Genomic DNA, 57,671 nt, shown 5'->3' with positions numbered 1-57,671 from the left:
AGGACGAAGACCGACTCCGTGAGGCGTTCGCCGCCGAGGAGATCGCGGGATAAGCGTCGCCCGGCCGGACCCAGCCAGCCGTCTGTCCGGGCGCGAGAGCGCGCTCGCCGAGTCGAGTAGTGGTGACGGTGTGTGACGGGTGGCCGTCTCCCCGAAGGGTGCGGGTCGCTCGCCGATGAGGCGCTCGGTCCATCGTTAGTGTATCCCGCGACCAATCGCACCCGATGCCCCGATTCTTCTGTGCGGCTCTCGCCTTCCGGCATAAATATCAAAAGACAGATACAGTGGGGCATTAAATCAGTATAATTGTCATCTACTATGATTGATCTCCTCTCCGACAACCCTGACTCGGGTGCGCTCAACAGCGGGTTCGAGACCCGAACCGACTACCCGCTCAGAGCTCCACTACTTCGTTGGTCCGGGCCGCCTCGTGGATCGCGGAGATGATACGCATGTCTTCGAGCCCGTGTCTCCCGTCTGCGTACACCGGGGTATCGCTGAGGATACGGTCTGAGAAGTAGTCGAACTCCTCTCTCATCTCGCGTTCGTCGTCGAACGTCTCGTGTTCGACGGTGACTTTGGTGTCGTTACGCGAGAGATGGAGCGAGCACTTCCCGTGGAAGGCCGGGTGCAGGTCTATCTGCCCCTCGGTTCCCGTAATCTTGAGCTGGGTGTCTTCGTGGGCGTTTTGGCTGTCGGTGGTGACCATCTTCACGTCGTCTTCGAGGACTAACAGCGCCCCCGACCGTTCGTCGGGGACGTCCTCGAAGGCGTCGTGGTGAGAACTCATCTGCGATTGCACCGCGACCGGGTCACGGTCGAGGAGGAATCTCGCCGTGTTGATGGAGTAGATTCCGAGGTCCATCACGGACGTTCCGTAGCCCGACAGCTCCGGGTCGAGCCGCCATTGGTCCTCGTCGGGAATCATCTTTAGCAGCGGTTGGGTGTTGTTCCCGTACACCGACACGGGTTCGCCGATGAACCCCGATTCGATGAGGTCACGGGCCCGACGGACTGCGGGGTCGGTGTGCATTCGATAGGCGACCATCAGGGGTACGTCGGCGTCGTCGCACGTTTCGACGACCTGTCTCGCCCGCTCGACGGTCGATTCCATCGGCTTTTCGCAGAGGATCGCTTTGCCGAGCGATGCCGCGGTTTCGACGTATTCGAGGTGGAATGCGTTCGGCGTTCCGACGTACACGGCGTCGTACGCCGATTCCGCCTTCCCCTCGTGGAACTCGTCGTAGCTGATGCCGTGGTCGACGCCGTTGGCATCAGCGAGTCGCTGCGCTTTCTCGGTCGTACTGCTCACAAGGGTCGTTACCTCCCCGAGTTCGGACGATTCGATGGCGGGGAGTGCAACGTCGACGGTCCACCACCCGAGGCCGATTAACGCGTATCGAACGCTTCCATCGGTGGTCGTCTGCCAGTCGCGCTCCTCGTATGAATCGATCCATTCTCTCATGAGTATCCAAACTGAGTAGCCTGTAGTAAACTCTTGGGGTAGTTGCGTGCTGCTCGCGTTTCGATAGCCTGGGGCGCGAACTCAGACGCTTCGAACGCTGCTCACATGCCTCACCACGCATGAACGCTCCGCTTTCGGGCGCTTTGATGCGAGCCGATGCACAATGGGCGTCCGATCGCCACGGCCGACGGGACACGGCGGTCGCTCGAAGCCGACGGCCATCGACAGAATTCTTTGTCTGAGAACAGCGAATCCCGGTGTGTACTGTCCCTCCTCCGAACCGTTCGTTAACGAGGCCGATAGCCGGCATCACTGACGCTACTCGCGTACTGATCGCCCTCACGTCGAACGTTCGTTCTGAATTAGAGAATACCATCTGGGTGACTATTGCACGGCGAACGTCACTTGTCAGGTGACGTTTACGAAGGGCGTACGAGGATTTACAAACTTATATTTGTAATTCTGTCCGGATTATTTTAACCTACCCTTCCAGTCAGATTCCGTAGTAAAGCCCCTCTGAGTTCGGTTTCGGCGACGAAATCGCTGGACTCGTCCCACCGCTGGACTCTGGATGGAAGTGCAGACAGTGGGCCTCGGGGCGGGTCTAGCACATATTCGTCATTTCAGAACGACCCCGAGGATTCGAATACCGGTTGCCGGCCGATATCTGGCCACACGAACTGCACCGAGAGCAGTTGGCGGGTGGACGCCTCACTCCTCCTCGCCGATAGTGGGTCTTCCCACGACGACTCGCCGAAGAACGACTGAAGCGCTATCAGGGCACCCACGTACTCAGCGGAGATGCCAGTTTCGTACATCCTCTTGTAGCAATGAACCGCCTCGGGGTCAAGCCCCGGGGCACTCGCGTTGATTCTTCTGTAGAGTTTGAGGAAGCCTGCCCTACTTTGAGGTATCGTCGAGGAGCTGCCGAGCGTACCGGTAGATCGGCGCACCAAGCCAATCGCGTCCTTCTGCCATGGTCTCGAAAGCGACTCTTGCTTCCTCTTCGCTGAGAGCAGCGCGTTTGACCAGCGCCCGGAGAACGATCGGAGATAACGCAACTTCTGCACTCACTAGTTTTCGAAGCTCAGGAAGGGCTCTGTAGTCGTCGGTGATCAAGAACGCTGCATCCACCTCACGGACTGCAGCTACGCAGCTGGCTTCACCATCGTCGATTCGACTCGTCACAAACTCACCACTAGCGACAGCAACAACGGTGAACTCGTCGGCCATATCGAGGGCGGTATTGGCGGCTTTGCCATGGTGGTCGTTGTACTCAGCAGTTCTGTGTAGTTCCTCAAGAACTGTCTCTGTAGTGGCGACGTCAAACTCGGTGACGAAGACGTCAAGCACTTCGCCGACTGAAAGAGAGATGAATGCGCTCGTGTCTACAACGAGCATTTAGAGGTCTGCGAGTTTGTCTGCGAGTTCTTCGCCACGATCAAGCACCTCTTTCGACGCACGGACAGCTTCGGCATCTTGCCGCCCGATAATCTCGACAAGTTTCTCGAACTCGATGTGGTTGTCCAGATACAGTTCGACGACGGCCTCACGAAAACTCTCATCAGACTCTTTCTCTTCGAGATACTGTCGGAGTGCTTCAATGAGAATCTCCGTTCTGTTTTTGTGAGTAACTTCGGCAGCGATGTCGGCGCGTGTTACCAACTCTTCGGGGAGCCGGAAATTGACCCGCTTCGTGCCCATGTACATACGTTGTATGCACAGAATCAAAACTGTGTCGGCTCCTCGTCGCTTGACTCCCCTCGCAAAGCCACCTCAGATATCGTCAGAAGTTCTGGAGTTCAGCTCTATAGGGAGCGAAACGAGTTGTCAGTTCTCAGCATAACCGTTGGTATTTGGACTACACACCCCACCGTTTCCGGAGAAACGGAGTCGGAATGCAGGTACTCGTCACCAGGTTTGATTCAAGCCCGATAGCCTTGTTGAGAAGGCACGCAACACATTCATCCTCCGAAACTTGGAGGCGTACCGTGTGTTGGAAGTTGAGACTACAACGGGTATAGCAGGGCTGTAATGCGTGTATTTTGCCGATTGGGTCAGCGGAAACTACCTCAATTCTCTCTCCAAGCGGCCATTCTTGTCACACTTCCAATCGTAAGGGCGAATTTTCGAGACATCCAACAGTGTAGCCACTCAGACCGCGCGCTAACCCAGAACTGAGTGTCTCTCTATCCGATTCCGGTCTCCTTCTTCAGCAGCGTCAGTGTGTTATCTGCCGTCACCATCGGCGAGTGCTCGTACTCACCGGTCAACGCGACCTGGACGAGCAAGTCGACGGCTCGCCAGATCGAGTACAGCAGGCACGCGAACGCGAAGTAGAAGAAACGAAGCCCGAAATTCTTCGACGTGGTAGCAGCCATGAACCGCTTTATCGATCTGTACCCGCTCTCGATTTCCCACCGATACCCGTACTCAGTGAGGTGCCCACTCCCACAATTCGTCATGAACACCGAGTACTGCCGGTGGTCGTCGTGCTCGGAGTCCTCTTTCCGTCGGTAGATCAGCGTCGTCTCGTGCCATTCGTTCCTCCCGAGGTGAAGCCCGCGGTCGGTCTCGTATCGATCCCGATCTCGTTGGAGCAATCGATTCGCCTGTGCCTTCTCGCTGGTCTGCGTCCGTTTCGGGACGACGTAAGACAGCCCGCGCTGGCTGATCATCTCCAGAACGTGCTGGCTATCAAATTCCCGGTCCATCAGCACGTTATCGACGTGAACGAGGTCCTCAGCTGAATCGAGCAAGTCCTCGACGATTTCTAGTCGAGTCTCCCCCTTTCGGACGGGGCGCGCGTCCAGCACGATAGGGACGGCATTGCCGACCAACTGGACCGTCGCCCACTGGTAGGCATACTCGTCGGTCTACTCCTTCGTGCCGATGATCTCGTCTTCGTGCCCAGTCCTATCACCAGTGAAGGGATCAGCTTCGGTAATGTCGATTGCAACAATCCCAGCTCGGAAGAACTGCTCTGTCTCCGAAACTTCGTTCAGAAGTCTTCCGATGGCCTGTCGGTACATCTCTCGGATCTCCGCAATTGAGAGGTCACGAACTTGCTCGCGATGGGCGTGCCCTACCGCTCACGAGTTGACTCGTAGGTGAAGCTACGAGCGCCCTCGTTGGCCGCGAGGCGCTCACGAAGTCCGAGATACGTCTGCAGGTCCCAGTAGGCGTTCTCGTGAATCTCACAGCTGTCGCCACGATTCAATGAGAAGGCCGGGAAGATGACGTGACTGACGTGGTCCGTAACCGTTGCCGCTTCGTCAAGGACGGCTTGCTCGTCCGGATCTGATTCGTCCTCTTCGTCACCGTGAGATGGGAGGTGCCGTTCTGGTTCGCGCGGGACTGCAACACCTGCGTTCTGGGCTTTGATCAGAATCGTCCGCGCAGCTGTCTCGACTGAACTGCGAAGCTCGGCAGTGAACCGGTTGTGCCAACTGCGCCACAGCGTAGACTGGTCCGGGACACTTTCCAAGCCCAACTGCTTGCAGAGCGCTGGACGACACCCGAGATACTCGATCAGCGCTGTTTCGTGCTTCCACCCGTGGATTTCTTTCAGGATGAAGACGCGAAAGAGCGTGTTCATCTCGTGGCAAGTCGACGCTGCGTAGCGATCTTGAGCGTTGAATCGGAAGTAGGCTAGCGGGAGTGAACAGACGAACTGCTCAATTGAGTCGTGATCTTTGTGTTCGAACCACGTCTTCGAGACGACTCGAACGTCCAATTCTAACCCGGCGAGCGAAGTTCGATCGTACAACGGTGTCGAGTCATAGACTGGCCACTCAACGTACGGCTGTTGGGCGATTCGTCGAAAGACAGTACGTTGTGACTTACAAGTCGAAGCCACTATGAGATGCTGGCCACGACACGCTCAAGAATCCGACTAACTGATCATCAAATGGATTGAGCAGGAAATCGATACAACACTCCCAGCCCAAGTACAACGGTACCAAGCGGAATGAGAACGAGGACAGGTGTTGGAATTGGGGCGATGGCCTGATCAACAAGTTTGTATAGAATATAACTCAAGCCGAGTCCCAGTACAATCGTGTGCAGAGCGAGTGGGTGCCGAATATTCCGTCCCCGAAGCCATCGCCACCCCGAAACGGCGACGCCGCCTCCTGCGAGAACCACAATCCCCATGAGAATCGTTCTAAGTCCTTGTGTTATTCCTCCTTGTAGTGGTTGTAATGCCACGATTGCAACGACGATTACTCCGCCACCGAGTAGGAGGAGCATCGCTGCGGGAATCTGAATATATCGCTCTGTCTCCGCTTCCCGTTCAACGAACCACACACTGCCCGTAATGAGGAACGCACCGCTGGCGAGAAGCGTACAAACAGTCGCCAACTGCTCAGGAGGACTATCTCCGATCCGTGGAGCAGCGGCGACGGTAAGCAACGCGCTGACGAAGCCGATTACGATCAACAGAATCTGTGTGGTAAATCGTCTCATGATGTGTGTTCTATGAGTTTACTAATTGGATTGAACGGTGTCAGGGCGCTTCCCGCCCCCCAACCATTTCGTCGGCGGATCGGATGGTGAACCAGACGGCCGTCATCTCGCTCATTTCGGGGTCGGACCTGGCCGTAGTTCCGTTTTCAAGAGTCGCCGTCACATAGTATGGATTCTCAGGGTCAAACGGTGGGTACATTATCGTAATAAACCGATTCATCAGGGTCAAGACGCGAAGTTTTTGTAAATAGTTCCTCCTCACTTTCAGAAACGGCTGTGACCTCTACCCTGTGTTGAGCCGTGTCTTCATTGTGTACCTCAACATCAACGCTATCCTGCCACGACGAGCAACCAGCCAAGAGTGTAGTTGAAGCGGTTACTGCGACCGCCCCGTAGCGAACGAAGTCACGCCGACACCAAGATGTCACACCGGAGAACAATCGCAAGGATGTAAATTCTTTCTGGGGAATGCAGATGCACATCGTGTTCTCAGCATTTCCAGAGTAGGTGAACACCCGATCGAACTCCCAAGATCATGGTCCTAACGAGAGAGGAGCCATATGCATTGAGAAGGTCGGTCTCAACTTCCACAACCTCGGAGGATGGAAGTGTTGCGTGGCTTATTTCCATGGTATTTGGGAATGAATTAGCTAATTAAGAGAGAGTATATTCAGCAGGGCAACTAGGCGGTATTGCAGTATTGGACTGAATTAGCTTATAGTCGGGGCTCCCAATCTCGGCGTCGTGGTGGATACCAACGAGGATTCGCTCTGGAACGCTCACCTGTGCCTGTTCGGCTATCAGACGACGGAGTGCCTCGCGGACGTCTTCGTCGAAGCCGCTCTCATAGATGTCTCTAACCGCTATGTGTCTCGCCAAGTTACGTGGAACTCACCATCACGCTAAGCCCTTTATTCATTGTGGGGAGAATAGACGCTACCAGTACAAAATCCTCCTCTACTTGAACGATAACGGAGGAGTTTGTGGATCATGTCGAGAACGTTGTCTGGTCGAATAGCTGGCACACCACGTTGATAGATCGGGCACTCCGAATTCGGTCGAACATCTTGACCGGGTCCGTCATCGATAGCACCATTCCATACCCATCAGGCTGGTGCCGCCCAATAGTCTGACCAGATACAGGTCCTCCCGAAGTCGCGGTTACTCCTATTTGTAGAGCAAGTGTTTCACTTGGCTCGGCGAGCTGTTGCCCGCTATTCTTCGAAGCTCTCAAAACGGCGGTACACACTCCACCAGCACATCGTCCTGTTTTGTTTCAAGGTGCAGAAGAATACGACTACCCGTTGTGACGAGCTTATCGAGATGCCTCGGATTCGGAGAGGTATCGAGGTTTAGGAGCTTCCGTCTCCCTCGACGTTGTGTAAAGCGTTTGGTCGGCCCGATATGGCCATCTCGCACGTGCTTCTCAACTATCTCGGTCTTAATTCCCCCGACTAATTGCGTCATCGGAATTACGCTTCCGGCTTCAACCACAGTCACGCTTTCCACGCAAAGATGTCACAACAAAAAACCAGGTGGTGCTCTAAGCCTATTCTACAGTCAGGTATGCCCTAGACCATGATTCAGCGAGATTCGTTGCGGGGTCGAAGTAACATCCGGTTCTCGCTTCGACCTGTCCCGTTCTCTCGGTTTTAACCCGTGAGTCAAGATACAGTTCCGATCCCGTTGGCTGAGCGACTAACATCTTCGCCTTGAAGTGATACGCAGGTACTCCAAGAGCTGTATCTTCGGTATATACCCAATTTTTCTTTACAGCGCCAGCTCCGATATTCGAACTGACCATCTCAGGGCGTTCTGCCATTGATGCTTCAACCAGTGCGTCAAATCGGTGGTACGATGCGATAGTGGGGGAGATCACGTTCCACCTACTTTTCAGAATAGACGTATCGCTTTCGTTGACCTCGTAGGGGCTTCATTCCGAGGTCCAGTTAGTAACCAACTGTGGAGTGACTTCGTGACCATCATCTGGCTCTCCACCCTTAGTCGGGGCTGGGGTTGAAGTACCATTCTGAGTTTGAGAATCACTCTTTTCCGCAGCTGCAGTACCGCTAATAGCAGATAGAGAGACAGCAGAAATGCCAATCTTTCGTATCATCTCTCGGCGGGGAAGGTCCTTTTTCATGTTGACCATATATCCATAGTTGTTGTCACATAATGAAGTTATTGTTGTGGGAAATCTAGTCGATGAATTTTAATTTCTGATCTGTTGATAATCTAGAAGTGTTTACATTGGTGGAGTGTCTCTCTCCTCGGGTTTCCACAGATTCTGCTGGGAACTCGCTCATCCGCACATCGCAAGACGTGAATAGGATCTCAACAGACCTAATTTTTATAATTAAATGGCTCTGTTGAAATCCTATTGATTCGACAACTTTCTCGCTGCAACAGGCGCTAGGTAGATATGCGAACTTATCGAAACAGTCTTCGGTAAATCCGTTCGAGTTCGCCTGTGGATAGAACTGAACTTTACCACGTCATCGGACTATTTCTTTTGGCGATGATGACGCTAACGAGTGATCTCTCGTCGCTCACGTTCCCAGCCAGCATATTTGGTTCTATAGCATTTATTGTCTCCTTTGCTGTGATGATTCTCGCACCGGCATATATTATCGCAGATATTGTGGTAGAACTGGTCGATAACTGAGTCCCCTATATCGAACGTTCAGAATGCCTTGTCGATGTTGTGAGTGAGACAGCAAACAACGAGTTCACGAAACTGCTTCCACCAGCGTCGTGAGCGGACGAATGTGCCATATTTCCGTTTCAGGCGAGAGTTCACCGTCTCGTTCTGACTACGTTGCCCGTAGAGGTCGGCGTCCAACCGAGCGTTCCACGCCTTGTGGAGCGGCGAAAATTCTCGGTGCTTGATCAGGGGACGAATGCCATCTTCACGGGCTAACGCGCGAATCTTCTGGTCGTCGTATCCCTTGTCGCCGAGGAGAATCGCTACTTTACCGGTATTCCGCTCGATGAGCGACGGCGCGATTTTCGAGTCGTGTTTTCTGGTCGTCGTCACGTGTAAGTCGATGATTGCGTTCACCCTCGTGTCCACGAGAAGTGTGACTTTCAACTGCTGAATCGTCAGCTTCGTTCGTTTCGTGTAATGTTTTGAGGCGTGACTCCGGTCGAACCCGGAGGCGTCGATCCCGACGACACCGTTGGTCGGGAGAAGCGTGACTGAGAGATTGAGAAGAACCCGCCAAACGGCCATATCGAGCCGTTCAAACGCTTTACACAACGTCGAAGGAGTGGGGAGCTCCTCAAGATCGAGAGCGCTCCGAACCCGAGGCATCTCGATAAGTTCGTCCAGAAGCGTCCGGTACGTCGTATTCTTCCGAACCTTGAGACAGAGCAAGACGATGTGTTGATGAAGTGTGTACCGCCGTTTCGAGAACTTTGAGGAGTATCGAGTGACCGCTCGCCTAGCCAAGTGCATCGCTTGCTCAACGAACCGGAGTAACCGCGACTTCGGGAGGGCCTCCATCCGTTCAGACTACTAGACGAACCTGTAACTCTCTGAGGATTTCAACAGAGCCAATTAAATTACTAACTGAATTTGATAACGGCTGACCTAAGAGACGTACTTCGAAATTAGAATTTTGATAATATAAACGATCACAACCAAGATAAGTAACCAAAATACCACTGAAACTACAAGGTCAAGTCCAGTCGGCGATTGTGGGAATGGTGCCATGAATTGTAGTTGAATTGAGATGTAATATAAGTTTGGGCACCGTCTAGTTAACCGATAAACAGGTCGAAGAGCTAGTTTCCTATGCTACTCTCAGACCTGCTCAAAGAGAGTTTAGACACTGCTACGCTTGATACAGAGCAGGTGTGTCTATTCTACGGCGTGAAGGATAGTTGGGCCATCTTCGTCAATGATTTCAACATCTCTGAACTCAATATCGGCGAAAGTTTCTTTGAGCTTGTTTGCTTCATAGAAGCGTCCATGAAATACCGTCCTCATCTTTGCTTCTGTCTCCTCGACCTTGTCGCAGATAATGAATAGATACTGTAGACGTACTTTCCGTACCAGCAGTCTACAACGGAGACCGCGACAACTTCGTTGCAAAACACGTGGATTTCTTCACAGAGGTCGGGAGTAAGCCGAAGAAGTATTCGGTGCTGGGCTTCCACTTGTAAGTGCCCTGATTGCGTCTAGAGGTCGCGATGCTATTGCCAAAATCTCGGATAAGATACTGGGTGAGGGGTACGTCGTTCAAAATCCCGACTCAAAAGCAGCCGATGAGTCTGGTGTTGAGACACTATACACACCTGATCAGATAGCAGGTGCCGCACTAGCAACTGAATCTTTCTATCGATTTTCGATATTCTACATCAAGTACTCCAAAAAGAATGGGGCCCGAAGACGTGAAAGCAGCGGCAAAATATCTTGACGACACAATTTTTCTCTACGGTGGAGGTACCAAGAGTCAGCAACAGACCGAGGAAATTCTTGACGCTGGTGCCGATGCCGTAGTCGTTGGCGATTGCTTCCACGAAAATCCTGACCAATATCTACAGACGGTCCCTGACGCTCCAGCGTCTCGATAGCTGAGTTGTTTGACTCCAATTTTGAATGTGGCGAGTCACTACCAAGGAGAAAAAGTCATCAACGTTGTTGAGTATCCGCTGACAAGACTATCTGATGGAACAGCGTGGCCGCCGACTAACCGACGCATTTGTCGCTGCTCTCGAACTCCGCAAACACCTCCGTGAGGGGACAGCGTTCTGCGATGCACTTACCGTTCTTAAGCTCCAGATCGAAACGCTCGAAGACGACTACCCAGAGTGGCATCCCGCCCCGTACTCATTCCACGGAATGCTCAAGCTCTTTGTTTATCTAGAAGTCACCGGAGACAGCTACCGATCTCTCACACGCCATCCAGAGCTTGCCGACGTATTCGGTCTCGGCCAAATTCCTAACGAGTCAGTCATCTCTCGAACGTGGCGCAATCGCTTCGATGACGATGTTCGTCGATATATCACCGCCAGCGCACACTGCTTAGTCAAGGAGATACACAATCAGGGCCTCTCAGTTCCCGAAGTCCGGCCACTAGAGGAAGTCAAGCAGTCATCAGAAGAAACTACTGACTCAGCTGAGGATGCTACCGAATTTTCTGACGAAGAAATCTACCGTACAACCCGTCTCGCTCGTGAGCACGGCTTCGGTCCGTTCGACTCTGAGAGAGCTCAGAACGCGACGTATGAAGACACGCGATTCTTTGAGCTTCAGACGTTTATTGGGATGGTCGGCTGTGGTACTCCACAGGGTGCAGCCCGGTTCAAGTTCCGACGAGGCAAAGAGTACGGTCCTCACGGAGACACCCACCTCCGAGCCGTCAAGCAATTCGACCCAGAGAGCCTACTCAAGGGATTTCAACAGGCGACAGAACGGTTGCTTTCGGTGATTCAATCGGAGTCTTCGTTTCGTCGTCCTGTCACCGTCGCAATTGATATCACGACCATTCGCTACTTTGGTAACATAGAGGGAATGCCGATGGTCAGCGGGACAAAAGACGGCGAGGGGAGAGCGTTCAAATTCGCCACGCTCTCGATTGTCGGGTGGAACATCCCGCTGATTCTCGCTGTCGAACCTGTCCGTGAGAGTTCGTCGTGGGACGAGAACCCGCCGAACCGAGTTCATCGTGTAGTCCGACGACTCGTTCGACGGGCACAGGAGCACGTACCGATTGAGATGGTGCTGTGTGATCGAGAGTTTGACTCGAAAGCTGTCTACCAGACGCTCTCGAACCTCGATGTGAACTATCTCATCCCGAAGCGGATTCACAGTGCCGAACGCGAGAACATAGAGACGATGGATGAAGATGAGCAAGAAGTCGCCGTTGAATCGGCCTCTGTCCACGTTGAGCAGGGCTCGCACTCGATGCAGTTTCTCTACGTGCCCTCGACGAAGAGCGATGGAACAGCGGTGTTCGCGACGAATCTTCGTGTGAGCGCGGACGAGGCTCAAGCCGTGTGTCGTCGGTACAGTTCTCGGTGGCAGATCGAGAACGAATACAAATCGATCAAGAACGATTTCTTGGCGAAGACCTCGTCTAAGGACTACCGCGTAAGATTATTCTACTTCGTGTTTGCGGTGCTGTTGCACAATATCTGGCGGCTTACCGATTTCCTGTTGAAGATTGGTGTCGGCGGTGAGATGGAGTATGCGCCGGTATTGACTGCTGGTGAGTGTGTCGAGTTGGTTTGCTCGGCACTACTCCCGCCTGACTAGCGCTCTACACCAGCTCGGACTGCCTGTTGTGAGTGGCGACACTCTGCGAGTGGTCAATTTTTGGGCTGTTTTCGAGCATTCGACGGCGTCTCACCGAGGTCGGTAGTTGATGCGATACCGATGTGGCCTGTCCGAACCACGAAAAGGCCTAGAAAAACGCAAAAATAATCCATCCTCCGAAGTTCTGCAACTTCTGACCGTGTGTTCTTGTGTATCGCTCTATGTGGTTTATCGAACCCGACCTCAACTGGAGTCAGACGCGTACTCCGATCTCTCGCCGGTGAGCGGTCGGGTACGGGAATAGCGATGGCGAGGATACCGACGATACCGACTTGGAAGAACTCCTCTCCGATTTCGTTCGGAAGTCGATGGTTGGTCGTCGAGACGGTGTTCGGACCCGTGCGATCGAGACCAGCGATCTGAATCGGCATCGTTCGAGCCGCTTCCGGGACTGGCTCGCACTCTCGCGACCCCTGAAACCTGCGTTACCGTCGTTCGGATATGCATCGCATTACTTATCGAGACGATTGCTTCACTATCAGCCGATATACGTGATTTCGATGGGTTCATCTGTCTCGTGGCTCGGTTTTCAGTCAAATGAGAACCTGTCGTCGTCGCCGACCGTTCTGGATACCACACCACCAGAGACCGCGTCGGGTGGTGTGAGTATGGCATCCGTACTGCTCGTTCTCTCGATTGCGCTCCTCGCGGCCCTGTTCATGTCGTTCACCGTCGGGGCGAACAGTAACTCTGCGCCCGTTGCGCCCGCCGTCGGAGCGAACGCGCTCTCGGTTCTTCGGGCCGCCCTGCTCGTCGGCATCGTCGCCGGACTGGGGGCGGTCCTTCAGGGAGGCAGCATCTCCGAGACCATCGGCAAAGACCTCGTGACCGGCGTGTCGATTACACCGCTCGCGGCGGCGGCGGCCCTGCTGACCGCCGCGACCCTCATCACGATCGGGAACACCTACGGGTATCCGATACCGTCCGCGTTCACCGTCACGGGGGCGATGATCGGGTCCGGAATCGCCCTCGGCGGCGGATTCGCTGTCGACGAGTACGCCGTCATCCTCGGGTTCTGGTTCGCCATTCCCATCGTGGAGGCCGTGCTCGCGTACGGCCTCGCGCGGGGGCTCCGAAGCGACGCCGTCCCCGAAACCGTCGGTATTCCCGTCCTCGGTGGCGCAGTCGGCTACGCGTTAGCCAACATCCAACTCACGGTCATCCCGACTGCGAGCGGCGCACAGGGGTCAGTCGCTCGATACCTCGCTACGACGTCCCAGCTTCTTCCGACGGTCGTCGGCGGCTCGTACACCCTCGGGATGGTCGCCGTGAGCGTACTCTGCGGGCTCGTTGCCCTCGTCGGGACGCTCGGGTTGCTCCGACGCGACGAGACTGCCGGAATTAATCAGTTTCTGGTCGTGCTGGGACTCATCGTCGTGTTCACGAGCGGCGGCACGCAGGTCGGGTTGGCGACCGGCCCACTGGAGGCGGTGTTCGAGACGGACCTCCGGCTCCCGTCTATCTACCTGCTTGCACTCGGCGGCGGCGGGATTCTGCTCGGGGCGTGGATTCGTGGGCCGCGACTCGTGCAAGCCGTCTCGAACGAGTACGCCGCGCTCGGCCCCCGGCGGTCGATAGCCGCCCTGATTCCCGCCTTTCTCATCGCCCAGCTCGCAATCGTGCTGGGAATCCCGATCTCGTTCAACAAAGTGATGATCGCGAGCATCGTCGGCAGCGGACTCGCGGCGAGTTCGTCCGGCGGGAGTGGCGTCTCGCTGCGGAAGGTCGGCATTACCCTCGGCTCGTGGGTCGGCTCGATGTTCGGCGCGGGCCTCATCAGCTACGGCCTGTATCACGTCCTGACCGCGGTTCAAACCGTCGGCTAGTCAGGGGGCTATCTGGTCGATAATCTCCTCCTCCGCGGCCCGGGTTTTCATTCCCTCCCACGTCTCGAAGTCGGTCGTCGCCGCGATGTATCCGTTGAGTCGGTCACGGGAGACGTCCTGGACGTCGCTGACGTCGTCGAGGGGCCACGGGCTCTGCTCGCAGAACGCGGCGAACGAGTCGAACTCGGTGTGGTCGCTCATGAACGACTGTGAGAAGAACGCGTCGGACTGCACTCGCGTGCCCGCTTGCAGTTCGCTGATTCTGTTCAGCGCGCTCTCGACCCGCTCTTCGAGACCGTTCAGGCCGGCAACTCGAAGGTCCATAGTGGAGGGTGACTCCTCGACACGGGTAAAAGCCACGACCACCGACGTCGGACGGCCGCTCACACGACGAGACGGTCACGCACCCGGCGGCCGCCGTGAGCCGCTGTCGCCCCGCAACGCACGCACCGCGGTGACGCCGGCAGTCACAGTCACCGCGGCATCTGCGTCTCGACGGTCGCGGACTCGCCGTCAGGCTCGAACACCTCGGCCAGCGTCTCGCGCATCGCCTGCCGACGGAACGACCGGCGGCGCTCCTCGGAGAGGTAGTTCGACATGACGACGTCGGCGCTTTTCGACCCCTGGTCCGCGGCGACGCCCTCCAACTGGGCGAGCATCTCGTCGACCGCCGCCTGATAGGCCGTGTACCAGAAGCGCCGACAGAGCTTCGCCGTCGGCACGTCGCCGTCGACGGTCACGTCAGCCTCGTCGGCGAGGCGCTTGAACCGCCGGTTGACCGTCTCGCGGGCGATGTGGCCCGACGCGGCCCGCGAGGAGGGAAACAGCGCGCCGCTCCAGTCGTCGTCCTCGGCGAGCGCGTCGATGCGGGCGGCGACGGCGTCGACGCCGTAGAGAAGCGCGACGGTTCCCGGCCCGTTCTTCCGCTCTTCGAACTCGATGTGGGGGTCGTCGCCGGAGAGGACGAGTTGCGACGCGCGGAGCGACGCGAGCTCGTTCGGGCGGAGCCCCCAGCCGGCGAGTCCGAGGACGAGCAGGCGGTCTTCGAGGTCGTCGGCGACGGCGTACACGTCGCTCACCTGATCGGCCGTCATCGTGCGGTTGTCGGGTTGGCCCTGCTCCCAGCGGAACTGCTTCGCGGCGTTCTCGACGGGGTTGTACCGCGCGCGTCGGAAGTCGACGAGGTACTCGTAGAACGACCGGACCGTCTGGAGGTATTTGAGCTTCGTCCCGTCGGTGGCGAGTTCGGCGTCGAACTCGTCGAGGACCGCGAGACAGCGGTCTATCTCGTCGGGCTCGGCGTCGCGGTCGTCGAGCCGAGAGAGCAGGTCAGCCGACCCGTGTCGGTCGCGGTAGATTCGGGCGAACCGCGCGAGGTGGGTTCGGCGGGTCGGCAGCGTCGAGTCGGCGAGGCCGCGCCGCGATTCGAGCATGTCGAGGTAGGACTCGAACGCCTCGACGGTGCGGTCGTCGTCGATGCCCCAGTCGTAGCCCTCGTCGGGCTCGTCGCCGCCGAGGCCGACGACCTCGACGAAGAACTCCCGCGGCGTGAGGTCGTGTTTCTCGCGGAGCGCGTAGGCGATACCCGACCACCCGCGCTCCGTCAGCCACGCGTACGTCGGCACGTCTCGCGTCGGGTCCATCCCGTCGCGGTCCATCGCGGGGGCTATCGTCTCCCAGTAGAACGCTTCGAGTTCGTCGAGCGACTTCCGCGACCAGTTCACCGCTGGTCACCCCGTGCGAACCGGCCGCCGCGCCACGTTCCGTACGCCATCGTTCTGCATGTTGGGCGTGTCGCGGACGAATTAACACTTTCTCTCGTCGCCGGTGATCGGTGTCGGGCCGCCGGGGGCGCGTCCACCGGCCGCTCCGACACCCTCTATATGATGGGTGCTAGATATATTTGTGAGACGCAATAACAAGACGGTACAATGTCAGATGGAAACGACGGCGGTTCGGTGCTCGGGGTCGACCCGCCCGGCGGCGGGGAGCGAGTCGGCGACGCGGACCCGGCGGTCGACGTCGGGGACGCGGCCGACGAGGTGACGGTCCTCGAAAGCGGGACCGAGTTAGAGCGGACAATCGGCCTCCGCGGCGGCCTCGCAATCGGTATCGGGACGATGGTCGGCGCGGGTATCTTCGTCTTTCCCGGTCTCGCCGCCGGGCAGGCGGGGCCCGCGGCCGCGCTCTCGTTCGCGCTCGGGGCGGTCATCGCCCTGTTGGTCGCGCTTCCGACCTCCGAGTTGGCGACGGCGATGCCGAAAAGCGGCGGCGCGTACTACTTCATCTCCCGCGGCATGGGGTCGGCGTTCGGCGCGGTCGTCGGTATCGGACTCTGGCTCGGGCTCGTCTTCGCGTCGGCGTTCTACCTCGTCGGGTTCGCGCAGTACGCCATCGCCGTGCTGGCGGAGTTGGGCGCGGCGTCGATGGTCTCTGACCTGCCGCTCGTGGCGGTGCTCGGCGTCGGCTTCGGGCTCGTCCTGACGGCGCTCAGCATGTTCGGGACCGAGAACGCGACGAAACTCCAGAACAGCATCGTGAGCCTGCTTCTCGGCATCCTCCTCGTGTTCCTCGTCTACGGGTCGCTCGACACGCTCGGGCTGTTCGGCCGCCAGACGGTCCCCGAGGAGTTCATGCCCCTCGGGACGCTCAGCGTCTTCACCACGGCCGCGCTCGTGTTCACCTCGTACCTCGGGTTCGCGCAGGTGGCGACGGTCGCGGGCGAGATAACGAAACCCGGGCGGAACCTCCCGCTGGCGATGGTCGGCTCCGTGGTCGTCGTCGGGGTGCTGTACGTCGTGACCATCCTCGTCTCGACCGGCGCGTTCGGGAGCACCCAACTCGCCTCCTTCGGCGAGACGGCCATCGTCGAGGTCGCCCGCTCGTACCTCGGCTTCCCCGGCGCGGTCGCCATCCTCGTCGCCGGGCTCTTGGCGACGGTGTCGAGCGCGAACGCCTCGATTCTCAGTTCGTCGCGCGCCCTCTACGCGCTCAGCCGCGACGCGCTGGTCCCGCCGCAGCTCGCGCGAATCAACCTTCGGTACGGGACGCCCCACGTCGCGCTCGCGCTCGTCGGCGGGCCGACCGTCGTTCTCGTCGCCGTCGGCCGGACGGAGGTGCTCGCCGAAGTCGCGTCGTTCCTCCACCTCGTCACTTACGGGCTCATCTGCGTGGCGCTCGTCGTGCTCCGCCGGTCGAACCCCGCGTGGTACGACCCGTCGTTCCGCGTCCCCGGCTACCCGGTCGTCCCGGTGCTCGGGGCGCTCGCGAGTTTCAGCCTCGTCGCGTTCATGCAACCGCTCTCGCAGGCGGTCGGTGTCGTCGTCGCGCTCGCCGCGCTGGCGTGGTACTTCGTCTACGCCCGCGACGTGCGCCTCAAGGGGGTGAGCTCCGATGCGTAATCCCGACGACGTTCGCGTGCTCGTCCCCGTCGCGGTGCTCGAAGGTCAGGTGATACCCGACCAACTGACCCGCCTGCTCTCGGAGACGACGGTCGTCCTCCTCGCGTACCACGAGATACCCGAGCAGACGGCTCCCGAACAGGCCAGAGAGCAGTTCGAACCGAAGGTCCGCGACGAACTCGACGAGCTCGTCTCGGCGTTCGAAGCCGCGGGCGCGACCGTCGAGACGCGCCTCGTGTTCACCCACGACGCCGACCAGACGACGGAGCGCATCGCCACCGAGGCGGACTGCGACGCGGTGTTGCTCTCGAACCCCGCCCCGACCATCGACCGCGTCATCGTCCCGATAAAAGAGGACATCAACCTCGAAACGATTACCAAGGTCGCCGCGGCCGTCGGGAGACGCGAGGACATAGACCTCACGCTGTTCCACGCCGCCGAGGACGACGACGCGGTCGCCGAGGGCGAACGCCTCCTCGACGAGGTCGCCCACGAACTGGCCCTTCTCGGCGTCTGCAGCAAGCACATCTCGCGCGTCGTCGTCGTCGCACAGAACCAGCTACAGGCGCTCATCGAGGCCGCGGACGACCACGACGTGGTCGTGATGGGCGAGGAGAAACCCACGCTCCGCGGCCGACTGTTCGGCGAAACCTCCGATCGCGTCGCCGAACAGACCGTCGCCCCGGTGCTCGTGGTCCGGCGACCGCTCGACTCCGAGGTTGACGACGCCGACGAGGACGCCGACTCGGGGTGAGGTCGGTCCGCTCTCGACCCTTCCGACACGCCCATACTATTGTGGATTTAGAACACTTTTCATGAGTGGTCACTCGATTTGAGCGCGGCCACGGATAATGGGTTCTGTAGAATTTTTACAATTTTTACAAATTTCACATGTAATCGGGAGAAAAGTCCGGTAGACGACGTTTGTGTGCGCGGTTGCGAACGTCTGTTCTACTCTCGAATGTTCGGTTTCGGTACCACTTCGTTCGAACGGGAATACTATTGTACAACTACTGAATTAACATGTCGTCTGATAACCGAGTTCGAGAGGTACTCAGTCCGTCCCGACTCGAAAGTCCGGGGAGTGTCGCCCGGCACGCGACGCTTCGGGTCCGCCCGAGTCGTGCGTGACTGGCGGTCGAACCGTGTGGCAACGCTAATTACACTAATAGTTGTGTAATGGCATTCGGCGCCGTCCGGTCGGTGGCCGTCGTTGCCAGCGGTGGGTCGGGCGTCTCGGCAGTAGGTGGTGAATGCGGTGAGTTCGGTAGAATATGGAGCATAACTTGGTGTTCGGCGACTGGAAATCGGATTCGTTCTTATTTAGTCAAGCCCTCCGGGGAGATTCGTCGTCACGTGTCGGTTCTCACACTGTCCGGTCTCGAAACTGTTCGGGCGTGCGACTGTCCGACGTTCGAACCCTCGTTCTCGGCCGACGAACGGCGTCGAAGGCGCGGAGGAGGCTTCGATACCCCGAGCCGAAATTCGCGGCCGGGCGGGTCGTTCGGTCGCTCGCTCGTGTCGAGCGCGGCCTCTCGACCCGACTGCCCCGACCGGGACCGGCGGTTCTCAGTTTGTGAACCGGATCGGAGGAAGACGGTGGGATGTCGCCGACTGCGGAATGTTGCCGACGCGGAGACGGTGCCGACGTGGATGCCTGTGGACGACGCGCCCCGATTAGCTGAACGTCGGGAAGTCGTCGTCGGACTCCTCCATGTTGACGTTCACCTCGATGACGTTGGCGGTGTTGACGACGCTCTCGATGAGCCGTTCGTGGTACTCCGGCTGTTTCATCCGGCGGACTGGCCCGGAGACGCTGATGGAGCCGAGGACGCGGCCGTGACGGTTCGTCACCGGCGCGCCGATGGCCTGCAGGCCCTTTATCTCCTCTTCGTCGTTGAGCGAGTAGCCCCGGTCTCGAATCGTCTCCAACTCCTCGAACAGCTCCTCGCGGGTCGTGATGGTCGCTTCGGTCTTGCGCGGGAGTCCGTACTGGTCGACGATCCACTCGACGCGCTCTTTGGGAAGGTGGGCGAGAATCGCCTTCCCCGTCGCCGAGAAGTGGAGGTAGTCGGCGCGCTGGAGCTTGTTCACCTGATAGTCGCTCCCGACAGCCTTCTCGCCGCTCACCTTGTAGAGGTTGACGCCCAGTCCGTGCTGTTCGGTCGCTAAGTGGGCGTATTCGCCCGTCTTCTCCGCGAGTTCCTCGATTTCGGGCTTGCCGATGCGGTAGAGGATGTTCTGGTACCGGACGTACTCGCCCACGAGGAGGAACTGTAGCGACAGCCGGTAGGTGTCTTCTTCCTTCACGACGAACTTCTCGGCCCGCAGCGTGCTGAGGTAGTTGTAGACGACGCTCTTCGAGAGGTCGAGGTGGTTCGCCAGCTCCGTCACTCGCGCGCCGTCTAACTCTTCGAGCGCACGAACGACGTCGAACGCGCGAGACACCGTTTTCAGGGTCCGCGGTGAGCCGGTCGTGTGTTCGTCTGCCATAGTCCAGTTCGAAGCTCCGTCGCCATAGCTGTTTGTATTTGACAAACGTCCACTTCCGAGACGGCCCGATAATCGCACTAATTGCCGCAAAATCCCGTGACCGGGGACACGAAAACGCCGAATTACGTCTAACGAAGTTCTGAAAACGGCGAATTCGACTTCGAGACGCTGCGTTCTCATTGTACGAACGATTCGCCGTTCCGAGGGTGTCGATACGAGTCGACCCGAGAGAAAACACGCGTTTCAGTGGCTCTACACGAGGATTCGAGAGCGGGTGTGGCGAGCGATTCGACCGCGCTCGACTGAGTCTCGCAGAGACGCGGGCGGCGGTCGTTCGACCTCACCGAGAAAACAGCAGAGCGGCGGACGAACACGAGAACGGCAGTCGTCAGTCGGGCGGTTTCGTCACTCGGTCGCGAGGTCGGCGAGCGCGCCGGCGAGCACGCGGGTCGCGTCGGCGCAGTCCTCCCAGTCGGTCCACTCGCGGGGGTTGTGGGAGATGCCGTCGCGGGAGGGGGCAAAGAGCAGCGCGGCGTCGGTGACGGCCGCGACGTGCATAGTGTCGTGGCCGGCCCCGGAGTGGAGGTCGAGGGTTTCGAGGTCGGCGTCGGTCCCGGCGTCGTGGAGCGCGGCGCGGCACCGCTCGCTCATCTCGACGGGCTTGCGGTCCCACGGGTGCGAGAGCGCGGTCTCGACCGGGCGCTCGGCCTCGATGCGGTCGAGGCTCGCCTCCGCCTCGTCGATGACGTACTCGATGGAGTCGTACGCCACGTCGCGGACGTCGACGGTCAGGTCGACCTTTCCGGCGATGACGTTGGGCGCGTTCGGCGAGACCTCCAGTTTGCCGACGGTTCCGACCGCGGTCTCCGAGACCTCGCCCCGCTCGTTCGTCGCGCGCTCCACGTCGAGGACGAACTCGCTGGCGGCGGCGAGCGCGTCCGAGCGGTCGTCCATGAGCGTCGACCCCGCGTGGTCGGCCTCGCCCGTGATTTCGACGGCACAGCGCGAGAGGCCGACGATGCTCGTGACGACGCCGGCCGGGACCGCCGCGTCTTCGAGGCGCTCGGACTGCTCGATGTGGAGCTCTATCCACGCGTCCCAGTCCGCGGCGTCGATGCGCCCGTCACCCCGGTAGCCGATGTCCGCGAGGGCGTCGCCGAGCGGAATCCCGTCGGCGTCCTCGATATCGAGCGCCTCCGCGACGCTCAGCTCGCCGACGGCGACCGCCGACCCGATGAGGCCGCCGCCGAACCGCTGGCCCTCCTCCTCGGTGAAGTTGACGACCTCGACGGGGCGGACGGGTTCGACGCCGGCGTCCTGCATCGCGCGGACGCTCTCCAGCCCCGCGTACACGCCGAGCGGTCCGTCGAAGATGCCGCCCTCGGGGACCGAATCGAGGTGGCTCCCGGTCGCGACCGGGGCCGCGTCGGGGTCCGCGCTCTCGGGCTCCCACCGGCCGACGATGTTGCCGACCTCGTCGATGGTGATGGAGAGGTCGGCGTCCCGGAGGCGCTCGCAGAAGAACTCTCTCGCCCGCCGGTCCGCCTCGCTGCCGGCAAGGACCGTCCGTCCCCGACCCTCGTCTGTCGGGACGGCCCCGAACTCCGCGTTCGACTCGATGTCACTGCGGAGTCGCTGCTGGTTGACTCGCATGGTTCCCGGATTCGTGACTAACCCTATTTTATTGTTTGGAATTCGGTCACATGCGTGACAGTACCTGGCGACCGAGAAATCCCCGAAATCAGTAGGTACAGCGCGTTAGATGTGGGTTCCGGGACTCTTGCCCACCGCCCGTGTCGTTCGAGGGCGCACGTTAGCGACGTTCGAGGACGCGCGCCGGCGACGGTTCGGTCGCCGCGAGCGACCTGCGGGCCGTCGGTATGGACCGTCGCCTGCGGCGAACGGGTTGACATCCGTGCAGTAATCCCGGACAGCGACGAGATATAATTGGTCATTCTACAGTTCCCTCGCGCTCGGCGCTCGGAACGGTATCTGATATTACATCTTCTCCGTCTCGATATGGGGATTGTACTCACACAACCACAATTTTTATCACACAGTAACGGATTGGAGCGACTGTATGCAAGAGAATGGCAAGGGGAGCGATTCCTCCGATAGCACCGGCGACGGTACGCGTCGCAGTCGTTTCGACCGCCGTACCTTCCTCGGGGCGGCGGCGACGACCGGCGCGGTGGCGCTCGCCGGCTGTACGGGCGGCGGTTCCGACGACGGCACGACCGAAGGTTCGGGCTCCACGGACGAAGGCGGCGACACGGAGAGCACCGACACGACCGCGGCAAGTGGTGGGAAGCAGGGCGGGACGCTCCAGTGGGGCGGCGCGGTGCCGGTGCAGGGTCTCGACCCGCACATCGACACCTCGGCGGCCTCCAAGCGCGTCTTGGAGAACATCTACGAGGAAGTCGTCGCGCTGCAGGACGACTACTCCATCCAGCCGCACCTCGCGGAGTCGATGGAGCAGTCCGACGACAACACGGTCCTGACGTTCAACCTCCGGGAGGGCGTCACCTTCCACAACGGCGAGGAGATGACCTCGGCCGACGTGCTCGCGAGCTACGAGCGCGTCCAGAACGGCGACTACCTCGCCACCGGTTTCTTCGACTACGTCGAGGAGCTTCGCGCCCCCGACGACTACACGTTCGAAGTCCAACTCACCGAGCCGTTCGCGCCGTTCCTCGCCAAGATGGCGACGGCGGAACTGTCGGTCATGCCCGCCGAGAACGCCGAGAAGGACATGGTCGAAGAACCCATCGGGACCGGCCCGTACAAGTTCGAGAGCCGGGAGATCGAGACCTCGTTCACGATGACGCGCAACGAGGACTACTGGGGCGCGTCCGACGAGGACGGCCCGTTCATCGACACCATCGTCAAGAGCGAGGTTCCGGACCCGAGCGTCCGCCTCCAGTCGTTCCTCGCCGGCGAGTACGACTTCATCAACGGCATCGCGCCGAAGGACGTCTCCCGCGTCGAGCAGGCCCCCGACGTTCGATTCGAGAAGCAGTTCCCGAAATCGCTCGTCTACCTCGGCCTGAACTGCGACGTGGCTCCCTTCGACAACCGGGACGCCCGCCTCGCGCTCGACTACACCATCGACAAGGAGAAGGTCGCCGAGGCGGCCCTCTACGGCACCGGTCAGACCACCGCGTCCCCGGCGACGCCCGGCAGCCCGTGGGTCAACCCGGACATCGAACCTCGCCCACGCGACCTCGACAAGGCACAGGAGCACCTCGACGCCGCCGGCATGTCCGACGGCTTCACGGCGACGTTCAAGATTCCGCAGTCCTACCCGACGCAGGTGCAGGCCGCGGAGGTCATCGCCGCCGACGCCGCCGAGGTCGGCATCAACCTCGAAATCCAGCAGATCACGTGGAGCACGTGGCTCTCTGACGTCTACTCCAACCGCGACTTCCAGGCGACGACGAGCTCCTACCTCGCGCTCTGGTACCCCGACGTGTCGTTCTACAAGTTCCTGCACCCCAACGGGGCGTTCTTCTTCACCAACTGGGTGAACGAGGACTACAACGCGCTCGTCGAGGAGGCGAGGACCATCTACGACGAACAGGAGCGCGCCGAACTCTACCACCAGGCGACGGAGATTCTCCACGAGGACCGCGCCGGCCACCTCTTCCTGTGGTGGCAGCCGAGCCTCTACGGAGCCGCCTCGCAGTACAAAGGCGACATCGGCGCGCCCGACGGATCGACGCTGCAGTTCGGCGACAACTGGCTCGACCGCTAACAGGGATTCCACACAATGTCGATGTACAACTACGTCGTTCGGCGCGTCGGGTTCATGGCGGTGACGCTGTTTTTCGTCACGCTCATCGCCTTCGCCGTCACCAACATCCTGCCCGGTGACGTGGCCCTGCTCATCTTGGGCCCCAACGCGACCGAACAATCGCTCGAAGCGCTCCAAACCCAACTGGGACTCAACCGCCCGCTGTACGTGCAGTACATCGACTGGGTCGTCGGGCTCCTCCAGGGGAACATGGGCGAATCGCTCCGATTCGGCGAGCCCGTGGCGCAACTCATCGCCGAGCGCCTGCCGCGGTCGATGATGCTCGCGGTCGCCGCGACGCTCGTCGCCGTCGTGCTGTCGGTTCCGCTCGGCGTCTACGCCGCCGTCAACCAGAACGAAGCGCCCGACGTGAGCGCCTCGATGTTCGCTTTCGTCGGCATCTCGATGCCCATCTTCCTGTGGGGGCTGGTGTTCATTTTGGTGTTCGCCGTCTGGCTGAACCTCTTTCCGACCGGGGGGTACGTCTCCCCGAGCGAGGACCTCGTCGGGTCGCTCACGCGACTCGCCCTCCCCGCGGGGGCGATGGGCTTCGCGCTCACCGCCTACATCATGCGGATGACCCGGTCGTCGATGCTGGAGGTGCTCAGCGAGGAGTACATCAATCTCGCGCGTGCGAAGGGGATGAGCCAACGGGTCATCGTCCTCAGGCACGCGCTCAAGAACGCAATCATCCCCGTCATCACGGTCATCGCGTTCCAGTTCAGCTACGCGTTCGGCGGGGTCGTCGTGCTCGAAGAGGTGTTCTTCTGGCCCGGCATCGGTCGGTTGACGCTGACCGCGATTCAGAGCCGCGACATCCCCCTGATTCAGGGGTGCATCCTCGTGGTCGCACTCATCTACATGTTCTCGAACTTCGCCGCAGACCTGCTGTACGCGTACTTCGACCCCCGTATCCGCTACGGAGGTGACGACTGATGGCGACCGAACAGGAGACCGACCGCGGTCGGTTCACCATCACGCAGTCACAGCGCGACCGTATCGCCCGGTTCGTCCGGAAGTTCCGCAGTAACACGAAGGCGATGCTCGGCTTTTCCATCGTGGTGATGCTCGTGCTCGTCGCCGTCTTCGCGCCGCTCATCGCGCCGTACCCCATCGAGCAGACGAACATCGAAGACCGCTCGCAGGCCCCGTCGGTCGAACACCCGTTCGGCACCGACGACCTCGGCCGCGACATCTTCAGCCGCGTCGTCATGGGGAGCCGCATCTCGCTGTACGTCGGCTTCGGCGCTATCTCCGGCGCGCTCGCCGTCGGGGCGGTCATCGGCGTCGTCGCCGGTTACGCCGGTGGCCTGACCGACGAGATACTGATGCGCGTCATGGACGCCGCGATGGCGTTCCCGCCGGTGTTGCTCGCGCTCACGCTCCTCGTCGTCCTCGGCCCGGACTTGAGCAACGTCATCATCGCGCTGGCGTTCGTCTACACGCCCTACATCGCCCGCGTCTCGCGGAGCGCGGCGCTGGCCGAACGCAACGAGGCGTACGTCGAGGCCGCCGTCGCCCGCGGCGAGAGCGACTCGCGCATCGTCTTCAGCGAGGTGTTCCCGAACTGCATGGCACCCATGCTGGTGCAGGGGTCGCTGAACGTCTCCTTTGCCATCCTCGCGGAGGCGAGCCTGTCGTTCCTCGGTCTCGGCGCGCAACCCCCGCGGCCGTCGTGGGGGCTGATGATTAACACCGGTCGCGGCTTCATGGAGACCGCGCCGTGGATGTTGCTGTTCCCCGCGCTGGCTATCGGCATCGCCGTCGTCGGGTTCAACATGCTCGGCGACGGACTGCGTGACGTGCTCGACCCCAAAGTGGAGGCGATAGAATGAGCGCTCCCAGCACCGCGACCGACGGCGAGGCCGACGACGGCCCGCTGCTCGACGTGCGCGGACTCAGAACCGAGTTCCGCACCGAGGGCGGCCCCGTCGTCGCCTCAAACGAGGTGTCGTTCTCACTCGACCGCGGCGAGACGATGGGTCTCGTCGGCGAGTCGGGCGCGGGCAAGTCCGTGACGGCGCGGTCGCTCATGCGCCTCATCGACTCGCCCGGCGAGATTACCGGCGGGCAGGTCGTCTTCGATGGGGAAGATCTCCTGCAGAAGACTGACGCCGAGATGCGCGACATCCGCGGCAACCGCATCGCCATGATTCCGCAGGACCCGATGTCGTCGCTCAACCCGGTGATGACCGTCGGCGAGCAAATCACGGAGACGATTCGCCGCCACCAGGACGTCTCCAAGTCAGAGGCACGCCGGCTCGCCGTCGAATCGATGGACGACGTCGGTATCCCCGACGCCGAAGAGCGCGTCGACGACTACCCCCACGAGTTCTCCGGGGGGATGCGCCAGCGCGTCCTCGTCGCCATCGGCTTCTCCTGCGAGCCGGACCTCATCATCGCCGACGAGCCGACCACCGCGCTCGACGTGACGACGCAGGCGAAGATTCTCGACCTGCTCAACGAGATGCAGGAGCGCGAGGGGACGGCCGTGCTGATGATCACCCACAACCTCGGCGTCGTCGCCCAGACGTGCGACCACGTCGGCGTGATGTACGCGGGGAACCTCGTGGAGACGGCCGAACTCGGCGACCTGTTCGACCGCCCGCGACACCCCTACACCCGCGCGCTCATCGACTCCATCCCGGAGGTCGACACCGACTACGACGAACTGCCGACGCTCGACGGCGCGATGCCCGACCTCGGGAACCTCCCGAGCGGTTGTAACTTCGCGCCGCGGTGTCCCCACGCCACCGAAGCGTGCCGGACCGGCGGCGACCCGTCGCTCGACGCCGTCGGCGACGACTCCTCTCGCGCGGCGTGTCTCCACGCCGACGACCTCGACCTCTCGGAGAGCACGGTCCCCGAAGCGGGGACCGGCCGCCGCGACATCGACCGCACCGGCGAGCCGCTGTTCGAGGTGCGGAACCTGAAGAAGTACTTCGACGCCGGCGAGGGCGTCTTCGGCAACGTCCACCTCTCGTGGGAGGGCGGCGGCCTGCCGACCGTCGAGCGGCGGCACGTCAAGGCCGTCGACGACGTGAGCTTCGACGTCTACCCCGGCGAGACCGTCGGGCTCGTCGGCGAGTCCGGCTGCGGGAAGTCCACGGTCGCTCGCACCGCGCTCCGCCTCCTCGAACCGACCGACGGCGAGGTGTACTTCGAGGGCCAGCCGCTCCACGAGCTCGGCTCCTCGGAGATTCGGAGTCTGCGCCGCGAGATGCAGATGATCTTCCAGGACCCCCAGAGCTCGCTCAACCCGCGGAAGACCGTCGGCCAAATCGTCGGTCGCGCGATGGAGAAACACGGCATCGCCACCGGCGAGGAAAAGCGCGAACGCGTGGGCGACCTGCTCGAACGCGTCGGCCTCTCGCGGGCCGCCGCGAGCAAGTACCCCCACGAGTTCTCCGGCGGCCAACAACAGCGCGTCGCCATCGCGCACGCGCTCGCGGTCGAACCGAAGCTCATCGTCTGCGACGAGCCCGTGTCGGCGCTCGACGTGAGCGTGCAGGCGCAGATTCTCAACCTCCTGAACGAGATTCAGGACGACGAGAACATCTCGTTCCTGTTCATCTCGCACAACATCGGCGTCATCCGGCACATCTGCGACCGCGTGGCCGTGATGTACCTCGGGAAGATAGCGGAGTTCGGGAGCATCGAACAGGTGTTCTCGCCGCCGTTCCACCCCTACACGGAGAGCCTCCTGTCCGCGGTCCCCCACGCGAACCCGGACCGCGAGACGGACCGCATCCTCCTCGAAGGGAGCGTTCCGAGCCCCATCAACCCGCCGTCGGGCTGTCCGTTCCAGACGCGCTGCCCGAAGAAAATCGGCGACGTCTGCGAGCGGGACCTCCCGGAACTCGAAGCGGTCGACGGCGGCGACCACTACATCTCCTGTCACCTATCGGATGAGGAGATGAGCCAGCGCGACTCGTTTATCACGCCGTCGAAGCGCGCGGAGACCAGTCCGGCCGACTCGGACTGACGCCGCCCGCGCGGCCTCTTTTCAGTATTTGACGCGAAGTCGGGTCAGTACTTGACGCCGAAGTCGAGAATCTCGTCGGGGTAGTCGCCGAACTGCGCGTCCGTCTCGCGGCGAATCTGGTCTTTCGCGCGCCGCGCCTCCGCGAGCAGGTCGCGCAGGTCGGCCACCGGTTCGGCGGAGAGGTCGACCCGGAGGTTGTGGTAGAACTCCGGCGTCGGCGCGTGGACGAGCAGCGCGGCGCTCAGCTCGCCGCGGTCGTCGCCGCCCGCCGCCTCGCCGGCTTCGAGCGCCGAGACGAGTCGCTCGGCCATGTCGCCGTCGGCGGATTCGTAGGCTTCGGCGGTCGCCTCGACGACCGCCTCGCCGGCGAGCATGTTGCCCGCGACGGTGTAGTCGTCGCCGACGCGGTGGCCGGCCCACGAGACGCACTCGTCGCCGGTGAAGGCGAACTCGCCGCCCGCGCCGACGCCGTGGACCTGCCGGTAGGCGGCGTGGTCGTCGGCGGCGAGGAGCGCCTCGAAGGCGTCGTCGATGCGCTCGCCGCCTTCGGCGCGGGCGACCGCGTCGCGGCCGTGTTCGGGCTTCGTGTACGACTGCGTGACCGCCGCGCCGCCGGCGCTCACGTAGGGACAGGTCGCGCCGACGGCGACGGTGCCGGTCGTCACCGCCGCGCCGTAGACGTTCGCCTCGGGGTCGCGCGCCGCTATCGAGAAGGTTCCTGGGACGTGTCGCATGGGTTCGATACTGGGTTTGGGTCGCGCTCGCGTGATAAATACTCCCCTCTCGGGGGGCGTGGCGTGAACGTGGCGCGGTGTCTCGACGCGCGTGTTTCGCGTCCGATTCCCACTCCAAATATCCCAATAGTAGTGCAAAAAATAGACATTATTGTCTGCCCATCTCTCTTATTTGACTGAGTATCTTCTTCGGATCTTTTCGAATCGGGCGTGAATGATTTCATTCTCCTCTCTGAGGAAGTACGAGACCACAATCTAACTCGGTCGGCGGTCTCCGTCGGTGTAGTATTCGTGGTAGCGAGCAATACCGCCGCGTCTCACGCGACGACAGCCGCCTCCAACGCTTATGTCGTCGCGGCGGTAAAATCGGGGTATGAGACTCGGCATCGGTCGAACCGGCGTGGCGATTCTCGTCGGACTGTTCGTCATCCTCGGCGCGGAGGACGCGTACGTCTGGGCCGTCTCCGGGACCGTTCCCGGCATCGAGTTCTTCTTGGCGCTCGTGTTCGTCCTCGTCATCGCTTTCGTGGCGATTCGGGAGGCGCGGGCGCACCCGCCGAGTCGGTAGTCGCTCCGGGCGGCGGGCGCTCGCGTTCGCCCGCTATCCCTCTCGTTTTCGACAGTCCAGCGGCGCATCGCAGCATGCGGAGCGATAGGCCGACGACCTGCGAACCAGTTTGCACTCGCGGTAGCGGTAGGCCACGTCCGCGCTGCAGTCCTCGCAGGTGAGGGTGTACTTCGGCTCCGCGAACCGGCGGACGCGAACCGGCGCGTCGACCGCCTCGGCGCGGCGCTTGAACGCCGGCCCGTGGTCGGTCGCGCCGAACGCCTGAAACTGCTCGACGTGGACGAGTTCGTGTCGGAGCGTCGCCGACCACTCCGCGCGGTCGAACGACTCGAACGCCCGCCACGACAGCGACATGGTACACGTCGGCGCGCCGCCGAGTCGGTCCGCGCGCGCCGACGTGCTCTCCCACTGCTTGGGTTCGCCGACCGCGGCGTCGTCGACGGTCGGGGTTTTCACCGCGGCCGCTCGGCGCTTCGCGCGGGTGGACACTTCCCACTCGACGCGGTGTAGGTCCACGCTGAAGTCGTAGTCGCTCGCCGCGCGGCGGCAGTACGCCCGCGACCAGCTCACCAGCTCGTCGCCGGTCTCGACCGCGTCGTACGCGCTTTGGCTCCCGTCTTCGTGTCCCACGATTTCGAGCCGCGATTCGGAGCGCGCCGGCATGTGTGTTTTGCTCGCCCGCGGCGCTCGCCGATGCGCCGGCCGGGCGCGGTCAGGCGACGAGCGTCGCTCGCTCGTCGGCCACGAGCGCCCACACCGCTTCGAACAACTGTTTCGCACTGTTTCGGGACGTTCCTTCGACGGTCACGCGAAGGACGCGCTCGGTTCGGCTCGCCCTGACGACGAACCACGCGTCGTCTCGTTCGACGAAGATGCCGTCGTCGGTTCGAACGTCGTCGAACCGCGCTTGGCTCTCGGTCGCGAGCCGCGTCATCTCGCGGGCGCAGTTGTCGACCGCGACCGAGTCGAAAAACAGCGGGTACGCCGCGACGTCGCCCGCCTGTTCGGAGAGCGGCGCTCCCTCGTCGACGAGGCGCGCGAGCCGAACCGCCGACAGCGCCGCGTCCGGGCAGGGCGACTCGTCCGGCCACTGATAGACGCCGCTCGGCTCGCCGCCGAAGACGACGTCCGCGCTCGACGCCGGTCCGGACCCCGGGATTCCGTCCATCTCGACTCGCACGATGCTCCCGCCCGCGTCGGAGACGACCTCCTCGATGCGTCGACTCGCCTCCAGCGGGACGGCGACGCGCGCGTCGCCGTCGGCATCGCGGACCGCTTCCCGCGCGAACAGCCCCAAGAGCGTGTCCCCGCCGACGACCTCGCCGGTCTCGTCGACGGCGACGAGGCGGTCGGCGTCGGCGTCGTGGGCGAGACCGATATCGGCGTCCGTGGTCGCGACGGTCCGCCGGAGCGTCCGGCAGACGTCGTCGCCGTCGGCCACTCGGCGTCGCGGGAACGAGTCGTCCGCGGCGTCAGTGAGGCGCTCGACGTCGCAGCCGAGGCGTTCGAGCGCCTCGGCCACGATGCCGTCGCCCCGCTCGCCGACGGCGACCACGGCGCGCGTGTCGGAAAACGACGGTCGAGAGTCGCAGAGATGGTCGAGATGACGCGTCGTGGCGTCGTCCCAGCGACGCTCCGCCCCGATTTCGTCCCACGAGGCGACTTCGGCGGACGAGCCGTTGACCCGGCGGACGACCCTGCTCTGTCGCTCCCACGAGAGGCGCGAGCCGTCGTCGTCGAACAGTTTCAGCGCGGTGTCGTCGTCGGGGTCGCTGACGGTCGTCACCGCCACGCCGGCGTCGCCGCCGAGTCGCCTCACGCCGTGGGAGACGGTCGGACTCGCAACCGGGCCGAGTCGATGGACGGTGCCACCGCACTCACAGACCCCGAGTGCGACGGCGTCCGCGAGGAGCCGAGCGCTGTCGCTCGGGTCGTGGCCCACGACGATTTCGTCGCCCGTCCCCGCGAGGGCGCGACCGGCCTTGAGGGCGAGTTTCGCGGTCACGTGGGTCCCGTACGAGCCGCGGATTCGTGATGGTGCGAACATACCTCACGCTCTCCCCGAGGGGTGTTTACTATCGGCCGGATAATCCCGGTCGACGGCGCTTAGCGTCTGACAAACCGGCCGTTTCGGCGGTCGGACTGTCGGTGTCGCTCGGCTCGACCGCGTACACCACGACCCCGTCGTTTCCGTAGACTCGCTCGTATCGGTGACTGTCGGCGAGCGACCTGCGGAGCCGTTCGGTCCCGTCTTCTTGGAGCCCCCGGACGGTGTACGTCCCGCGGGGGACGTAGAGGTAGTCGGGGGAGGCGTCGACGGACTCCATCGACTCGGTGACGCAGGTCGCGTTCCCGCAGGTGCTCGCCGTTTTGAACGCCGAAATCTGGTCGTAGTACCTGTCCGGGCTCTTCCATTCGACGCCCCACGGTCCCACGAGGATGCTCCGCTCGGCGTAGTGGGGGAACAGTTCGGCGGCGTCCGAGAGCACGACGAACGACGCGTCCTCGTCGGTGTTGTTGCTCGCCCACTCCATCGCCTCCCGGTCGTCGGCGTCGATGAACGGGGGGAGGCTCGGACTGCCGTGGTGTGCTGCACCGAGGCCGCTCGCGGCGTAGAACCCGCCGAGGCACGTCCCGACGACGAGGACCACGACCAGCGTCGAGGCCATCACCTGCCGGTTATCGAACGACCCCCGAACGCCGTCCGTCAGCCGCGGTACGACGACGCCGAACAGCACCGTCGATATCATCATCGCCCCGGCGACGAACTGGAAGCGCTCCTTCCCGATGGCGTACGCGCAGACGAAGAGCCACAGCGGAAGCGTGAACTTCCGCTGGGAGACGAGCACGCCCGCGGCGGCGAAACTCGCGAGGAAGAACACCGTGACGACGGTCGGTTCCAGCGGGTAGACGAACTGGTCGAGGAGTCGACTGACGCCGCCGGCGATGCCGCTGTGACTGCCCGCCGCCCCCGCAAACGCCCCCACGCCGTGGACGGAGACGACGTTGACCCACCACGGCGCGGCGAGGACGAGGCCGCCCAGCGCCACGAGAGCTCCGCTGACGAGACCGGGGAGCGTCCGGTCGAGCATCGCGTAGAGGACGAGCCAACTGACCCCGAAGAAGACGGTGTACGTCGGATGCGAGAGGACGGTCAGCCCGAAAAAGATGATACCGGACCCGACCCACAGCGGGCGGCGAGTGCCGCGGCGGAACAGCCTCGCCCCGACGTAGACCCCGCAGAGCGACAGGAAGAACGCGGACGCGCGGACGATGCCGCCGGCCGAGAGGTGCCACTGCAGGACCGGGGGGCTGACCGCGAGAACCGCCGTCGCGACCCCCGCCTGTCGCCGCGTCGGGAGGAGTTCGAGGGCGGTTCCGTAGTACGGCACGAGGTAGAGGACCGTCACGATAGCCGGGAGGACGAGACTGAGCGTCATCCCCGAGACGCCGAGGTCGGTCAGGAACGCGACCACGTAGAACTGGAGCGGCGGGTACGCGAACGGAATCCCGCCGTCGTAGTACGGAATCGAAGTCGGGAGCGCGTAGCCGCCGGCCCGAATCTGCGCCGCGATTTCGAGATACAGCCCGGACCCGTAGGCCGGGTAGTCGTGGGTCGTCACGTACGCCGCCGAGACGACGAGTCCGGCGACGATGGCGATGGCGAACCACGCGTGGCTCTCGCGGCCGAGGCCGGGAACGCCGTCGGTGAACGCGTTCTCTCGGTTCGGGGCCGCGGGGTCGAGACCGTTCGACGTGTCGTCGGTCGTTGAACTCATATCGTTGACTCTCAGTTCCGCTTTCGGAGGGAGACCGGGTTCGTAAGCGAGACGCGGTACGGTAACCACCGCAGTTCGGCGACGGCCCACGCGAGTCCGATTCCGAGCGCGAGGCCGGCGACCAGCAGTTCGGAGACCCCCATCCACCGCGGGAGGACGTAGTAGACGGCGTTCACCACGGGGTTCGGGAGAACCGACCGGGGCGTGCCGCCGGCCCCGGCGCTCGGACCTCCGGCCGTCCGATTCCGGAGGTCGAGTTCGTGCGCGGGCGGGCCGCCGGCGCTCTCGTCGCCGGTTCCGAGCCGTTCGGCCTCGTAGGGGAACGCGACGGGGACGCTCCAGACGACGTCGCCGGTCTCGTCCAGTTCGAACACGCGGTTCCCGTTCGAGTCCGTCACGAGCGTGTGCCCGTTCGGGAGCCTGTCCGCGTCCCGCGGCCACTGGAGCTGTTCGTCCTGCCAGTCCCACGAGCGGACCCACTCGCCGTCGTCGTCGCGGTATTCGACGAGACGGTTGTTCTCGGAGTCGGCGACGAGCACGGCGTCGTCGCCGTCCGGGTTCGCGATGTAATCGGGGTTGTGCTGCTCGTAGAGGACGTCGTGGGAGCCGTCTCCGAGCGTCCGGTTCTCGACGAGGCCGGTGTCGCGGTCGAGGTACACGACCCTGTCGTGGTTGCGGAGGCTGACCTGAACGAGCCCGTTTTCGAGCACCTCGACGTCGTTGAGGTGCGTCCAGTCGGACGGGTACGGCCCGCCGGTCGTCGCGGGGTCGAACGCCGCCTGTGCGTCCCACGACCACTCGACCAGTTCCGTCGTCGTGTTCACGACGAACACGCGGTCCGCGGCGATGTCGGCGACGACGTACGTCGAATCGCTCAGCCTGTCGGCGTCGTGCCACCGCGTCGAGTGCTTCCCGGCGGTCACTCTGCTGTAAATCCCTTCGACCTCGCCGGTAGTGAGGTTCACGCGCTCGATGCCGTTCCGCGTACACACGCTCTCGCCGCCGCACTCGTCGGCGGTGAGGTGGTCCGCATAGAGGTACTCGACCGTCGCGTTCGTCCCCTCGACGGGGTCGACGTCCCAGTAACGGGTGTGGGAGTCGTCGTAGTAGCGCCGCTCTCCGTCGGCCCCGAAGGCGACGAGTTCGGCGTTCGCTCGCGCCCCGTCGCTCTCTCGGCCGAGCCACGTGTTCGAATCGGTCGCGATGACCGTCGTCCCGTTCGCGGGCGCGACCCGTGCGCTCTCGCCGGTCGCGTCCGCCACCGCCGAGGTCGGCCGGCTCAGGTACGCGGCCCCGACGATGCCCGCGCAGACGAGGAGGGCGACTGCCGCGGCGACTCGCAGATGCGTCCGCTTGACCATTGCATACCCCTCGGTCGGTGGACGGTCTTACTATCGGGGTGCTAAACTGCGGGCGAGTCGGGCCCTGCCGCCGCGACCTGTTCCCGAACGGACCTTACGCACGGAATAATTAGGGTTCCGAGGCCGGGAACACGACGCAATGGCGTCTCGTCTCGGAGCGGTCGAGGGCCTCGTCGTCCTCGGCCTCGTCCTCCTTGTGGCGACGACAGCGGTGCCGACTGCGAGCGTCGTCGACTTCGACGCCCGCGGGGGCGGGTCGACGGTCGCGGCGGCGTCGGCACCGAACGGTCCGAAGTCCGTCGACGACGTTCGACTGGTCGCCGTCGGCGAACGGGGCGACAGGCTCTGGCCGTTCACCAGCCGCGACCGCTCGTTCGACTCGCTGACGCTCCCGGTGAACCTCGTCGTCGAGGGGAACCCCGCGCGGGTCCGCTCGCTTCTCCTCTACTCGCGCGACGCGACGTGGGACGAGACGAACGAATCGTGGCAACAGGCGTCCGCCGAACAGGCACCGACCGACGAGGTTGACGCCCCGTGGGGGGCCGCCACGGGCGCGGACCGGTTCACCTTCGTCGACACCGCAGACTCGGGCGGGCTGTGGATCGCGGAGTCGATGCAGCTCCACGACGGGACGTACTTCGGGAGCCGAATCCACCTCCGCCTGTACGGCGGCGGGGCACCGGACGACTCGTGGACGGCGATTCAGGCCCACCGTGACTACTGGGACTGGTTTCGGCTCCGACACACGGTGACCAGTCTGGCCGGCCCGCAGCACGTCGTCGAGCGCGACCTGCTGCGGCAGCCGACCGTCGTCGACGTTCGCCGCGAGCGGTTCGCCAACGGCGGCATCATCGACGCCGACGGCTGGGTGTCGGTCGTCGAACTCGGCCCGCCCCAACTCTCGACGCTCCCGAAGGAGGACCTGCGCCGTCCAGCGACCGTCGAATCGGCGACTGACCGGGGCGATGCCGCGGCGCGCGCCGACCCCGAACGCGACGCCGCCGCCTCCGCGCTCGGTCCCCCGACGACGACGGCGGCTGGCGTCGGAAACGCCCTTTCGATACTCGCCGTCGTCTTCGTCGGTGTCGGGGGTCTCGCCGCCCTGTTCACCCGACGCGACGGGATGGATATGGGCGTGGTCGTCGAGCGCCTCCGCTGGTCCCGCCTCGCCGACTACCGATTCCAGCGCGGCGTCGCGCTCTTCGTCGCGCTCGCCGCCCTCCCGCTTTTGGTCCGGTCGGCCGCGCTCGGTTTCGAGAGCGTCGTCCCCAACCACCCGAAAGTCGTCGCCGGACTGCTCTACCCGGTGTTTGCCGCGGCTCCGGTCGTCCTCGCAGTTCGGCTCCCACGGGGTTACCGGCCGGAACTGTGGTTCGGCGTCGCGTTCGTCGGCTACGGGGTCGGGCTGGTCGCCGACTTCGCGTCGATACAGGTCGCGGTCGTCCCGGTCGAAATCGTCCTCCATCGGTTCGCCGTGCTCGTCGCGCTCGGGGCGCTCGCCGTCGTCGGACAGCGTCGCTTCGAGTCGTCTTCCCCCCGTCGAACCGCGCTTTCGGCGGCCGTCTGCCTGTGGGTTCTCCTGCTCGCGTGGCCGCTCTTTCTGGGAGTCTGACTACTTAGTCCCCGGATAATAACGGCGACACACGCCAAGACAGTTACCTGCCCTCCCCTACATGTCATCAACACGGCTAACCAGACGGTCGGTTTTGGCGCTCGCAGGCGCGGGCCTGACCGGCGGGTGTGTCCGACAGCTGGAATCGACGGTCGCGCGCGACGAACGGACGCCGCTTTCGCTCTCTGTCAAAACGGTCCCCGCGGACACCGACGCGATGGCGACGAGGCTCGCCCGCTATCTCGCCACGCGCCTCCAGACGGTCGGCATCGCGGCGACCGTGGTTCCGATGAGCCGGGAGGAGCTCCTCCGCGACGTGCTCTCGAACCACGACTTCGATATCTACGTCTCCCGCCTGCTGCTCCGGCGCGACCCGGACTTCCTCCGCCCCCTGCTCCACTCTCGCTACGGCCCGGGCCGCGGGTGGCAAAACCCGTTCGGATACGGCGACCTGTCGTTGGACTCGCTTCTGGAGCGACAGCGGACGGAGACCGGCTCCGTTCGCGCCGCGACGCTCGCGGAGATTCAGCGGCGCGTCGCGGAGGCCCAACCGTTCACGCCCGTCGCGGCCCCGCGGCCGGCGCAGGCGACCCGGCCGGAGCGAGCCAACTGGCCCGACGGCGTCGGAATCCACAGCCTCACGGGGTATCTCGGTGCGAGGACAGTCCCCACGGCGGCGACCGCCTCGCCGACCGAGTCGACGGCCGCGCCGTCCGCGACCCCGACACCGACCGAGCGGCCGACGTCCGCGACGACGACCGACGGGCCGACCCCCGCTAACGAGCTCCGCATGACGCTTGACGACTCGCGCCCGACGGAGAACCTCAACCCGCTTTCGACGCCGTTTCGCTCGGACGGGACGCTCCTCGACCTCGTCTACGACTCGTTGGGCCGTCCGATTTACGACCGGATGCGACCGTGGATGGCGGCGTCGTGGGAGTGGTCCGACGGGGACGCGACGACGCTTTCGCTCCGGCTCCGCGACGACCTCGTGTGGCACGACGGCGAGCCGATAACGGCGTCGGACGTGGCGTTCACCTTCCGGTTCATCTCCGACACGGCGCTCGGGTCGCTCGACCAGTCGGTGCCGTCGCCGCGGTACCGGGGCCGCGCCTCGCTCGTCGACTCGGTCGACGCCGCGTCCGACCGCGAGGCGACGATTCGGTTCGGCGACGTGAGCCGGTCGGTCGCGGCGCGCGCGCTGACGATTCCGGTGCTCCCCGAGCACGTCTGGGAGCCGTTCGCCCGCCCGACGAGCGCGTCGTGGCTCGACGGGGGCAACGTCACTGAGGCGCTCGTCCGGAACAACCTCTCTCCGGTCGGGAGCGGCCCGCTTCGCGTGACGGGAACGACGGCCAGAGAGTCGATTTCGATGGAGCCGTTCGCGGACCACTTCCTCGCCACCGACGACGCGCTCGACGGCTGGCTGTCCCGGTTCGACGGCGGCCTCTCGTTCGACTCGCTGCGGTTCGACGTCGTTCCGTCCGACGGTGCCGCCGTCGAGCTTCTCGCGGCCGACGCGGCGGACGCGACGGCGAACTCGCTGTCGGCCGACGCGAGGGAAGCCGCGGAGGAGGAACCCGGCATCTCCGTCCGCTCCAGCCGACCCGAGTGGTGTTACCACATCGGCTACAACCACCGGCGGCCGCCGTTTATGAACCCCCGGTTCCGCCGGGCGGTCGCCCGACTCGTCGACCGCGAGTTCCTCGTGGAGTCGCTGTTCGGCAGCGAGGCCCGGCCCGCGTCCTCGCCGCTCGAAACCACCCAGTACGTCCCGGACGACGACGCGTGGCGCGAGACCGTCTCCGAACTCGATTTCGTCGGCGACGCGGGGACCGGCACGCTCGACGCGGAGCGAGCGCGGTCGGTGTTCGAAGACGCCGGGTACGCCTACTCGACCGACGGCACCCTCCTCATTCAAGAATGAATCCCACACAGTCTCTGGTTAACGTCTCGCCGCTCGTCGCGGTTCTCCTCCGCGTCGTCGGCGGTGCCGCCATCGCGTTGGCGGTCGCGACGCTCACTATCGTCGGCCCGTCGCGCCTCGCGGGGGCGTACGGCTCGGGGAGGGGTCGATTCCGCGAGGCGGCCCCGTACCTCGGCCTGCTGACGGTCGTCCTCCTCGTGAACAAGGTCGCCCGCGGCGTGGGTCCGGAGCTCTCGTGGGCGCTGGGCTGGAACGCCACCGGCGTCATCTACGCCGTCGAGGGGAACTTCGTCGGGTCCGTTCAGTCGCTCGCCACGCCGGCGCTCACCGCCGTCCTCTCGACGGTGTATCTCTCGGGATACGTCTTCTTGCTCGTGTTCCCGTTCATCGCGTACTTCGTGGCGGCCGACGACCGCCCGCTGAAACTCACCGCTGTCACGTACGCGGCGAACTACGCCATCGGTCTGACCTGCTATATCCTGTTTATCTCCTACGGCCCGCGTAACCTCCTGCCGGGGCAGGTCGAGTCGCTCCTCTACAGCAGCTATCCGCAGACGCAGATTCTCACCGGCGAGGTGAACGTAAACACGAACGTGTTCCCGTCGCTTCACACGTCGCTTTCGGTGTCGGCGGCGGCGATTGCGATTCGGACGCGAGAGACGTACCCCGCGTGGGCCGTCGTCGCGTCGCTCCTCGCGTCCGCAATCGCGTTCTCGACGATGTACCTCGGGATTCACTGGGGGACCGACGTGGTCGCCGGGGTCGCCCTCGGCCACGGAAGCGTCGCGCTCGGCGACCGGTTCGTCGAACGCCGGTCGGCGGATTCGTGACGGCGGTTTACCGCCCGGATAATAAGGGTCGGCCGGTTCCATCGGCCGGTCGTGAGCACCATCATTACACTTCGCGTTCCAGCGTCCGCGTTCGCGCTCGACGATGTTCTCTCGCGCAACCCCATCGTCGAGGCGCAACCGGTTCGCTCTGTGCAACTCGATGGGGCCACGCTCTCCCCGTTGCTGTGGCTTCGAAGCGACGACTCGACTCCGGTCGAACCGTCGCTCCGTGACGACCCGAGCGTCCGCGAAATCTCTCCCGTCGCGCCCTCGACTGACGGCGGTATCTACCGTCTCGGTCTCGACCCGCTCACCGACGAGTTCATGCGACTGTTCGCCGACGACAGCCTCACCGTCCTCGGCGCGTACGGCCGCGACGGCGAGTGGGTCGTCCGCGTCCTCGCCTCCGACCGCAACGCGCTCAGTTCGCTCGTCGACCAGTGGCGACGCGCCGGCCAGCGGTTCGACGTCGAACGAATCGTCTCGCCCGAGAACCTTGCGAACCCGATGCGGTTCGGACTCACCGACTCGCAGTACCACACGCTCGTCACCGCCTTCCGGCACGGCTACTACGGCGTCCCCCGCGATTCGACCATCACGGAGCTATCAAACATATTTGGTATCTCCCACCAGGCGATCTCCCAGCGGCTTCGACGCGGACACGAACAGCTGATTCGGCGGGCGCTCATCCAGCGACCCTCGCTGAGTCTCCAGTATTAGCTCCTTGCACTTGCAACCAACAACACGACGAACGTCACGACCGTACCGACTATCAGAATGACTGCTCGGGACGGGTGACGAATCCGAACGCCGCGGTTCCCTCGCTGAGGGCTTTCAGCCCGTCGAATAGGCTCCGCGCGCTCTGGTCGGGTCGGAAGTCGTCGCGGACGCCTCCCGCTTGCGTACCGCGCCCCGTCGGCTCCGACGCCGTTCGGACTCGCTGCGCCCCGAGTGCTCGTTCTCGTTTCCCCGCCTCACCGTCGGTCGGTCGTCGGTTCTCCGGTGAACAGGGGGGACGAACTCACCGCCTCCCCGACAATGATAGCACGAACCACTCCAAAACACGTTGGTAAAACGTACAATATGATGAGGGAAAGATAATCCTCCCATGGCGGACTGTAGTAACGACGACACCCACTTGACAGGTACCGGCGAGGACGCGATCGGTGCGGACGGTGGGTCGACCAACTATCGACGAGTGGTCGCCTCGCGCGTCGCATCCTGGTGGGCCGTGTTCATCGGCCTCACCGTCGCCCTCTCGAATCAACTCGGTTTCAGCAGCGCCGGGGAACCGGCCGGAGCGGCGACGCACTCCGGAATCCGTCGGTCGCCCGAAGACGTTGCTTCCCCGGCGCGGCGCGAGATTGACACGCCCGGCCACGCCGCGCACGCGCCCGACCTCGACGCTGGTCACCCGCTTCTCGGCGTCGACCCCGAACTGCTCAACTCCGAGCGTCGAATCCTGCAACTGCTCATCGTCGAGGGCGGACGGCTTCCGCAGTCGCAGGTGGTCGAGCGAACGCGCTGGTCCGATTCGACTATCAGCCGAACGCTGTGTCGGATGGAGACGCAGGGGCGAATCAGGCGCTTCCAACTCGGTTCCGGGAAGTGCGTCGTCCTCCCGCAGGACGACGAGTAACCGCTCGCGTCCGTCTGTCGGTCGCCTCGCCGGACTGCCGCTCGTCTCGTTTCTTGACTCCCGGTTCGTAACGGCCACAAAGTAGACATACTCCTTCGAGAGTGTATGGGCAACCACAGCGTCACTCGGTGACTCGACGGCGCTTCGGCCGCCCGCGCGGGCGGCGGGACGCCTCGGTCTTCGAGTTCGACGATTTCGCAACGATGACAACCCAGACGACCGCACCCCAAGATTCGAAAGAGTCCGTGCTGGGGAGGATGACAGACGCGGTGTTCGCACTCGACAACGACTGGCGGTTCACCTATCTGAACGTCCGCGCGGAGGACGTTCTCGGCGCCGACGCGTCGGAACTCGTCGGCGAACGGGTGTGGGACGCCTTTCCCGAGGCCCGCGACTCGACGTTCTACCGGGAGTACCACCGCGCCGTCTCGGAGCAGGAACCGGTCTCGTTCGAGGAGTACTACGAGCCGCTAGAGACGTGGTTCTCGGTGCGGGCGTTCCCGTCTGAGACGGGTCTCACCGTCTACTTCCGGGACGTGACAGAAGAGCGCGACCGCCGCGTCGAACTCGAACGCGAGCGCGAACGGCTCGGCGTCCGGGAACGCTTCGACGCGGTGTTCACAGCGGTGCCGGCCCTCGGTTCGAAGGCGTCGAACGTCGGCGACTTCGAGGCTCGACTCGTCGACCGAGTCCAGCGGGTCGACGGGATTCACTCGGCTCGGTTCGACAGGTTCGCCGCCGGCGACGGGACCGAACGCGCGACCCGGTGCGCCGGGACGCTGGCGTTCGACTCCGGGACGCCCGCCGCGTTCGACGAGGCCGCCGAACAGCGGACGGTGACGCGCGTCCCCATCGCCGAGACGGGCGTCGAGCGGTACGACGCGCTGAGCGCGACGCTCGTGTTCGTTCCCGTCGCCCTCGCCGATCGGTTCCACGGCGTGCTCACGCTCGCCGTCGACGAGTCCGTTCACGAGCACGCCGCCGCGACCCTCTTCGAACGCCTCGGAGCGGCGGTCGGCAGCGTCGTCGAGAACGTCGCCCGACGAGAGCGGTGTCGCTCTATCGCGGACGCGTTCGACCGGGCGGACGTGGGTATGTACCTCGTCGACGAGACCGACGACCTCGCGTGGGCGAACCAGACGTTCGCCGAGTACGTCGGCATCGACCGGGCGGACGCGGTCGGGCGCGACCACGAGCGGTTCGTCGACGAGCAGCTCGACGCGGTCCTCGAAGACACGGACCGGTTGGCGGACGCGCTGTTGGCCTCCGACCGGGGGGCTACGGACGGTTCGGAGGCGCGCTTGGCGCGCGTCAGCGAGAGCTACGACCGCGACGAGCGCGTCCTCGAACACACCGCCCACTCGGTCGAAGTGGGTCGGTTCGACGGCGGGACCGCCCACGCCTTCGAGGACGTCTCGGACCGGGTCGACGCCGAGGAGTCGCTCGCCGAAATCGAGTAGGTTCGAGACTCGCTTCTCGACGACTTCCCCGGGATGATATACCGGCGGCGGGACGCCGACACGTGGACCTTCGACCACGTCTCGGGACGGGTCGCGTCGCTCACCGGCTACGACGCGGACGAACTCAAGTCGAACGTGGCGTGGGAGACGACGGTCGTCCACCCGAACGACAGGCAGGAGGTTCGGGAGTCCAGCCGGTCGCAGCTCGCGGACGGCGAGTCGTTCGAACTGACCTATCGACTCGTCCACCGCGACGGCGGGATTCGCTGGGTCTGGGAGTACGGCCGGCGGCTCGAAACGGCCGACGGCGAGCGAATCGCGGGGTTCATCAGCGACATCACGGAGCGCCGCGAGGTCAAAGACCAACTCCAGTGGATAGAAGACCGCTTTCACTCGCTCGTCGAACACGTCTCGGAGTACGCCATCTTCTCTATCGACCGCGACGGCTGCATCGAAAACTGGAACGACGGCGCGAGGTGCATCACCGGTTACGATGCGGACGAGGCCGTCGGCATGCGTCTCTCCGCGTTCGTCCCGGACGACGGCGACGAGCGGTATCGCCCGGACTCGGGCATGGCCGAAGCGATGCTGGACGGCGAGTCCTCGGAGGAGGGCTGGATGCGCTCCAAAGACGGAAGCGAGTTCTGGGCCCGCGTCGCTCTGCGGTCGCTCACCGACGCCGACGGCGACGTACACGGGTTCGTCGCGGTCGTCCGCGACATGACGGAGCAGCGACGCCGGCGGCGCGAACTCGAACATCAGCGCGACGAACTCGTCACCCTGAACCGAATCAACGGGGTCATCCGTGACATCGACCGCGAGCTCGTCCGCGCGAACACGCGACAGGAGATCTGTACCGCCATCTGCGAGCGACTCACCAGCGACGACCGGTACGAACTGGCTTGGATCGGCGAGAGCGACCCCGCGCGAAACGCCGTCACGCCGATCGAATGGGCGGGCGAGCACGGCTCCTACGTGGAAGACCTCGACGTGACGCTCGACGGCGAGTTGGGCGACGGCCCGGTCGGGCGGTCGGTTCGCAACCAGTCGGTCGCGGTCACCCAGCGGATCGATTCCGACCCCCAGTTCGAACCGTGGCGAGAGGCCGCGCTCGACCGCGGGTTCTACTCGTCGGCGTCCGTCCCCATCGAGTACGACGGGATTCCCTACGGCGTCTTGTGCCTCTACAGCGGCGAATCGGAAGCGTTCGACGAGCGCGAACGGACGGTCCTCGCCGAACTCGCCGAGATGATCGGCTACGCGTTCAACGCCGTCGACCGAAAGCAGGCGCTCGTCGAGGACTCGATGACCGAACTTGAGGTGACGCTCTCCGATACGCTTCCCCGCCTCACCGAACTCACCGAGGGAACGGACGAGCGAATCTTCGTCACGAGCACGGCCGAGACCGCCTCCGGAACGTTCCTGCAGTACGTTCGTACCGAATCGGTCGACCCCCACGAGGTCGGGGCGGTTCTCGACGACGTCGACCGGGTCCAGTCGTACGACGTGCTCTGGAACCGGGAGACGAGCGGGTCGCTTTCGGTCTATCTCGACGAAGCGCCCCTCACACAGGTCGTGAGCGCCTACGGCGGACGGGTCGAATCGCTCGTCGCCGAAGACGGGGAGGCCACCGCCACGATTCGGTTCCCCAAGCGGGCGAACGTCCGCGCCGTCACCGAGCAACTCGGCGACGCCTTCCCCGACCTCGAAGTGGTTGCCAAACGGACGGTCTCGACCGAAGACGAGTCCCAACGCCTCGCCTCGATGGTCGACGAGGAACTGACGGACCGACAGACGGAGGTGCTTCGAACCGCGTTCCACGCCGGCTACTACGAGTGGCCCCGCGACACCGACGGGACGAACCTCTCCGAGCAGTTGGACCTCTCGCCGGCGACGGTCTCACAGCATCTCCGGGCGGCGCACAGAAAGGTCGTCAGAACCGTCGTGGAGCGCGGCGGGCAGTGACTCCCCGGCGGTCGGTCTCAGAGCGCGAGCGTAATCGTCCCGAACAGCATGAACAGGAACACGAGTTGGCGCGCTCGAACGTACGACGGCCCGACGCGGTTGACGTGCCCGAGTCCCGACGTGACGACCGCAGCGCCAACGAACACCGCGCTCACCACGGCGAATTCTCCCGTGAGCATCACTGGCCCTCCTCGGGCGAAGCGGTCGGCGTCTCTGTCCACCTTGTCACGTTTCCACGAGGCATGACTGTGGATTGCGCGCGTCGACATATCCTTATTCAGGGTGTAACTGAAACGGGACCGTCGCGCTATCTCGTGGTTCGTCCCTGACACGATTCCGTCTTTTCGGCGGTCGATTCAGCGCCGGCCGGCGTTACAGTGGCCGTAAGCGGAGCGAAATAGTGCCGCGAGTCGAACCGTTCGATATCTCCACATATCGGTCGCGTCACTCCCCAGCGAGGGCGCGATAGACGAAAAAGAGAACGACGACCACGGCGGGGACGAGCGCGTACGCAGTCCCCAGCGGACTCACGCTCGACGCGGTGACGGCGACGCCGGCGACGCCGAGTAACACGACGGCGATGTTCACTACCTGCGTCCGAGAGACCGTCACTCGGTCGCGCGTTGACTCAGACGCGGCCGACCCGACCACCGACTCTCCCGCGTCACCGACCGTCGAATCCGGGCCTCCCCTCGCGGACCTGTGAACCGTGTGGGCACCGTCGTTGCTCGGCGAGAACACGCGTCCGGTCTCGCGGTCGAAGACCACGCGACCGTCGTCGTCGAGTTGTGGGAGGTCGAAGTCGTAGAGTACGCTGTGTATCTCCTCGTCGGTCGGAACCATTCCGTCCGTCTCGTCTTGGAACCACGCCGAGAGCGCGACGGTTAGTTCGCCGACGGTGTACGGCGTCTCAGAACGTTCGTTCACGAGCGAGACCACGGTGTTCCGTCGCCGGGTTTCGGAGACGCCTCCGAGTCCGGGTCTATCGTCGAGCTTCGGGCCGGTATTTTCACCGGCATCGTCGGGCCCGGTCGGTGCCCACGATGGTGCCATTGACGTCAGGTGCTACGTAATCTATAAAAATAAAACCACGGTGTTTTCGCCTACGGAATCGGCAAAATCGACGTTTCAGTGGCCCTGTCGGCTTATCTAAACCATAATAATGGGCTACTGGTGTCTGGCACTCGACAGCGGTAGCAGGACCGCAGGACACGCTATGAGACACACACATCCGATTGACTATCGACGCGACTGTTCGGCGCTTCGCGGCGCGCTGAGTCCGACGGACGAGGGGCCGAGCCGATGACCGGAGACATCAACATCGCCGACCCGGTTCTCGGAGACGAAGAACTCGAACGCATCGAGTCCGTCGTCGAGTCGGGAATGATCGCCGACGGCCCCGAGGTACGCACGTTCGAATCCGAATTCGCGGACTACTGCGACGCCGACTACGGCGTGGCCACGTCGAACGGGACCACCGCGCTGCACACCGCGCTCGAAGCGGTCGGCGTCGGTCCCGGCGACCGCGTGCTGACGACGCCGTTTTCGTTCGTCGCGACGGCGAACGCGATTCGCTTCGCCGGTGCCGAGCCGGTGTTCGCCGACATCGACCCCGAGACGTTCAACCTCGACCCGGCGAACGTCGAAGCGACGCTCGAATCGCTCGAAGAGGACGTGAAGGCCATGGTCGTCGTCCACCTCTACGGCCTCCCCGCGCCGATGGCGGAACTCCGGGACATCGCCGACGAGCACGGCGTGGCCATCGTCGAAGACGCGGCGCAGGCGCACGGTGCCGAGTACTTCGACACGCCGGTCGGGTCGCTCGGCGACGCCGCGAGCTTCTCGTTTTACCCGACGAAGAACATGACGACGGGCGAGGGCGGGATGGTCGTCACCGACGACGAAACCGTCGCCCAGAACGCCGAGAGCTTCGTCAACCACGGTCGGGAGGCCGACGGCTACCGTCACGTCTCGCTCGGTCACAACTTCCGGATGACGAGCATCGCCGCCGCGATGGGTCGGGTCCAGCTCGAACGCCTCCCCGGATTCGTCGCGGACCGACGCTCGAACGCGGCGCGACTCGACGAACTGCTGGCCGACACGGACGCGGTGACGCCGACGGTCCCCGAGGGGTACGACCACTCGTACCACCAGTACACGATTCGGGTCGGCAACCGCGACTCGGTCATCGACCAACTGGACGAACGCGGCATCGGAAGCGGGGTGTACTACCCGCGTTGCATTCACGACCAGCCTGCCTACGAGTTCTTCCGCGTGAGCGTCCCCGCCGCCGAGCAGGTCGCCGAGCAGGCTCTCTCCATCCCGGTCCACCCCAGCCTCACCGACGCGGAGGTCGAACGCGTCGGGACCGTCCTTCGGGACGAGGTCACCATCGACCCGCCGTCCGGAACTCGGCCGTCCGCCATGGGGGTCTCCGATGACTGACGAGCCCGTGAGCGCCGGCGTCATCGGCGTCGGGAGCATGGGACAGAACCACGTCCGGGTGTACGACGAACTGGGCGACACGGAACTCGTCGGCGTCTACGACGTCGACGACGACCGGGCCGCGTCCGTCGCGGACGACTACGGGACGACCGCCCGGACGATGGACGGCCTCCTCGACGAGGCCGACGTCGTCTCCGTCGTCGTGCCGACGCAGTTCCACTACGAGAACGCGAAGCGCGCCCTCGAATCGGACGTTCACGTCCTCGTCGAGAAACCGTTCGTCGAGGACCCGGAGAACGGACAGGAACTCATCGACATCGCCGACGAGCGCGACCTCGCCTTGCAGGTCGGTCACATCGAGCGGTTCAACCCGGCGGTTCGCACCCTCCGCGACCTCGTCGACGACCTCGATATCCACGCGGTTTCGACCGAGCGACTCGGGCCGCCCATCGACCGCGCCATCGACGACACGGTCGTGATGGACCTGATGATTCACGACCTCGACATCGTCCTCGACATCGTCGACGGCGCGGTCGACTCGTACGACGCCGCGGGGACGCCGGACTGTCGCTACGCGAACGCGAACCTCACGTTCGACTCCGGCGTGGCCGCGTCGCTCACGACGAGTCGCGTCACACAGGAGAAAGTCCGCGGCCTCACCATCTCGGCGGCCGACTGCCGCGTGAAAGTCGACTACATCGACCAGAGCATCGAGATACACCGCTCGTCGGTCCCCTCGTACATCGACGACGAGTCGCTGGTCCGCCACCGCCACGAGAACTTCGTGGAGACGCTCGCGGTCGAGCAGGTCGAACCGCTGAAAAGCGAACTCCGCTCGTTCGCGAACGCCGCTCGAACCGGTTCGGACCCCGTGGTCGACGGCGAGCAGGGTCTCCGGGTGTTGAAGCTGACGAAGGCGCTCGACGAAGCGGCACAGGCGGAAGGCGGCAAAGATGGCCCATTAACCCCCAACGCGGACTGAGTCGCGGTCAAATCGAGCTTAGCACCTCTCTTGAACGGTGCAACAATCACGTTTTCGCCGAATTTCGATCCGGCCGCGAGACCCGTATGTCAATCGAAGAACAAGGCCGCTGTCATGCGATTAGCGGTCCATGAAACGGTCTGCAACGGTCACTAAACTGCTGCAATACGCGTTGATCACGGTCCGGTTTTCACAACAGTTCGGAGAATCCGGAACGGTGTCCCCTCTTTATTGGGGGTCACAATAACGGTTGGAGCGAGCATGACCACTCAAGTAAACGGCACCGAAAACGCGCTCATCGACCAGCACACGGACGCGGGCGAGCAGAAAACGGAACTTGGGAAAGACGAGATATATCACCTGCTCCAGAACGAACGCCGTCGGAAGGTCCTCGAATACCTGCGTGACTGCGAGGGACCGGTCCAGATGCGAGACATCGCGGAGCAGGTCGCCGCGTGGGAGCACGACACGACCGTGCAGGCGTTGATGTCCGACCAGCGTCAGCGCGTCTACATCGCCCTCTATCAGGCACATCTCCCCAAGCTCGACGAAGAGGGCGTCATCGACTACAACCAGAGCAGAGGTATCGTCGAGAAAAAGCCCCTCGCAAACGAACTCATCGCCCACCTCGAACTCCCCGAGGACGGCGACGACGACGAGACGGACGCCGAATCCGAGCGACCGTGGGGCGCGTACTACCTCAGCGTCTCGGGCCTGAGCACGGTCTTCGTCGGTGCGTCCGGGCTCGGTCTCGCCGGCTTCGACTCGATTCCTCACCTCGTCGTCGCGCTCGCGGTCATGAGTATCTACACGGTACTCACGTTCTGGCAAGTCCTCGACAATTTCGAGGCGACCGACGAAGAATAACGCTCTTGGAGTTCTGTCGCGTGACGCACACCGTTCGTCTGGTCCCGGTGTGAATACCCGATATATTACTGGGGATTTATACGCCGTCCGGCGCGGATTCTCCAGATACAAAGTAGTAACTCAATTGTCATGTTGGGCCGCAGGATTCATATTGCTGAACTAGAATCCTCGATATAACGTAAATCGGAGCTAATGATTTCAGACGCGTGTCTCCCTCGGTCGCGAGCGCTTGGTGGTGCCTCCCATCGGCCTACCGCGAGCCGAGCGGCCGTCTCGGCACCGTCGAATCGGGACACCCGCATCGAGGTGGTGCTTCGATAACTATGTCGTACGCTCGTGCGACGTTCGTTCTGGTCGTGCTCGTTCTCTCCGGCGCAGTCGTCCCCGCCCCGGTGCTGGCGACGGCCGATTTGGCGGCCGACGAGACGTCCGTCGAGGGGACGTTCACGAACACGATTTCCACCGACCGGACGAGTGGCTCGACGTATCTCTGGGCCTCAGAGCCGAATACGCTCGCCGTCGAGTTCGACTCCCCGAGCGAGTCCAACACGTACGAGGTGTGCGTGAGGGACGGCGGCGGCGAGCAGGTCGGCTGCACCGAGGCCAGTGGCACGTCCGGCAACCAGACCGTCGAGTTCGAGTACGAGTCCCTCTCCGAGTTCGAGGGGTCGAGCAACGTCTCTGTCGTCCTCTGGAAGAGCTTCCCGGGGCAGGCGGAGCGAATCGCCACCGACAGGATCAACGTCACGATACTTGAGAAGCAAGGCGACGTCGACGGCGACAATCTCAGCAACGTGAACGAGCGGACCAACAACACCTCTATGTTTCTCAAGGACACCGACAGGGACAGCCTCGAAGACGGGGCCGAGGTGAAGAAGCACGGGACGTCTCCGACGGCACCCGACACCGACGGCGACGGACTGAACGACGCGGTCGAACTGTCGAACTCGTTGAACCCGACGAACCCCGACACCGACGGCGACGGCATTCCGGACGGCGTCGAGATGCGACTGGGAACGCCGCCGAACAACGCCACCGTCGACACCGACGGCGACGGGCTGGACGACGGGTACGAGTACGAACACGGCACCAACCCCGTCGACCCCGACACCGACGGCGACGGACTGAACGACGGGCTAGAGCAGCGGCTCGGGACTGACGCCACCGACGGCAGCACGACCCCGATGCTCCTGTTCACGGCCGGGACGCTGCTCGGAGTCGTCGCCGTCGGCGGTCGCTGGTTCCTCGCCTCGTCGAGGTATCAGCTCGGCTCGTCGCTGTCCGCGTCTCGGCTGTTCGACCCCCTCGGAACCGAGACGGACGAGGGAGGCGACACACCGGACTCCCAGTCGGAGCCGCCGGAGTTCGACCGAGACGAACTCCAGCAGTCGTCCCAGCCCGTCCTGACCGACGAGGACAAGGTCATCCAACTGCTCCGCGACAACGGCGGCTGGGTCTACCAGAGCAAAATCGTCGACCAGACGGGGTGGTCGAAGTCGAAGGTCAGCCGACTGCTGTCGAGCATGGACGAAAACGAGGACATCGAGAAGATATCGGTGGGCCGGCAGAACGTCGTCGCCGAAGAGGGGTCGATGCCGAAGGGCGCGGAGTCGCCGTTCGACGAGTGACGCGCGGTCGCTCCCGTCGCGTCGACTCGGTTCCGACCCGCGTTAGGTACTCATCCGGCTCTGAACGCCTCTGGCGACGCTGTACACGAGCCCGGGGAGCTGCGCCGGCGCGGGCGTCGCCCCCGCCCGGAGGTACGACAGCCCCGTGTCGAACCGCCCCTCGCGGAGGTACTGCGCGGCGAGCGCGTACTGGTGGGTCCCCGTGACGTCGTACCCGCGCGTCTCTAACTCGACTACCTCCTCGGCGAAGGTCTTGAGGAAGTGCGCGTTGGCCCGCCGGACGGTGTCCGCGCTCGGCCCGCCGGAGGGGTACCGTCGCAACAGCGGTTCGTCCACGTAGGCGAGTTTCCCCTGCTTCAGGACGCGGATGAGGAACTCCGTGTCCTGATAGCGGTCGAACGACTCGTCGAAACCGTCGATTCGGTCGACCACCTCGGACTCGACGACGAGCGTCGACCCCGCGCTGGTGTGGAGGTTCTCCATGAGAATCTCCTTGACTAGCTCCTCGCCGCCCTCCGCGCCCTCTCGGGAGCCGTGGTCCCCGAGGAGGGTCTTGGCGCGCTCCACGAGCGGGTTGGCGTCCCCGTCGTCGAGAATCTCCGTCCCGCAGTAGGCGGCGACCCACTCGTCGGACCGCCGTTCGAGCGTCTCGACCTGTCGTTCGAGCTTCGTCTGCGCCCACTCGTCGTCGGAGTCGAGGAGCGCGATGTAGTCGCCGCTCGCGTCCGCGATTCCGGTGTTTCGGGCGGCGCTTCCCCCCCGATTCGTCTCGTGGACGAGGTAGTTCACTCTCGGGTCGTCGTAGGCGGTGACGACCGACGCGGTGTCGTCCGTGGAGGCGTCGTCGACGACGATAACCTCGACGTCGGACAGCGTCTGGTCGAGCGCGCTGTCGATGGCGCGGGGGAGCGCGTCCGCGCGGTTGTACGTGGGAATGATAACGCTCACTGTCGGCATCGGGTATCGACTGTTACTCTCCGTCGGGGGCGCATTATTATCGAGCCGGTAACGGGCGGGGCGGCGGCGTGCTTACCTATCGGATAATAATGGCTGGCTATGCCGACTCGGGTGTATGGACATCAACGACCTCCACGGCCACAGCACGCGCGTTCTCGACGAAATCGCTCGCTCGGTCGTCGTGGACCGCACCGTTCTCCGGCGCGTCCTCACCGGAGCGCTCTCGCAGGGACACGTCCTCCTCGAAGACGTTCCCGGCACCGGAAAGACCCTGACCGCACAGAGCTTCGCCACGGCGCTCGGCCTCTCGTTTAGTCGAATCCAGTTCACGCCCGACCTCCTTCCCGCGGACGTGACCGGGACGTACGTGTTCGACGAGCGAGACCGGTCGTTCGAGTTCAGCGAGGGCCCGCTGTTCGCGAACGTCGTCCTCGCGGACGAGATCAACCGCGCGTCGCCGAAGACGCAGGCCGCGCTCCTCGAAGCGATGGCCGAAGAGCAGGTGACGGTCGACGGCGAGACGCACCCGCTTCCCGACCCGTTTTTCGTCATCGCCACGCAGAATCCGGTCGAACAGGGCGATGGGACGTTCCCCCTGCCCGAAGCGCAGAAAGACCGGTTTCTCATCAAAGACAGTCTCGGCTATCCCGACGAAGCGGGCGAACTGGAACTGCTCGACCGCCGCGACGCGCGCGACGAACCCACGCCGACGGTGTCGCGGGTCCTCTCGACGGACCTCGTCCGGGAGATGCAGCGCGTCCCCGAGACGGTCCGCGTCGACGACGAGATAAAACAGTACATCGTCGACATCGTTCGCGCGAGCAGAGCGGACCCGCGCGTCGCGGTCGGCGTCTCGCCGCGCGGCTGTCAACGGCTGTTCGAGGTCGTCCGCGCGACGGCCGCCGTCCACGGTCGGGGGTTCGTCATCCCGGACGACGTGAAGGCCGTCGTCCACGCGACGGTCGCCCACCGAATCGTCCCGACCGCCGAGGCGACCGTCGACAACGTCGAGCGGAGCCAACTCGTCGACGACGTGCTCGCCGAAGTCTCCGTCCCCACGGTCAATCGTGGAGGGCGAGCGTGAGGAAGACGAGGGCGACGAGCATGAACGCGACCGCGTGAAGCGGTAGTCCGGGCGTCCCGAGGTCGCGGACGACGAGTCCGGCCCCGACCGCGACGCCCCCGACGAGCGCGCTTCCGCCGAAGTGGGCCGCCTCGATGGTCCACGTCCTCGACTCGCGGCCCAACTGTTCGCCCACCGAGATGGAGTTCTCCGCGGCGTCCCACGACACGACGAGCGCCGCACACGAGACGAGCAGGGCGAGCAAGCCGGCCGTCTGGAACAGACCGCCGGCGACGACCGTCAGGAGAACCGACGCGCACCCGAGTTTACACAGTCCGCGCGACCCGGCTCCGCGGAGCGGAAGCACCCCGAGTCCGAGGCAGAACACGCCGAGGATACCGAGCCCGGTCTCGATGAGTTGCGGTCGGCCGGCGGCGCTCGCCGCGGCCGCGCCGGCACCGCCGACGGCGACGAGGACACCGACGAGCAGGCCGAGCACGCCGAGCAGTTGCCGTCCCGTTCTGAAGCGGTGTGCGCCCTCGCTCGTGATGACGAGTCCGGCCACGGCCGCGAACAACCCCGCGGACGCGCCGGAGACCACGACGGATACAGAGAGCGCGGCGGCGAACAGCGACAGCGCCGCGCTGAGTCGCGCCGGCCGTCTGGTGACCGCTCCCGCTCCGCTCATATTCGAACCCCCCGTTGCGTGTCGATTGCGAGCGCGAGCGGGTCGTCGAGCGACCATTCGATGGCGGGGATACCGACCTGACGGAGCGACCGCAGTCGGTTGCGTCGCTCGGCGACCGCCAGTCGCTCGCCGGGCGTCTCGTCCGCCGTCACGTCCGGCGAGACGACCGTGACCGGGTGGCCGTGGCTGTCGAACCGACGCGCGACCTCGACGGCGAGGTCGTCACAGACGGGCGAGACGAAGAGCAACTGCGTCTGCTCGCCGAGCCGACCGAGGTACGACTCGACCTGCGCGTCGACCGACTGGTCGGCGTCGGTCGGCTTCGCGGAGAACGCCGAGTGCCTCGAAAGCAGCTTCCGCAACCGGAGTCGGTGTTCCCGACCCACGCCCGGCAGTTGGAAGCAGTCTTCGGCCGCGAGCGCGGCGAGACCGACGCGGTTGCGGCCTTTCAGCAGGGAGGCCGTCAACTGCGCCGCGGCGGACACCCCCGCGTCGACGGCGTGGGTCTCCCCGGGCGGCCCCCTGTAGGCGACCGCTCGCGCGTCGACGAGGACGAGGATCGACGCCGCCTGCTCTTCCCTGAAGTCGATGGTCGTCAACTCGCCGGAGGAGGCGTACCGCTTCCAGTCGATCTGACTGACCGGGTCGCCGCGGCGGTACGACCGCGTCTGCTGGAACTCGATGCCCGACCCCATCCCGTTCGCGGTGACGCCGCCGACGGTGTCGAGGGTCTGCGACCGGAGCGGCGGTTCCGTAATCTCCGCCGTGCAGTCGAGTTCCGTCTCGTCTGCGGCCCGAACGTCGACTTCGACCTCCCTGTCGCCGCTGGCGTCCCGAACGACCGCGGTGGCGTCGTCGAACGCGTGCCGCCCGTGTTCGGCTTCGACGGCGTACGAGAACGTCCGCGTGTCGCCGGGTCGAAGCACCATCCCGCTCCTCGCCGGGCCGTCCGTGACGGAGAGCGCCGGGGGGACGCCGTCGACGATTCGGCAGTCGTACAGCGTCGCGTCGCCCTCGTTCGTCACCGCGACCTCGATTTCGACCTCGTCGCCCTCCGCCGGTGAACTGGTGTCGACGCGGCGTTCGAGAGTCAGCTCCGGCGTGGGCGTCGGGACGACTCGGTGGTACGCCGCGAAGACGATGCCGACCGTCGACAGAAAGAGGAGCTCCTGTCGCTGCGCCAGGAGCCCGCCGGCCGCGACGACGAGCGAGACGGCGACGACGCCGCGCCAGCGGTTCGTCTCCTGCGGCGTCGTCATCGGTCCGCACCTCCATCGACCGCGTAGACGGCCTCGGCGGCCCGCCGGGCGCGGAACTCAGCGGGCGTCCGCCGTCGCGGAAGCGCGCTGAGCGCGGTGACGAGCGTCGACCGGTTCGGACTCCCGAGGAACGACGCCGCCTCGGCGTCGTCGGTCCACTCGCCGCGTCGAACGAGTCGCCGCGCGCGGCTTCGACCGCAGTTCCGCTCGCGCATCACCGCCTCGACGGCCGCCGTCCGGAGCCGCGTTTTCACGCGCTTTCGGGTGCTGTCCCCGAAGACAGGCGTTCGATACTCCCATCCACGAACCGTCTCGTCGAAGTCGCGACCCGCGGGCGGGGCCCGAACGGGGACTTCCGGGTCCGGCGTTTCCACCTGCTGCAGTTCGCTCTCGCGGCCGGAGACGACGACCGGGAGCGCCGCGAGCAGCGCGATGCCGGAGAGCGCGGCCACGAGGACGTAGTCACCGCCCAGTTCGGAGACGAGCGCCGTCGTTCGGGGGCCGATTCCCCGCGCGACCGTTCCGACGGCGAGACACCCGAGACCGAGGAGACCGAACAGTATCCGTCGGCGGTTCACGACTGGTCCCTCCCCCCGGACGAGTCGAGGCGTTCGAGGTACTCCCGCGCCCGACGGCGTCGGTCTTCGGTCACCGGCGCGCCGCCGTATCTGACCTCCTCGAACAGTTCCGTGAGCGACCACACCGTGTTCGCGTCGGCCCCGTTTTCGCGGGCGACCGCCGCTCGCTCTCGGGGCGTGAGCAACTGACGGTCGTCGAGTCGAAGGCGTTCGACCATCTCGTACCACGCTTCGGTGACCTCGTTTTCCGGGGCGGGCGGCAGGTCGGCGGCACGGTTGTCGTCGCCGGCGGTCGGCCCCGTTCCGGAGTCGTCGCTCCCGAACCGAGCGACGAGCGGGCGCAGGTGTTCGGCGAGTCGTCGCCGGTATCGGACGACGACTGCGAGGGCGACGACGCCGGCCAGCGCGACGAGCAGTTCGACGAGGCGCGAGAGGAGCGCGAGCAGGGCGTCGATGAGGCGCTCCAGCGGGTTCGTCTCGTCCGGGGTCTCTCCCGGCCCGTCCGACTGGTCGCGCTGCGCGTTCGAACGCTCCGACGCGGAGTCGCTGTCGCTGTCGTCGGGACCGCTGGAACTGGACTGGTCCGACTGTGACGACCGCTGACCGCTGTGTTCCTGCTGACTCGGGCCGTCCGTCAGCGTCTGGTATTCGCGTTTGATGTCGCTGGCGTCGCCTCTGTCGAGCGGGAGCGATGCGTAGTCGAGGTCAATCGCCTCGCTCGGGGAGGAATCGACCGCCGATTCGAGGGACCCGGCCGCCGAAGCGACGACGAACAGACACACGAGAGCCAGTCCGAGCGTGACGAGCACGTCACTGTCCATCCGACCAACCTCCGCGGGTGTCTAGGCGTATCACGATACGTGTAGGGCCGCTCCCGGCCATACTAATTATCGGGCCGATAAGCCGCCGCTACGTAGTCGATAATAACGGTGGGTGACTGTGATGTCTCGTTCGAGTTCGAGATGGAGATTCCATCCAAGACACTGAAACGTGCGAGTATCGCTCTCCTCGTCGCGCTCTTGATGACGACGGCCGGCTGTTCGTCGTTCGCGGGCGGCGACGCGGGAGGCACGACAGCGGCGACTGACACCGCGGACACGACGGAGATGACCGCGTCCGACGTCGAGGGGGCCGCGAACGAAACGACGTCTACGGACGACGCGACGGCCGCGGAGACGACGTCCGCGAACGAGACGAACGAGTCGTCGGATTCCGCCTCCGACGCAGACTCCGACTCACACAGCCACGACTCGCCGACGAACGCCAGCGACGAGTCGACCGTCGACGCGGCGTACACCGGGCAGATGGCCGTCATGGTCGGCGGCGAGCGCGTGAGCCTCACAGAGGACCTCGACGAGGACGCGCCGATTCACATGAGCGACGTCGACTCGTGGCACACGAACGAGAGCACGACGCTCGCGGAGGCGCTCGACGCGGCGGACGTCGACGCCACCGAGTCGTCGCTGACCTACGACGGCGAGACCTACGAGGAGTCCGAAGACGGGACGAAACTCATCTACCGCGTCGATAGCCACGAGGTCGACCCCGAGGAGTACACGCTCGAATCGGACGACAAGGTGTGGGTGCTGGTCGTGACCGACGACTCGAACGTCACCGCCCCCGGCGAGTACATCCCGCCGGAACAGCTCCACGTCCACGGCACTATCGACTTCACCGTCGACGGCGAGCAACTCGACTTCAGCCGCGACAAGTACCAGCAGGCGGGTCACAACGACCACTTCCACTTCGAGGGCGGCCACTCGAACCCGTGGCACGCGCACTCCGCGCACGTCACGCTCGCCTACGGCATGTCGACGCTCGACGGCATCAACATGACCGACGAGAGCGTCACCTACAACGGAACGACCTACCCCTACGACGGTGAAAACGGGACCGTGACCGTCACCGTGAACGGCGAGTCCGTCGACCCAACCGACTACTACCTCAAGAACGGCGACTCGGTCTCTATCGAGATAGAGTCCGCCGACTAAGCTTCCGCGCTCGTTTATTTATGTACACGAATCACCGAACAGCAAGCGGTCTCCGACCGATACGACGTTCGTCTCCGCGCGTCGCCCCCGCGGGCGGACTCCGCGAGAGCGGCGCGGGCGGGTGGTGTGAATGAAACGGAACATGGTCACCGCGTTCCTCTCTATCTTCGGGGGGCGCATCTTCATCGTGCTGTCCTCGGTGGTCCTCACGCCGCTTCTCATCACGACGCTCGGATTCGAACTGTACGGTCGCTACGGCACGCTCACCGCCGTCTTCGGCATCTCGACGATTTTGATGAGTTCCGGCATCAACAGCGGTGCCCGGAAGTTCCTCGCCGAAGACCGCTCGATTTCGGACTGGCAGACCCACGTGTTCGGGTACTACTTCCGTCTCGGGACGGTTCTCGCGGTGCTGACCGCGCTGGCGTTCGCCGCCGTCGCGCGGTTCGGTATCGTCACGCGGTTCCTCGGTCCCGAGTACGTCGTCGGCTTCTACGGCCTCGCCGGCCTCACCATCGCCACGCAGTTCCGCGAGTACGCCCGCCGGTCCCTGATGGGTCTCAAACAGGAGCACCTCTCGGAACCGCTTCGCGTGCTCAACAAGGTCGGAACCCGACTCGCGCTCATCGGCATCGCCTATCTCGGGTACGAAATCGGGGGGCTGATGGTCGGTCTCATCGTCGTCAACAGCCTCGTCGCGCTGCTCGCGCTGTGGTGGGTCCGCAAGAACATCTCGCTTCGCGGCGTCTTCACCACGACGCCGCGGGGCTTTCCGACCAAAGAGCTGTTCAGCTTCAACCATCTCTCGGTGGTCTACATGCTGTTTCTCACGTCGATGTACCACGTCGACGTGCTGATGCTCGCGTCGTTCGTCACCGAGACGCGCGTCGGCTACTACAAGTCCGCGCTGGTCATCAGCCAGTTCCTCTGGGTCATCCCCCGCTCGATTCAGTCGATGCTCGTGCAGTCCGTCTCTGACCTCTGGGCGGACGAGCGAATCGACCAGATAAACGAGATCGCCTCCCGCGTCACCCGTTACGGGATGCTCGTCATCATCCTCCTGTCGCTCGGATTGGCGGCGCTCGCGAGGGACTTCGTCCCGCTCTACCTCGGTTCCGGGTCGATGCCGGTCGTCACGCCGCTTCTCATCCTCCTCCCGGGAACAATCGGCTTCGCGGTCGTCCGGCCCATCCTCGCCATCAGCCACGCGAAGGCCGACATGAAGCCGCTCATCGCGGCGACCGGGGCCGCGGCGACGTTGAACATCGTCCTGAACGTCGTCCTCATCCCGCGGTACGGCATCCTCGGGGCCGCCGTGGCGACGACGACGGGGTACGCCTCGCTCCCGGTGTTCAACCTCGCGAGCGCGCGCTACCTCGGATTCAAGCCGTTCTCCGACGCCCGCATCGTGCGCGTGCTCGCGACGGGGTTCATCTCCGGGGTGCCCATCTTCCTGCTCTCGATGACCATCGAGAGCAGCCTCCTCGCGTTGGTGGTCGTTCCGGTCGTCGGCCTCCTCGTCTTCGTGACCGTGGCGTTCATGGTCGGGGCCGTGGACGCCGACGAGGCGCTGGACCTGCTGAGTT

At 64.0% G+C, this 57,671-nt stretch carries 46 protein-coding genes and 3 pseudogenes (2 of these 49 running past the window's edge); 26 read left to right on the top strand and 23 right to left on the bottom strand.

Going from position 1 to position 57,671, the window contains the following annotated elements; genetic code table 11:
- A protein-coding gene (locus BN996_RS16985) for a DUF1269 domain-containing protein (RefSeq protein WP_082256226.1) crosses the window boundary here: on the top strand, positions 1 to 53 show its end. It extends 412 nt beyond the left edge of the window; the window shows 53 of its 465 coding nt (coding positions 413–465); its start codon lies beyond the left edge, outside the window; its stop codon occupies positions 51 to 53.
- Between the two features lie 341 nt (positions 54 to 394).
- On the opposite strand, the gene gfo6 is transcribed toward BN996_RS16985, so the two are convergent.
- The 6 genes and pseudogenes from gfo6 to BN996_RS19850 all read right to left on the bottom strand — a co-directional run bounded on the left by gfo6 (position 395) and on the right by BN996_RS19850 (position 6,811).
- On the bottom strand, positions 395 to 1,465 hold the full coding sequence (gene gfo6 / locus BN996_RS16980) for a D-xylose 1-dehydrogenase Gfo6 (RefSeq protein ID WP_042661943.1): 1,071 nt from the start codon (positions 1,463 to 1,465) through the stop codon (positions 395 to 397).
- Between the two features lie 900 nt (positions 1,466 to 2,365).
- Positions 2,366 to 2,866, bottom strand: a complete 501-nt coding sequence (locus BN996_RS16970; RefSeq protein ID WP_089781036.1) for a PIN domain-containing protein — start codon at positions 2,864 to 2,866, stop codon at positions 2,366 to 2,368.
- Positions 2,867 to 3,175 carry a ribbon-helix-helix protein, CopG family gene (locus tag BN996_RS16965; protein ID WP_089781034.1) on the bottom strand — a complete coding sequence of 103 codons (309 nt, stop codon included), beginning with the start codon at positions 3,173 to 3,175 and terminating at the stop codon, positions 2,867 to 2,869.
- A gap of 479 nt (positions 3,176 to 3,654) precedes the next feature.
- Positions 3,655 to 5,324: pseudogene (locus BN996_RS20600) on the bottom strand (transposase).
- 47 nt (positions 5,325 to 5,371) lie between these two features.
- On the bottom strand, positions 5,372 to 5,932 hold the full coding sequence (locus BN996_RS19855) for a hypothetical protein (RefSeq protein WP_139043141.1): 561 nt from the start codon (positions 5,930 to 5,932) through the stop codon (positions 5,372 to 5,374).
- Positions 5,933 to 6,586: 654 nt separating this feature from the next.
- Entirely contained in the window at positions 6,587 to 6,811 is a 225-nt protein-coding gene (locus BN996_RS19850) for a hypothetical protein (protein WP_139043140.1), read from the bottom strand.
- Positions 6,812 to 7,069: 258 nt separating this feature from the next.
- Between BN996_RS19850 and BN996_RS16950 the strand changes: the two are divergent.
- Positions 7,070 to 7,435 (top strand): annotated as a pseudogene (locus BN996_RS16950) (IS5/IS1182 family transposase); the annotation flags it as partial.
- Positions 7,436 to 8,615: 1,180 nt separating this feature from the next.
- Here BN996_RS16950 and BN996_RS16940 read toward each other — a convergent pair.
- Positions 8,616 to 9,437, bottom strand: coding sequence for an IS5 family transposase (locus BN996_RS16940; protein WP_089781030.1), 822 nt, complete (start codon positions 9,435 to 9,437; stop codon positions 8,616 to 8,618).
- 524 nt (positions 9,438 to 9,961) lie between these two features.
- Here BN996_RS16940 and BN996_RS20860 point away from each other — a divergent pair.
- From BN996_RS20860 to BN996_RS16920, 3 genes and pseudogenes are all read left to right on the top strand, one after another.
- Positions 9,962 to 10,510 (top strand): annotated as a pseudogene (locus tag BN996_RS20860) (geranylgeranylglyceryl/heptaprenylglyceryl phosphate synthase); the annotation flags it as partial.
- A 94-nt stretch (positions 10,511 to 10,604) separates the two neighbouring features.
- Positions 10,605 to 12,194: a transposase gene (locus tag BN996_RS16925; protein ID WP_089781026.1), complete on the top strand. Its 1,590-nt coding sequence runs from the start codon at positions 10,605 to 10,607 to the stop codon at positions 12,192 to 12,194.
- A 668-nt stretch (positions 12,195 to 12,862) separates the two neighbouring features.
- A complete protein-coding gene (locus tag BN996_RS16920; RefSeq protein WP_042661950.1) occupies positions 12,863 to 14,080 on the top strand; it encodes an inorganic phosphate transporter in 1,218 nt (405 codons plus the stop codon).
- Here BN996_RS16920 and BN996_RS16915 read toward each other — a convergent pair whose 3' ends face one another.
- Together BN996_RS16915 and BN996_RS16910 are read right to left on the bottom strand one after the other, a co-directional pair.
- Positions 14,081 to 14,404, bottom strand: a complete 324-nt coding sequence (locus tag BN996_RS16915; RefSeq protein WP_089781025.1) for a hypothetical protein — start codon at positions 14,402 to 14,404, stop codon at positions 14,081 to 14,083. It abuts the gene before it with no gap.
- Positions 14,405 to 14,553: 149 nt separating this feature from the next.
- Positions 14,554 to 15,804, bottom strand: a complete 1,251-nt coding sequence (locus tag BN996_RS16910) for a tyrosine-type recombinase/integrase (protein WP_089781022.1) — start codon at positions 15,802 to 15,804, stop codon at positions 14,554 to 14,556.
- A 207-nt stretch (positions 15,805 to 16,011) separates the two neighbouring features.
- On the opposite strand from BN996_RS16910, the gene BN996_RS16905 reads away from it, so the two are divergent.
- Positions 16,012 to 17,481: an APC family permease gene (locus tag BN996_RS16905; protein ID WP_089781021.1), complete on the top strand. Its 1,470-nt coding sequence runs from the start codon at positions 16,012 to 16,014 to the stop codon at positions 17,479 to 17,481.
- Positions 17,474 to 18,235: a universal stress protein gene (locus BN996_RS16900; RefSeq protein ID WP_089781018.1), complete on the top strand. Its 762-nt coding sequence runs from the start codon at positions 17,474 to 17,476 to the stop codon at positions 18,233 to 18,235. The genes BN996_RS16905 and BN996_RS16900 overlap by 8 nt, the downstream gene beginning before the upstream one ends.
- A 923-nt stretch (positions 18,236 to 19,158) precedes the next feature.
- On the opposite strand, the gene BN996_RS16895 is transcribed toward BN996_RS16900, so the two are convergent.
- Positions 19,159 to 19,974 carry an IclR family transcriptional regulator gene (locus BN996_RS16895; RefSeq protein WP_089781017.1) on the bottom strand — a complete coding sequence of 272 codons (816 nt, stop codon included), beginning with the start codon at positions 19,972 to 19,974 and terminating at the stop codon, positions 19,159 to 19,161.
- Between the two features lie 405 nt (positions 19,975 to 20,379).
- On the bottom strand, positions 20,380 to 21,627 hold the full coding sequence (locus BN996_RS16890; protein ID WP_089781015.1) for a Zn-dependent hydrolase: 1,248 nt from the start codon (positions 21,625 to 21,627) through the stop codon (positions 20,380 to 20,382).
- A 427-nt stretch (positions 21,628 to 22,054) separates the two neighbouring features.
- Between BN996_RS16890 and BN996_RS16885 the strand changes: the two genes are divergently transcribed.
- From BN996_RS16885 to BN996_RS16870, 4 genes are read left to right on the top strand one after another with little or no spacing between them, the layout of a single operon-like run.
- Positions 22,055 to 23,728 carry an ABC transporter substrate-binding protein gene (locus BN996_RS16885; RefSeq protein ID WP_089781013.1) on the top strand — a complete coding sequence of 558 codons (1,674 nt, stop codon included), beginning with the start codon at positions 22,055 to 22,057 and terminating at the stop codon, positions 23,726 to 23,728.
- Between the two features lie 15 nt (positions 23,729 to 23,743).
- Complete coding sequence (locus tag BN996_RS16880) at positions 23,744 to 24,703, top strand: ABC transporter permease (RefSeq protein WP_089781011.1); 960 nt, start codon at positions 23,744 to 23,746, stop codon at positions 24,701 to 24,703.
- Positions 24,703 to 25,602 (top strand): ABC transporter permease, encoded by a 900-nt coding sequence (locus tag BN996_RS16875; protein WP_089781009.1) that lies wholly within the window; start codon positions 24,703 to 24,705, stop codon positions 25,600 to 25,602. Before BN996_RS16880 ends, BN996_RS16875 begins: the two co-directional genes overlap by 1 nt.
- The gene (locus BN996_RS16870; protein WP_089781007.1) at positions 25,599 to 27,752 is read left to right on the top strand and encodes a dipeptide ABC transporter ATP-binding protein; all 2,154 of its coding nucleotides are present in this window, start codon (positions 25,599 to 25,601) and stop codon (positions 27,750 to 27,752) included. The genes BN996_RS16875 and BN996_RS16870 overlap by 4 nt, the downstream gene beginning before the upstream one ends.
- 44 nt (positions 27,753 to 27,796) lie before the next feature.
- Here the strand turns inward: BN996_RS16870 and BN996_RS16865 are convergent, their stop codons facing one another.
- Positions 27,797 to 28,486, bottom strand: coding sequence for a DUF1028 domain-containing protein (locus BN996_RS16865; RefSeq protein WP_089781005.1), 690 nt, complete (start codon positions 28,484 to 28,486; stop codon positions 27,797 to 27,799).
- Between the two features lie 373 nt (positions 28,487 to 28,859).
- Here BN996_RS16865 and BN996_RS16860 point away from each other — a divergent pair, with 373 nt between their 5' ends.
- Positions 28,860 to 29,054, top strand: coding sequence for a hypothetical protein (locus BN996_RS16860; RefSeq protein WP_089781004.1), 195 nt, complete (start codon positions 28,860 to 28,862; stop codon positions 29,052 to 29,054).
- A 33-nt stretch (positions 29,055 to 29,087) separates the two neighbouring features.
- On the opposite strand, the gene BN996_RS16855 is transcribed toward BN996_RS16860, so the two are convergent.
- The 4 genes from BN996_RS16855 to BN996_RS16840 form a co-directional block, all read right to left on the bottom strand.
- Positions 29,088 to 29,684, bottom strand: coding sequence for a SprT-like domain-containing protein (locus BN996_RS16855; protein ID WP_226908790.1), 597 nt, complete (start codon positions 29,682 to 29,684; stop codon positions 29,088 to 29,090).
- Positions 29,685 to 29,766: 82 nt separating this feature from the next.
- Positions 29,767 to 31,101, bottom strand: a complete 1,335-nt coding sequence (locus BN996_RS16850; protein ID WP_089781000.1) for a phosphohexomutase domain-containing protein — start codon at positions 31,099 to 31,101, stop codon at positions 29,767 to 29,769.
- Positions 31,102 to 31,129: 28 nt separating this feature from the next.
- Entirely contained in the window at positions 31,130 to 32,833 is a 1,704-nt protein-coding gene (locus BN996_RS16845; RefSeq protein ID WP_089780998.1) for an ArnT family glycosyltransferase, read from the bottom strand.
- Positions 32,834 to 32,844: 11 nt separating this feature from the next.
- Complete coding sequence (locus tag BN996_RS16840) at positions 32,845 to 34,194, bottom strand: aryl-sulfate sulfotransferase (protein ID WP_089780996.1); 1,350 nt, start codon at positions 34,192 to 34,194, stop codon at positions 32,845 to 32,847.
- A 139-nt stretch (positions 34,195 to 34,333) separates the two neighbouring features.
- Here BN996_RS16840 and BN996_RS16835 point away from each other — a divergent pair, with 139 nt between their 5' ends.
- The 7 genes from BN996_RS16835 to BN996_RS16805 all read left to right on the top strand — a co-directional run bounded on the left by BN996_RS16835 (position 34,334) and on the right by BN996_RS16805 (position 43,627).
- The gene (locus tag BN996_RS16835; protein ID WP_089780995.1) at positions 34,334 to 35,806 is read left to right on the top strand and encodes a hypothetical protein; all 1,473 of its coding nucleotides are present in this window, start codon (positions 34,334 to 34,336) and stop codon (positions 35,804 to 35,806) included.
- A 94-nt stretch (positions 35,807 to 35,900) separates the two neighbouring features.
- Entirely contained in the window at positions 35,901 to 37,733 is a 1,833-nt protein-coding gene (locus tag BN996_RS16830; protein ID WP_089780993.1) for an ABC transporter substrate-binding protein, read from the top strand.
- Positions 37,730 to 38,563 (top strand): phosphatase PAP2 family protein, encoded by an 834-nt coding sequence (locus BN996_RS16825; protein ID WP_089780991.1) that lies wholly within the window; start codon positions 37,730 to 37,732, stop codon positions 38,561 to 38,563. Before BN996_RS16830 ends, BN996_RS16825 begins: the two co-directional genes overlap by 4 nt.
- A 51-nt stretch (positions 38,564 to 38,614) precedes the next feature.
- Positions 38,615 to 39,283 (top strand): helix-turn-helix domain-containing protein, encoded by a 669-nt coding sequence (locus tag BN996_RS16820; RefSeq protein ID WP_167344165.1) that lies wholly within the window; start codon positions 38,615 to 38,617, stop codon positions 39,281 to 39,283.
- A 388-nt stretch (positions 39,284 to 39,671) separates the two neighbouring features.
- The gene (locus BN996_RS20585) at positions 39,672 to 40,202 is read left to right on the top strand and encodes a helix-turn-helix transcriptional regulator (RefSeq protein WP_226908789.1); all 531 of its coding nucleotides are present in this window, start codon (positions 39,672 to 39,674) and stop codon (positions 40,200 to 40,202) included.
- Positions 40,203 to 40,405: 203 nt separating this feature from the next.
- Positions 40,406 to 41,662: a PAS domain-containing protein gene (locus BN996_RS16810; protein ID WP_089780988.1), complete on the top strand. Its 1,257-nt coding sequence runs from the start codon at positions 40,406 to 40,408 to the stop codon at positions 41,660 to 41,662.
- A gap of 33 nt (positions 41,663 to 41,695) precedes the next feature.
- Entirely contained in the window at positions 41,696 to 43,627 is a 1,932-nt protein-coding gene (locus BN996_RS16805) for a PAS domain S-box protein (protein WP_089780986.1), read from the top strand.
- Between the two features lie 17 nt (positions 43,628 to 43,644).
- On the opposite strand, the gene BN996_RS20260 is transcribed toward BN996_RS16805, so the two are convergent.
- A complete protein-coding gene (locus BN996_RS20260; RefSeq protein WP_167344164.1) occupies positions 43,645 to 43,806 on the bottom strand; it encodes a hypothetical protein in 162 nt (53 codons plus the stop codon).
- Between the two features lie 265 nt (positions 43,807 to 44,071).
- Positions 44,072 to 44,680: a DUF7344 domain-containing protein gene (locus BN996_RS16800; protein WP_167344163.1), complete on the bottom strand. Its 609-nt coding sequence runs from the start codon at positions 44,678 to 44,680 to the stop codon at positions 44,072 to 44,074.
- 249 nt (positions 44,681 to 44,929) lie between these two features.
- Here BN996_RS16800 and BN996_RS16795 point away from each other — a divergent pair, with 249 nt between their 5' ends.
- The 4 genes from BN996_RS16795 (at position 44,930) to BN996_RS16780 (ending at position 49,549) form a co-directional block, all read left to right on the top strand.
- Positions 44,930 to 46,072 carry a DegT/DnrJ/EryC1/StrS family aminotransferase gene (locus BN996_RS16795; RefSeq protein WP_089780984.1) on the top strand — a complete coding sequence of 381 codons (1,143 nt, stop codon included), beginning with the start codon at positions 44,930 to 44,932 and terminating at the stop codon, positions 46,070 to 46,072.
- Positions 46,065 to 47,054 (top strand): Gfo/Idh/MocA family protein, encoded by a 990-nt coding sequence (locus tag BN996_RS16790; RefSeq protein ID WP_089780982.1) that lies wholly within the window; start codon positions 46,065 to 46,067, stop codon positions 47,052 to 47,054. The genes BN996_RS16795 and BN996_RS16790 overlap by 8 nt, the downstream gene beginning before the upstream one ends.
- Before the next feature lie 261 nt (positions 47,055 to 47,315).
- Entirely contained in the window at positions 47,316 to 47,921 is a 606-nt protein-coding gene (locus tag BN996_RS16785) for a DUF7344 domain-containing protein (RefSeq protein ID WP_089780980.1), read from the top strand.
- A gap of 323 nt (positions 47,922 to 48,244) precedes the next feature.
- Positions 48,245 to 49,549 (top strand): helix-turn-helix transcriptional regulator, encoded by a 1,305-nt coding sequence (locus BN996_RS16780; protein WP_089780978.1) that lies wholly within the window; start codon positions 48,245 to 48,247, stop codon positions 49,547 to 49,549.
- Positions 49,550 to 49,591: 42 nt separating this feature from the next.
- Here BN996_RS16780 and BN996_RS16775 read toward each other — a convergent pair whose 3' ends face one another.
- On the bottom strand, positions 49,592 to 50,506 hold the full coding sequence (locus BN996_RS16775; RefSeq protein WP_089780977.1) for a glycosyltransferase family 2 protein: 915 nt from the start codon (positions 50,504 to 50,506) through the stop codon (positions 49,592 to 49,594).
- Positions 50,507 to 50,621: 115 nt separating this feature from the next.
- On the opposite strand from BN996_RS16775, the gene BN996_RS16770 reads away from it, so the two are divergent.
- Positions 50,622 to 51,590 carry an AAA family ATPase gene (locus BN996_RS16770; protein WP_089780976.1) on the top strand — a complete coding sequence of 323 codons (969 nt, stop codon included), beginning with the start codon at positions 50,622 to 50,624 and terminating at the stop codon, positions 51,588 to 51,590.
- Here BN996_RS16770 and BN996_RS16765 read toward each other — a convergent pair.
- The 4 genes from BN996_RS16765 to BN996_RS16750 are packed head-to-tail and all read right to left on the bottom strand — an operon-like array spanning position 51,568 to position 54,915.
- The gene (locus BN996_RS16765; RefSeq protein WP_089780974.1) at positions 51,568 to 52,257 is read right to left on the bottom strand and encodes a DUF7519 family protein; all 690 of its coding nucleotides are present in this window, start codon (positions 52,255 to 52,257) and stop codon (positions 51,568 to 51,570) included. The two genes, BN996_RS16770 and BN996_RS16765, sit on opposite strands and share 23 nt — an antisense overlap.
- Positions 52,254 to 53,516 (bottom strand): DUF58 domain-containing protein, encoded by a 1,263-nt coding sequence (locus BN996_RS16760; RefSeq protein WP_089780972.1) that lies wholly within the window; start codon positions 53,514 to 53,516, stop codon positions 52,254 to 52,256. The genes BN996_RS16765 and BN996_RS16760 overlap by 4 nt, the downstream gene beginning before the upstream one ends.
- Positions 53,513 to 54,094, bottom strand: a complete 582-nt coding sequence (locus BN996_RS16755; protein WP_042666532.1) for a DUF7269 family protein — start codon at positions 54,092 to 54,094, stop codon at positions 53,513 to 53,515. The genes BN996_RS16760 and BN996_RS16755 overlap by 4 nt, the downstream gene beginning before the upstream one ends.
- A complete protein-coding gene (locus BN996_RS16750) occupies positions 54,091 to 54,915 on the bottom strand; it encodes a DUF4129 domain-containing protein (RefSeq protein ID WP_089780970.1) in 825 nt (274 codons plus the stop codon). Before BN996_RS16750 ends, BN996_RS16755 begins: the two co-directional genes overlap by 4 nt.
- A 141-nt stretch (positions 54,916 to 55,056) precedes the next feature.
- On the opposite strand from BN996_RS16750, the gene BN996_RS16745 reads away from it, so the two are divergent.
- Entirely contained in the window at positions 55,057 to 56,085 is a 1,029-nt protein-coding gene (locus BN996_RS16745) for a hypothetical protein (RefSeq protein ID WP_089781276.1), read from the top strand.
- 130 nt (positions 56,086 to 56,215) lie between these two features.
- Positions 56,216 to 57,671 carry the 5' portion of an oligosaccharide flippase family protein gene (locus BN996_RS16740; protein WP_193310971.1) on the top strand. The gene runs 1,097 nt beyond the window's last position, so the window shows 1,456 of its 2,553 coding nt (coding positions 1–1,456); its start codon is at positions 56,216 to 56,218; its stop codon lies beyond the right edge, outside the window.

Source organism: Haloferax massiliensis, from assembly GCF_001368915.1.
GTDB classification, from domain to species: Archaea; Halobacteriota; Halobacteria; order Halobacteriales; family Haloferacaceae; genus Haloferax; species Haloferax massiliensis.
Note: the sequence above shows the minus strand (reverse complement) of the source record. Positions and strands in the feature narration are given on the sequence as shown.

What these genes read in the sequence shown, in the direction of transcription:
- gfo6 (WP_042661943.1), bottom strand. Translation starts at nt 1,465, where the DNA reads ATGAGAGAATGGATCGATTCATACGAGGAGCGCGACTGGCAGACGACC.
- BN996_RS16970 (WP_089781036.1), bottom strand. Translation starts at nt 2,866, where the DNA reads ATGCTCGTTGTAGACACGAGCGCATTCATCTCTCTTTCAGTCGGCGAA.
- BN996_RS16965 (WP_089781034.1), bottom strand. Translation starts at nt 3,175, where the DNA reads ATGTACATGGGCACGAAGCGGGTCAATTTCCGGCTCCCCGAAGAGTTG.
- BN996_RS19855 (WP_139043141.1), bottom strand. Translation starts at nt 5,932, where the DNA reads ATGAGACGATTTACCACACAGATTCTGTTGATCGTAATCGGCTTCGTC.
- BN996_RS16940 (WP_089781030.1), bottom strand. Translation starts at nt 9,437, where the DNA reads ATGGAGGCCCTCCCGAAGTCGCGGTTACTCCGGTTCGTTGAGCAAGCG.
- BN996_RS16925 (WP_089781026.1), top strand. Translation starts at nt 10,605, where the DNA reads ATGGAACAGCGTGGCCGCCGACTAACCGACGCATTTGTCGCTGCTCTC.
- BN996_RS16920 (WP_042661950.1), top strand. Translation starts at nt 12,863, where the DNA reads ATGGCATCCGTACTGCTCGTTCTCTCGATTGCGCTCCTCGCGGCCCTG.
- BN996_RS16915 (WP_089781025.1), bottom strand. Translation starts at nt 14,404, where the DNA reads ATGGACCTTCGAGTTGCCGGCCTGAACGGTCTCGAAGAGCGGGTCGAG.
- BN996_RS16905 (WP_089781021.1), top strand. Translation starts at nt 16,012, where the DNA reads ATGTCAGATGGAAACGACGGCGGTTCGGTGCTCGGGGTCGACCCGCCC.
- BN996_RS16900 (WP_089781018.1), top strand. Translation starts at nt 17,474, where the DNA reads ATGCGTAATCCCGACGACGTTCGCGTGCTCGTCCCCGTCGCGGTGCTC.
- BN996_RS16895 (WP_089781017.1), bottom strand. Translation starts at nt 19,974, where the DNA reads ATGGCAGACGAACACACGACCGGCTCACCGCGGACCCTGAAAACGGTG.
- BN996_RS16890 (WP_089781015.1), bottom strand. Translation starts at nt 21,627, where the DNA reads ATGCGAGTCAACCAGCAGCGACTCCGCAGTGACATCGAGTCGAACGCG.
- BN996_RS16885 (WP_089781013.1), top strand. Translation starts at nt 22,055, where the DNA reads ATGCAAGAGAATGGCAAGGGGAGCGATTCCTCCGATAGCACCGGCGAC.
- BN996_RS16880 (WP_089781011.1), top strand. Translation starts at nt 23,744, where the DNA reads ATGTCGATGTACAACTACGTCGTTCGGCGCGTCGGGTTCATGGCGGTG.
- BN996_RS16875 (WP_089781009.1), top strand. Translation starts at nt 24,703, where the DNA reads ATGGCGACCGAACAGGAGACCGACCGCGGTCGGTTCACCATCACGCAG.
- BN996_RS16870 (WP_089781007.1), top strand. Translation starts at nt 25,599, where the DNA reads ATGAGCGCTCCCAGCACCGCGACCGACGGCGAGGCCGACGACGGCCCG.
- BN996_RS16865 (WP_089781005.1), bottom strand. Translation starts at nt 28,486, where the DNA reads ATGCGACACGTCCCAGGAACCTTCTCGATAGCGGCGCGCGACCCCGAG.
- BN996_RS16860 (WP_089781004.1), top strand. Translation starts at nt 28,860, where the DNA reads ATGAGACTCGGCATCGGTCGAACCGGCGTGGCGATTCTCGTCGGACTG.
- BN996_RS16850 (WP_089781000.1), bottom strand. Translation starts at nt 31,101, where the DNA reads ATGTTCGCACCATCACGAATCCGCGGCTCGTACGGGACCCACGTGACC.
- BN996_RS16845 (WP_089780998.1), bottom strand. Translation starts at nt 32,833, where the DNA reads ATGAGTTCAACGACCGACGACACGTCGAACGGTCTCGACCCCGCGGCC.
- BN996_RS16840 (WP_089780996.1), bottom strand. Translation starts at nt 34,194, where the DNA reads ATGGTCAAGCGGACGCATCTGCGAGTCGCCGCGGCAGTCGCCCTCCTC.
- BN996_RS16835 (WP_089780995.1), top strand. Translation starts at nt 34,334, where the DNA reads ATGGCGTCTCGTCTCGGAGCGGTCGAGGGCCTCGTCGTCCTCGGCCTC.
- BN996_RS16825 (WP_089780991.1), top strand. Translation starts at nt 37,730, where the DNA reads ATGAATCCCACACAGTCTCTGGTTAACGTCTCGCCGCTCGTCGCGGTT.
- BN996_RS20585 (WP_226908789.1), top strand. Translation starts at nt 39,672, where the DNA reads ATGGCGGACTGTAGTAACGACGACACCCACTTGACAGGTACCGGCGAG.
- BN996_RS16810 (WP_089780988.1), top strand. Translation starts at nt 40,406, where the DNA reads ATGACAACCCAGACGACCGCACCCCAAGATTCGAAAGAGTCCGTGCTG.
- BN996_RS16805 (WP_089780986.1), top strand. Translation starts at nt 41,696, where the DNA reads ATGATATACCGGCGGCGGGACGCCGACACGTGGACCTTCGACCACGTC.
- BN996_RS20260 (WP_167344164.1), bottom strand. Translation starts at nt 43,806, where the DNA reads ATGCTCACGGGAGAATTCGCCGTGGTGAGCGCGGTGTTCGTTGGCGCT.
- BN996_RS16800 (WP_167344163.1), bottom strand. Translation starts at nt 44,680, where the DNA reads ATGGCACCATCGTGGGCACCGACCGGGCCCGACGATGCCGGTGAAAAT.
- BN996_RS16795 (WP_089780984.1), top strand. Translation starts at nt 44,930, where the DNA reads ATGACCGGAGACATCAACATCGCCGACCCGGTTCTCGGAGACGAAGAA.
- BN996_RS16790 (WP_089780982.1), top strand. Translation starts at nt 46,065, where the DNA reads ATGACTGACGAGCCCGTGAGCGCCGGCGTCATCGGCGTCGGGAGCATG.
- BN996_RS16785 (WP_089780980.1), top strand. Translation starts at nt 47,316, where the DNA reads ATGACCACTCAAGTAAACGGCACCGAAAACGCGCTCATCGACCAGCAC.
- BN996_RS16780 (WP_089780978.1), top strand. Translation starts at nt 48,245, where the DNA reads ATGTCGTACGCTCGTGCGACGTTCGTTCTGGTCGTGCTCGTTCTCTCC.
- BN996_RS16775 (WP_089780977.1), bottom strand. Translation starts at nt 50,506, where the DNA reads ATGCCGACAGTGAGCGTTATCATTCCCACGTACAACCGCGCGGACGCG.
- BN996_RS16770 (WP_089780976.1), top strand. Translation starts at nt 50,622, where the DNA reads ATGGACATCAACGACCTCCACGGCCACAGCACGCGCGTTCTCGACGAA.
- BN996_RS16765 (WP_089780974.1), bottom strand. Translation starts at nt 52,257, where the DNA reads ATGAGCGGAGCGGGAGCGGTCACCAGACGGCCGGCGCGACTCAGCGCG.
- BN996_RS16760 (WP_089780972.1), bottom strand. Translation starts at nt 53,516, where the DNA reads ATGACGACGCCGCAGGAGACGAACCGCTGGCGCGGCGTCGTCGCCGTC.
- BN996_RS16750 (WP_089780970.1), bottom strand. Translation starts at nt 54,915, where the DNA reads ATGGACAGTGACGTGCTCGTCACGCTCGGACTGGCTCTCGTGTGTCTG.
- BN996_RS16745 (WP_089781276.1), top strand. Translation starts at nt 55,057, where the DNA reads ATGGAGATTCCATCCAAGACACTGAAACGTGCGAGTATCGCTCTCCTC.